The sequence below is a fragment of the Massilia sp. HP4 genome (assembly GCF_005222695.1).
GTDB lineage: Bacteria > Pseudomonadota > Gammaproteobacteria > Burkholderiales > Burkholderiaceae_D > Telluria.
This window is the reverse complement of sequence record NZ_STGG01000064.1, coordinates 56,700-113,814: the sequence shown is the minus strand read 5'-3', so window position 1 is coordinate 113,814 and position 57,115 is coordinate 56,700. Positions and strand designations below refer to the sequence as shown.

Here is a 57,115-nt window from a genome sequence, read left to right as displayed (position 1 = left end):
CCTCGACGCCTTGCTCGCCCATGAGAGCAGCGAGGCGCACCGCCTGGCTGACGCATCGACTGCTTCTTCGAGCTTCAGCAAGATCCTGCTGCTGGGCCTGGGCGGCGCGGCGCTGCTGGTCGGGGTCGCCCTGGCCTGGGCCCTGAGCCGCAACCTGGTGGTGCCGCTGCAGCAGGCGGCCAGGCTGGCCGAGCAGGTGGCTCACGGCGACCTGCGGCCGACCATCAGCCACCAGCGCAGCGACGAAATCGGCCGCCTGTTCGACGCCTTGAACGGCATGACCCACGGCGTGTCGAACACCGTGTCGCAGGTGCTGGTCGGCGCCCAGGCGATCGACTCGGCCTCGAACGAGATCGCCGAGGGCAACCAGGACCTGTCGAACCGCACCGAACGCCAGGCCGATGCGCTGCGTCAGACCGTGAGCGCGATGGACGAGTTGAGCGAGGCGATCGCCAGCAACAACGCCAATGCGAAGAACGCCAATGCCCTGGCCCAGACCGCGTCCGGCGTCGCGACCGAAGGCGCACGGGCGGTCGAGCAGCTGGTTGCGCGCATGGGCGCGATCAAGGCTTCGGCCGCGCGCATCGTGGACATCACCGGCATGATCGACAGCATCGCCTTCCAGACCAATATCCTGGCGCTGAATGCGGCGGTGGAAGCGGCGCGCGCCGGCAGCGAAGGCCGCGGCTTCGCCGTGGTGGCATCCGAGGTGCGCAGCCTGGCCCAGCACTCGGCCGGGGCGGCCAAGGAAATCAAGAAACTGATCGGCGAATCGTCGAGCGAGATCGAGGCCGGCACCGGCATGGCCGAATCGGCCGGCTCGACCATGCGCGCCATGCTGGAACACGTGCATGAAGTGGCCGGCATCCTGGGCCAGATCCATACCGCCAGCGCCGGCCAGGCCGATGGCGTCACGCAAGTGAGCCGCGCGATCGCCGAGATCGACATGTCGACCCAGCAGAATGCGGCGATGGTCGAAGAAGCCGCGGCCGCCGCGGCTTCGATGCGCCAGCAGGCGGCCGAATTGTCGGCGCTGGTGGCGACCTTCAAGCTGCGCAGTGCGCTGGCTGCGCCGGACCAGCCACGTCAGCGCCTGCTCGAAGCGGCTTGAATCACGGTAGGGTGGACGGCCACCCTACGTTCTGCCTCAAATCGCCGCCAGCGCCCGCCGCAAGTCCTCGCGCTGGTCGTCGACGTGCTCGATCCCGACCGACAGGCGAATCAGCCCGTCGCCGATCCCCAGCTCGGCGCGCCGCTCGGGCGGGATGCTGGCGTGGGTCATCAGGGCCGGATGCTCGATCAGGCTTTCCACGCCGCCCAGGCTCTCGGCCAGGGTGAACACCTCGCAGGTTTCCAGGAAGCGCCGCGCGCCATCGACATCGGTATCGAGGTCGATCGAGACGATACCGCCGAAGCCCTGCATCTGGTGCCGCGCCAGCGCGTGCTGCGGGTGCGACTCCAGGCCGGGATAGTAGACCTTGCGCACCCTTGGCTGCTGCTCGAGCCAGCTGGCCAGCAGCAGGGCGTTGGCATTGCTGCGCTCCACGCGCAGGGCCAGGGTCTTGATCCCGCGCAGCACCAGGAAGCTGTCGAACGGTCCCTGGATCGCGCCCACCGCATTCTGGATGAAGCCGAGCTTCTCGGCCAGGCCGGTCTGGGCGTCGCCGGCGCCGACCACCGCCACGCCGCCGATCACGTCCGAGTGGCCGTTCATGTACTTGGTGGTGGAGTGCACCACGATGTCGAAGCCGTGATCGAGCGGACGCTGGTTGATCGGGCTGGCGAAGGTGTTGTCGCACACGCTGACGATGCCGCGCGCGTGGCACAGGCCGGCGATCGCCGTCAGGTCGGCCAGCTTGAGCATCGGATTGGTCGGGGTCTCGACCCACACCATGCGCGTCTCGGGCTGGATGGCGGCCGCCAGCGCGTCGGGATCGGACAGGTCGACATAAGTGAACGTGAGGCCGGCGCTGTCGCGCCGCACGCGCTCGAACAGGCGGTAGGTGCCGCCATACATATCGTCGCCGGCCACGATGTGCGAGCCGGCCGGCAAAAGTTCGAGCACCGCCGCGATCGCGGCCAGGCCCGAGGCGAAGGCGAAGGCGGCGCGGCCGCCCTCGATGTCGGCCACGCAGCGCTCGAGCGCCCAGCGCGTGGGGTTGTGCGAGCGGCCGTAGTCCAGGCCCTTGTGCACGCCCGGGCTCTGCTGCGCGAAGGTCGAGGTGGCGAAGATGGGCGGCATCACGGCGCCGGTCGCCGGTTCGGGCGCCTGGCCGCCGTGGATGACGCGGGTAGCCAGGTGACGCTTGAAGTCGATTGGATTAGTCAAGACAAGGTCCTTCGCAAATGATTGAGCAGGTCGTAGCGCGTGATCAGGCCGTAGAAGGTCGGCCCGTCGGCGATGACGGCGGTCAGGCCGCGGTCGAGGATTTCGCGCAGCTGGCCCATGCTGGCCGCCGGGTGCAGGGTTTGCAGCTGGGTCGTCATGGTGCCCGACACCGGTGCATTGAAGCGCGCAGTATCCTGCGTGACCTGGTGCAGCAGGTCGGATTCGTCGATCAGGCCCAGCAGCCGGCCGCCGCCATCGACCACCGGCAACTGCTGCAGGTCGCTCGAACGCATGCGGTTGAAGGCGGTGAGCAGGGTGTCGTCGGGCGTCAGGGTGATCACTTCGCCGGCGTCGTGGCGGCGGCCGATCAGGTCGCGCAAGTCGTTCGTCTTGGGCCGCGTGATCAGGCCCTGGTCGACCATCCAGCCGTCGCTATAGACCTTGGAGAGGTAGCGGGTGCCGGTGTCGCAGACGAAGGTGACCACGCGCTTGGGGCGGGTCTGCGCGCGGCAGTAGCGCAGCGCCGCCGCCAGCAGGGTGCCGGTGGAAGAGCCGGCCAGGATGCCTTCTTGCTGCAGCAGCAGGCGCGCGGTGGAAAAGCTCTCTTCGTCGCTGACGGTGTAGGCGGTCTTGACGCGCGACAGGTCGGCGATGCCGGGGATGAAATCTTCGCCGATGCCCTCGACCGCCCACGAACCCGCATGCTGCGATACATGGCCGGTGTCGACGTATTCGGCCAGGATCGAGCCCTGCGGGTCGGCCAGCACGAATTCGAGCAGCGGCTGGGTCTTCTTGAAATAGCGCGACAGGCCGGTGAGGGTGCCGGACGAACCCACGCCGACCACGATGGCGTCGAGCTTGTGGTTGGTCTGGTCCCACAGCTCGGGGCCGGTGGTGGTCTCGTGGGCGCGCGGATTGGCCGGATTGTTGAACTGGTCGGCGAACCAGGCGCCGGGAATCTCTTTCGCCAGGCGCGCGGCGTAGTCCTGGTAGTACTCGGGATGGCCCTTGCCGACGTCGGAGCGGGTCAGGTGGATCTCGGCGCCGAGCGCCTTCAGGTGCAGGATTTTTTCTGGCGCCATCTTGTCTGGCACCACCAGCACCACCCGGTAACCCTTGATGCGCGCCACCAGCGCCAGGCCCAGGCCGGTATTGCCGGCCGTGGCCTCGATCACGGTGCCGCCCGGCTGCAGCAGGCCGTCGTGCTCGGCCTGCTCGATCATGGTCTTGCCGATGCGGTCCTTGATGGAGCCGCCCGGGTTCTGGGATTCGAGCTTGAGGAACAGCTGGCAGGGCCCGGTATCGATCCGGGTGACTTCTACCAGCGGGGTATCGCCGATCAGCGAAAACAGTGCAGCTTGCGACGCATGTTGCATATTGCCTCCGTTAAGCCGGCCAGCCGGCGCGGGTAGCGCAAAGAGACCGCGGCGGACCGGCGTGCTACGACGAACTGGCGCGGATCGGCGCCAGCACTCTGAAGAATCATGATACGAGTTTTTGTCGAGCGCTGCTTTGGAGCAGCTTAAAGATTTGCTAAGTCTGCGGCGCTTCCGACTTCAGGCGCCGCCACAGGGTCGTGCGGCTGATGCCAAGGTGCTGAGCGGCAAGATCACGTTGTCCGCCGAAGCGGGCCAGCACGGTGGCGGCCGATTCGCGGGCATGGATAGCGGAGGGCAGCGCTTGCGTGACGTCCATGGTTCCACGCGCCAGCTCCGGCGCCACCGCCAGCAGGAAGGCCGGGCTCAAGGCCTGCAACGGTTCGGCCGCCAGGAACAGCGCCACCCTTTCCATCAGGTTGCGCAGTTCGCGCACATTGCCAGGCCAGCTGTAGGAAGAGAGCAGGGGCGCGCAAGCGTCGACCTCGGCAGCCAGGTTCGGATGCGGGCGCGCATCGAGCGCCGCCAGCGCCTGTTTCAGCGACCATTCGGCCAGTGGCGCGATGTCCAGCGTCCGCGCGCGCAGCGGCGGCAATGCAAGCCGTAGCACCGCCAGGCGATAGAACAGGTCGGCCCGGAAGCGTCCCTCGCGCACCCGCGCCTCCAGGTCGCAGTGGGTGGCGCTGATCACGCGCACGTCGATCGGCACCGGCCGCGTGCCGCCGACCCGCATCACCTCGCGTTCTTCGAGCACGCGCAGCAGGCGGGTCTGCAGGGCCAGCGGCATTTCTCCGATCTCGTCCAGGAACAGGGTGCCGCCATTGGCCGCCTCGAACAGGCCGGCGTGGCCGCCGCGGCGTGCGCCGGTGAACGCGCCTTCCTCGTGGCCGAACAGTTCGGATTCCAGCAGGGATTCGGCGATCGCGCCGCAGTTCACCGCCACGAAGGGGCGGTTGGCGCCGCGGCGCGGACTCTCGCGGTGGATCGCCTGCGCCACCAGCTCCTTGCCGCTGCCGGTCTCGCCTTCGATCAGCACGGTGCTGGGCGAGCGCGCATACAGCACCACGGTCTGGCGCAGGCGCTCCATCGCGGGAGAATCGCCGCGCAGGTCGTTCATGCCGCGCCGCGCGCGTTGCTCATTGGGCTTGCGCCGCCAGCGGCCAGCCTCGAGCCGGGTCAGGCGCGCCAGTTCCAGCGCATCGTCGAAGGCCTGGCGGATCGAGGCCGCCGAATACAGGAATACGCCGGTCAGGCCGGCTTCCTCGGCCAGGTCGGTGATCAGGCCGGCGCCGACGATGACCTTGACGCCTTCGGCCTTCAGCTCTTGCACCGTGGCGCGCGCATCTTCGCGCGTGACATAGGTGCGCTGGGCCAGGTCGAGCCCGAAGGTGGCGGCGAAATCGGCCAGCTCGGGTAGCGGCGCCTGGTAGCTGATCACGCCGATCCGGTGCGACACGCGCCTGGCCCGCGCCAGTGCCTTCAATACATCGAAGCCGCTGGCCTTGGCGGCCACCACCGGCACCGAGACGCGGCCCTTGAGCCAGGCGGCATTCGAGCCGGCCGCGATCACCACATCGCAGTGTTCGGTGGCCAGGCGTTCGCGGATATGTTTGGCGGCCTCGTCGAAACCAAGCTGCAGCGCTTCGATCGAAGCAAGATGATCGTATTCGACGGTGATGTCGCGGAACAGGTCGGACAGGCGCGAGACCGAGACCGTCCAGATGACGGGCTTGTCGTTGGCGTCAACGGGGGAGCGGGAAGGATTCATGTTTCAAGTCTAGTGCATTTTTCATCCCGCTGTTTCAGTATGAAACATTGCAGACTAAGCGAACGAGCGGTCAATTAAATTCATGCCGTAAGAATCCGGTAAGGGGGCGCCCGTAGCATGGGTTTCAGCCGTAAAGGCAAGACCCAAGAAAATCAGGAGACAAAATTGGAACAAGACGTTGTACAAAGGGTCAAGAGCGACCCGAATTACCTCAAGCTCAAAGAGACCCGCTCCAAGTTCGGCTGGACGCTGACCTGGGCCATGATGATCGTGTACTACGGCTTCACGCTGCTGGTGGCTTTCAACAAGGAATTCATGGGTTCCCGCATCGGTGACGGTGTCATGACCTGGGGCATTCCCCTGGGCCTGTTCGTCATCGTGTTCACCGTCGTCATCACCGGCATCTATGTGCGCCGCGCCAACCGCGAATACGATGAGCTGAGCGACGCCATTAAAGCGAAGGTGGGTGCATGATGAGCCGCGTTCACACTTCAGTCGCACTGGCCCTGCTGGCAGCCGCCGGCCTGGCCCACGGCGCGCCCGACCTTGGCCAGGGCGTCAAGCAGGCCACCAACTGGACCGCGATCATCATGTTCGCGGTGTTCGTGGTGGGCACCCTGTTCATCACCAAGTGGGCCGCCGCCAAGACCCGCTCGGCGTCCGACTTCTATACCGCCGGCGGCGGCATCACCGGCTTCCAGAACGGCCTGGCGATCGCGGGCGACTTCATGTCGGCCGCGTCCTTCCTCGGTATTTCCGCCGCCGTATTCCTGGACGGCTTCGATGGCCTGATCTATGCGATCGGCTTCCTGGTCGGCTGGCCCGTCATCACCTTCCTGATGGCCGAACGCCTGCGCAACCTTGGCCGCTTCACCTTTGCCGACGTGGCCTCGTACCGCTTCGCCCAGAAGCCGATCCGCGTGTTCGCGGCGTCCGGCACCCTGGTCGTGGTGGCCTTCTACCTGATCGCGCAGATGGTCGGCGCCGGCCAGCTGATCAAGCTGCTGTTCGGCCTGGACTACTGGATCGCGGTGGTGCTGGTCGGCGCGCTGATGATGGTCTACGTGCTGTTCGGCGGCATGACCGCCACCACCTGGGTGCAGATCATCAAGGCCGTGCTGCTGCTGTCGGGCGCCTCGTTCATGGCGTTCTCGGTGCTGGCCCAGTACAACTTCAGCCCGGCGCAACTGTTCCAGTCGGCCACCGAACTGCACGCTAAGGGCGACGCCATCATGGGCCCGGGCAGCTTCATCAAGGATCCGATCTCGGCCATCTCGTTCGGCATGGCGCTGATGTTCGGCACCGCCGGCCTGCCGCACATCCTGATGCGCTTCTTCACCGTCCCGAGCGCCAAGGAAGCCCGTAAATCGGTGCTGTGGGCGACCACCTGGATCGGCTACTTCTACATCCTGACCTTCATCATCGGCTTCGGCGCGATCGTGCTGGTCGGCACCAACCCGGCCTTCAAGGATGCCGCCGGCGCCCTGCTGGGCGGTAACAATATGGCGGCGGTCCACCTGGCGCAAGCCGTGGGCGGCGACGTGTTCCTGGGCTTCATCTCGGCAGTGGCCTTCGCGACCATCCTGGCGGTGGTGGCCGGCCTGACCCTGTCGGGCGCCTCGGCGGTCTCGCACGACCTGTATGCCACGGTGTTCAAGAAGGGCCAGGCAACCAGCGCCAACGAGCTGAAAGTGTCGAAGATCACCACCATCTGCCTCGGCATCATCGCCGTGCTGCTGGGCATCGCCTTCGAGAAGCAGAACGTCGCCTTCATGGTGTCGCTGGCCTTCGCGATCGCCGCTTCGGCGAACTTCCCGGTGCTGTTCATGTCGGTGCTGTGGAAAGACTGCACCACCCGCGGCGCCACGGTGGGCGGCTTCCTGGGCCTGGCGACCGCGGTCATCCTGACCGTGCTGTCGAAATCGGTCTGGGTCGATGTGCTGGGCAATGGCGCTGCGATCTTCCCGTATGCCTCGCCGGCGATCTTCTCGATGGCGGTCGGCTTCTTCGGCATCTGGATCTTCTCGATCACCGACAAGGGCCCACGCGCCCGCATCGACCGCGCCGGCTTCGAGGCGCAGGAAGTGCGCGCCGAGACCGGTATCGGTGCGGCGGGAGCATCGGCGCACTAAACTGCTCGTGAGCAGGTAAAAAGGGCGGCCTGTGACGGCCGCCCTTTTTTATTTACCAGCGCCCGCATCCCATGGGCCGATGGTAAAGGCCGCGCCCTGGATGTGCTGGACGGTGGGCTCGCCCGAGAGCTGATCCTGCAGACCTGCCATGAACAGCTGGTGGTCGTCGCTGGATTCGAAGCGCGGGCTGTGGTCTTCCAGTGTCTGCCAGCGCACGATGAGCGTGAACTGATCTGCTTGCTCGATCCCGCGTGCCAGCATATGGCCCCGGTAACCCTTCGCGCGGCTGAGCAGGGGGGCGACGCCGGCAAAGACGCTGGCGAACGCATCGATGCGTTCAGGCCGCACGGGCAGGGTGGCGATTTCGTAAACCATGGTGTGCTCCTTTCTAAACAAGTCCACGACTCAGGCTTCTTCGCCCGTGCGATCGGCCAGCGGCCCCACCGCGATCGCGATCTTGCCGCGCAGGCCGTTGTCAGGGCTTTCCAGTCGCGCATGGGCAAGCGGAATGTCAGCCAGCGAATAGACCGCCCCGACGTGCGGTTTCAACTGGCCGCGCCCGATCAGGGCGCTCAGTTCGTCGAGCTTGCCGCGGTTCTGGCGGGTGAAGACGAAGTGATAGCTGGCGTTCTTGCCCCAGGCCTGGATCAGGTTTTGCGGCTTGGCGATGTCCACGATCGAGACGACGCGGCCGAGTTGCGCCAGCACGTCCGGGCTGCGGGTCAGGGTATCGCCGCCGATGGTGTCGAACACCACATCGACGCCGTGGCCGCCGGTCTCGCGCAGGATGGCCTCCACATAATCCTCTTTCGTGTAGTCGATCACCACATCGGCGCCCAGCGACCGTGCGAACTCAAAATTGTCTTCGCGCACCGTGGTAAATACCTTCGCTCCCATGGCTTTCGCAACCTGGATCACGACGTGGCCGACGCCCCCCGCGCCGCCATGGATCAGGATGCTTTCGCCGGCTTTCAGCTGGGCGCGCACGTCGAGGGCTTCCCAGGCCGTGCCGCCGACGAGGGTCAGGCTGGCTGCCTCGAGGTGGGTCAGCGATGCCGGCTTCTTGCCGACGATGTTTTCAGAGGCAACGTGGTACTCGGCGTAGCTGCCCGGACCGTCGAAGATCTGCGGGGTGTACCAGACTTCGTCGCCCGGGGCGAATGCCGTGACGCCTGGGCCGACTTCCTCGACCACACCGGAGACGTCATGCCCCGTGATGCCCGGCAACGGCACCAGGTCGGCGTAGTCGCCGCGGCGGACCTGGTAGTCCAGCGGATTGATGGAGGTGGCCTGCACCCGGACCAGTACCTGGCCGGCTTGCGGCACGGGTTTCGGCACGTCGCGCAGTTCGAACGATTGTGGGCCGCCAAAAGAAGTGAGCACTTGAGCTTTCATGGTTGTTTTCCGTTTCGTTAAAAAGGGATATCGGGAAATTTCGATATATTGTGACAAAAAAAACTACAGTTCTTTTCCAATGACCTCGGCAAGCGCATTGATGGCTGCTTCGTTGCGCTTGTAGTACGTCCACTGGCCAATGCGCCTGACTTCCACCAGGCCGGCCCTTTGCAGCGTCGCGAGATAATCGGACACGGTCGACTGCGACAAGCCGACACCTTCCTGGATGCTGCTGACACAAACGCCGACCGTGTGGACATCGCCCTCGTCTTGCGGAGGGAAATGGTTCTCAGGATCCTTCAAGCCTTTCAGGATATCGAGGCGTGTGCGGTTAGAGAGGGCTTTGAAGATGTCGAGCAGTTCCATGGATTCCAGTATATCGGGATATCTCGATATGTCAAGCGCTTTGCACAGATCCGGCCAGGGCTTAAGCCTCGCTTCAGTGTTTCAAGGTGAATTCATGTGTTTCATTCTGAAACGCGATTGCTTGCGACAGCAAGCCGTGGAACAAGTCGATGACAGGCCAAGTCGCTGATTACATTGGAAATATTCTGGTGTATTGCAGGATTTCCAGGCTGGCACGGCGTTTGCAATAGAACCCCCGATACCCACCGATCCAGAAAGGACACCGCATGACCAAGCTCACCGCAGGCGCCGCATTCCGCAAGGCAATGAAGGAAGAATCCCCGTTGCAGGTCGTTGGCGCGATCAATGCCAACCACGCCTTGCTGGCCAAGCGCGCCGGTTTCAAGGCAATCTACCTGTCGGGCGGCGGCGTGGCAGCCGGCTCGCTGGGCTTGCCCGACCTGGGCATCTCGAACCTGGACGACGTGCTGATCGATGTGCGCCGCATCACCGACGTGTGCGACCTGCCGCTGCTGGTCGACGTCGACACCGGTTTCGGCGCCTCGGCCTTCAATGTCGCGCGCACCGTGCGCACCTTGGCCAAGGCCGGCGCGGCCGCCTGCCACATCGAAGACCAGGTCGGCGCCAAGCGCTGCGGCCACCGTCCGGGCAAGGAAATCGTCAGCAAGGACGAGATGGTCGACCGCATCAAGGCCGCCACCGATGCCCGTCCGGACGACGACTTCGTGATCATGGCGCGCACCGACGCACTGGCGGTGGAGGGCCTGGACGCCGCCATCGAGCGCGCCGTGGCCTGCGTGGAAGCCGGCGCCGACATGATCTTCCCCGAAGCCATCACGGACCTCGCGATGTATGAACGGTTCGCCGACGCGGTCAAGGTGCCGGTGCTGGCCAATATCACCGAATTCGGCGCGACCCCGCTGTTTACGGTCGACGAGCTGAAAGGCGCGGGCGTGGGCCTGGTGCTGTATCCGCTGTCGGCCTTCCGCGCCATGAACAAGGCGGCCGAGAACGTATACAACGCGATCCGCCGCGACGGTACCCAGCAGAACGTGCTCGACACGATGCAGACGCGCGCCGAACTGTACGACCGCATCGATTACCATAGCTACGAACAGAAGCTGGACGCGCTGTTCGCCCAGAACAAATCCAAGTAACAGGAGACCGGAACATGAGCACCCAGAACAACGAGACCCCGACCTTCAAGCCGAAGAAATCCGTGGCCCTGTCCGGCGTCGCCGCCGGCAATACCGCGCTGTGCTCGGTCGGCAAATCGGGCAATGACCTGCATTACCGCGGCTACGACATCCTGGACGTGGCCGACGCCTGCGAATTCGAGGAAATCGCCTACCTGCTGGTGCACGGCAAGCTGCCGAACGAGGCCGAGCTGCGCGGCTATAAAGCCAAGCTGCGTTCGCTGCGCGGCCTGCCGCAGGCCGTCAAGAGCGCGCTCGAGGCGCTGCCGGCCGGCGCCCATCCGATGGACGTGATGCGCACCGGCGTGTCGACCCTGGGCTGCGTGCTGCCCGAGAAGGACGACCACAATATCGCCGGCGCGCGCGACATCGCGGACCGCCTGATGGCGTCGTTCGGCTCGATGCTGCTGTACTGGTACCACTACAGCCATAACGGCAAGCGCATCGAGGTCGAAACCGACGACGACTCGATCGGCGGGCACTTCCTGCACCTGCTGCACGGCGTCAAGCCGAGCCAGTCGTGGGTGCAGGCGATGCATACCTCGCTGATCCTGTACGCCGAGCATGAGTTCAACGCCTCGACCTTTACCAGCCGGGTGATCGCCGGCACCGGTTCCGACATCCACTCGGCCATCACCGGCGCCATCGGCGCGCTGCGCGGACCGAAACATGGCGGCGCCAACGAAGTGGCGCTCGACATCCAGAAGCGCTACGAGAACGCCGACGAAGCCGAAGCCGATATCCGCAACCGCGTGGCCAACAAGGAAGTCGTGATCGGCTTTGGTCACCCGGTGTACACGATCTCGGACCCGCGCAACAAGGTGATCAAGGAAGTGGCGCGCACCTTGTCGTCCGAAGCAGGCTCGATGAAGATGTTCGACATCGCCGAGCGCCTCGAATCGGTGATGTGGGAAGTCAAAAAAATGTTCCCGAACCTGGACTGGTTCTCGGCCGTGTCGTACCACATGATGGGCGTGCCGACCGCCATGTTCACGCCGCTGTTCGTCATCTCGCGCACCTCGGGCTGGGCCGCCCACGTCATCGAGCAGCGCATCGACAACAAGATCATCCGTCCAAGCGCGAACTACGTCGGTCCGGAAGACCTGCAGTTCGTGCCGCTGGCCGAGCGCAAATAAGAGCATCGCCATGAATACGAATCACCTGAAACCCCTGCCGGGCACCGAGCTGGACTACTTCGACACGCGCGCCGCGGTCGACGCCATCCAGCCCGGCGCCTACGACACCTTGCCCTATACCTCGCGCGTGCTGGCCGAGAACCTGGTGCGCCGCTGCGACCCGGCCTGCATGACCGACTCGCTCAGGCAGATCATCGAGCGCAAGCGCGAGCTCGACTTTCCCTGGTTCCCGGCGCGCGTGGTGTGCCACGACATCCTGGGCCAGACCGCGCTGGTCGACCTGGCGGGCCTGCGCGACGCCATCGCGGCCCAGGGCGGCGATCCGGCCCTGGTCAATCCGGTGGTGCCCACCCAGCTGGTGGTCGACCACTCGCTGGCCGTCGAATGCGGCGGCTTCGATCCGGATGCCTTTACCAAGAACCGCGCCATCGAGGATCGCCGCAACGAAGACCGCTTCCACTTCATCGACTGGACCAAGAAAGCCTTCCAGAACGTCGACGTGATCCCGCCCGGTAACGGCATCCTGCACCAGATCAACCTGGAACGCATGTCGCCCGTGATCCAGGTAGAGAAGGGCGTGGCCTATCCGGACACCCTGGTCGGCACCGATTCGCATACGCCGATGGTCGACGCGCTGGGCGTGATCGCGATCGGCGTGGGCGGGCTGGAAGCCGAGAGCGTGATGCTGGGCCGCGCCTCGTACATGCGCCTGCCCGACATCGTCGGCGTCGAGTTGACGGGCAAGCCGCAGGCCGGCATCACCGCCACCGACATCGTGCTGGCGCTGACCGAATTCCTGCGCCAGTCGAAGGTCGTCTCCGCCTACCTCGAGTTCTACGGGGAGGGCGCCAGCGCGCTGACCCTGGGCGACCGCGCCACGATCTCGAACATGGCGCCTGAATTCGGCGCTACCGCGGCGATGTTCTACATCGACGAGCAGACCATCAAGTACCTGCGCCTGACCGGCCGCGAAGACGAGACCGTGCACCTGGTCGAGACCTATGCGAAGCACGCCGGCCTGTGGGCCGACAGCCTCGTCAACGCCCAGTACGAACGCACGCTGTCGTTCGACCTCTCAAGCGTAGTGCGCAATATCGCCGGCCCGTCGAATCCGCACAAGCGCGTGCCGACGTCCGAACTGGCGGCGCGCGGCATTGCCGGCAAAGTTGAGAACGAGCCTGGCCTGATGCCGGACGGCGCCGTGATCATCGCGGCCATCACCAGCTGCACCAACACGAATAATCCGCGCAATATGGTCGCCGCCGGCCTGCTGGCGCGTAACGCCAACCGCGCCGGCCTGCTGCGCAAGCCCTGGGTCAAGAGTTCGCTCGCGCCCGGTTCGAAAGCCGTGGCCCTGTACCTGGATGAAGCCGGCCTCACGCCCGAACTCGACAAGCTGGGCTTCGGCGTCGTGGCGTTTGCCTGCACCACCTGCAACGGCATGAGCGGCGCGCTCGACCCCGTCATCCAGCAAGAGATCATCGAGCGCGACCTGTATGCGACCGCCGTCCTGTCGGGCAACCGCAACTTCGACGGCCGCATCCACCCGTATGCCAAACAGGCCTTCCTGGCCTCGCCCGCATTGGTGGTGGCGTATGCGATCGCCGGCACGATCCGCTTCGACATCGAGAAGGACGTGCTGGGCCTGGATGCGGCCGGCAATCAGGTCCGCCTGGCCGACCTGTGGCCGTCGGACGAAGAGATCGACGCCGTGGTGGCCGCCAGCGTCAAGCCCGAACAGTTCCGCAAGGTGTATACGCCGATGTTCGCGCGCGTGGTGGACGATGGCAGCAAGGTCAGCCCGCTGTACGACTGGCGTCCAATGAGTACTTACATTCGTCGTCCGCCGTACTGGGAAGGCGCGCTGGCCGGCGAACGCACGCTGGCAGGCATGCGTCCGCTGGCGGTCCTGGGCGACAATATCACCACCGACCACCTGTCGCCGTCGAACGCGATCATGCTCGATTCGGCCGCCGGCGAGTACCTGGCCAAGATGGGCCTGCCCGAAGAAGACTTCAATTCCTACGCGACGCACCGGGGCGATCACTTGACGGCGCAGCGCGCCACCTTCGCCAACCCGACCCTCAGGAACGAGATGGTGCGTGACGGCCTCGGTAACGTGAAGGCCGGCTCGCTGGCGCGCATCGAGCCGTCGGGCGAAGTGACCCGCATGTGGGAAGCGATCGAACACTATATGGAGCGCAAGCAGCCGCTGATCGTGGTCGCCGGCGCCGACTACGGCCAGGGCTCGTCGCGCGACTGGGCGGCCAAGGGCGTGCGCCTGGCGGGCGTGGAAGCGATCGTGGCCGAGGGCTTCGAGCGCATCCACCGCACGAACCTGGTGGGCATGGGCGTGCTGCCGCTCGAGTTCAAGCCGGGCGTCAACCGCATCACGCTGGGGATCGACGGTACTGAAACCTTCGACGTGGTCGGCGAGCGCACGCCGCGCGCCGACCTGACGCTGGTGATCCATCGTCGCAATGGCGAGCAGGTCGAAGTAGCAGTGACCTGCCGCCTGGATACCGCCGAAGAGCTTGCGATCTATGAGGCGGGCGGGGTGTTGCAACGCTTCGCCCAGGATTTCCTCGAATCGTCGGCGCCGAAGGCGGCGGCGTAAGGAAGACGAACATGACCCATATCGCACAAATCAGGATAGCCGCCACCTATATGCGCGGAGGCACCAGCAAAGGCGTGTTCTTCAAGCTCGATGACCTGCCCGAATCGACCCGCGTGCCCGGCGCCGCGCGCGACGCGCTCCTGCAACGCGTGATCGGCAGCCCCGACCCCTACGGCAAGCAGATCGACGGCATGGGCGGCGCCACCTCCAGCACCAGCAAGGCCGTGATCGTCGAGCGCAGCACGCGCCCCGACCACGACGTCGACTACCTGTTCGGCCAGGTCTCGATCGACAAGCCCTTCGTCGACTGGAGCGGCAATTGCGGCAACCTGTCGGCCGCGGTCGGGCCGTTCGCCATCGCCAATGGCCTGGTCGACCCGGCCCGGGTGCCGCGCGACGGCGTCGCCGTGGTGCGCATCTGGCAGGCGAACATTGGCAAGACCATTGTCGCCCATGTGCCGATGACCGGCGGCCAGGTGCAGGAGACCGGCGACTTCGACCTCGATGGCGTCACCTTCCCGGCGGCCGAGGTGCAGCTGGAATTCATGGATCCGGCGGCCGAGGAAGAGGGCGCCGGCCAAGGAGGAAACACGGCGATGTTCCCGACCGGGAACCTGGTCGACGAGCTGGACGTGCCCGGCGTCGGCAGCCTGCGCGCGACGATGATCAATGCCGGCATCCCGACCATCTTCATCGAAGCCGGCGCGCTCGGCTACGATGGCACCGAGCTGCAGGACGCGATCAATGGCGATGCGCGCGCGCTGGCCATGTTCGAGACCATTCGCGCCCACGGCGCACTGCGCATGGGCCTGATCGCGAGCATCGAGGACGCGGGCAAGCGCCAGCACACGCCCAAGGTGGCCTTCGTCGCCAGGGCGGCCGGCTACGTCTCGTCCAGCGGCAAAGAGGTCGCGCAGGGCGACGTCGACCTGCTGGTGCGCGCGCTTTCGATGGGCAAGCTGCATCACGCGATGATGGGCACGGCGGCGGTGGCGATCGGTGCTGCCGCCGCCGTGCCCGGCACCCTGGTCAACCTCGCGGCCGGCGGCGGCGAGCGCACGGCAGTGCGCTTCGGCCATCCTTCCGGCACCCTGCGGGTGGGCGCCGAGGCAATCGAGCAGGGCGGCGCCTGGAGTGTCAGCAAGGCCATCATGAGCCGCAGTGCGCGGGTCTTGATGGAGGGCCGGGTATGTGTGCCGGGTAATGCGTTCTGAATCCCAGGTCACTATCAGTTCAGCTGTCGCTTTCTCGCTTCAAGCAGTGCCGTGACTAACCGTTCCGGGGTATCATGATTGCCGAGTTGCAATTCGGCAACTCATCGCAACCCTCACAATAGCCGCGCCAGTAACGACCGATGGATGGATTCTCGACACTGCACTTACCTGACGTTGCGGACGCCGGCCGTCCAGAGTTGGAGCTCGCCACCCTGCGGCGCATGGTGCGCGAGCAGTACGCCGTGTTCGAAAACGCGCCGGTTGGCATCGTCGTCACCTTGCCCGGGCAGATCCGTTCCTTCAATCCACGCGCAGGCGAGATGTTTGGCTACTCTTCGCACGAAGTCGGTTCAATCGCGCCGATGGAGATCTGCGTGTCGACCGGGGATTACCAGCGCCTGATCGCCGAAGCGTTCGCGGTGCTGGGCAGGGGCGGCCTGTTCGAGAAGAGCGAGCAGCAGTTCCGGCGCCGCGACGGCAGCACCTTCTGGGCGCGGCTGCGCGGCTGCGCCGTCGAACCGGGCAAGCGCGCCGCCGGCACCATCTGGATCGTCGAGGACGTGACCGAGGCGCGCCAGGCCCTGAGCGAAGTGCAGGCGATCATGACCAATGCCTCGATCGGCATCATGTTCACCCGCAACCGTGTGATCCGGCGCGCCAACCCTGCCTTCTGCCAGATGTTCGGCTATGCCGCCGGCGAGGCGATCGGGATTTCCACGCGCTCGCTGTACCCTGACGAAACCGCCTACCGCCAGCTCGGCGCCGACGCCTATCCGCAACTGGCCTGCGGGCTGTCGTTCCATACCGAACGCACCCTGGTGCGCAAGGACGGTAGCAAGGCCTGGGTCCAGATGATCGGCTACCAGGTCAATGCCAGGGATCCCGACAAGGGCACGATCTGGATGCTCGAAGACCGCACCCGCGAGCGCAGCGACGAGCAATCGCTGCGCGAGGCGGCCGACGCGATCCGCCGCGCGCGCGACGAACTCGAGGTGCGGGTGGCCGAGCGCACCGCCGAACTGGCCGGCGCCAATGCCCTGCTGCAGGAAGAGATCAACGAGCGGCGCCAGGCCGAGGCGCGCGTGCACCACATGGCCTACCACGACAGCCTGACCGGCCTGCCCAACCGCGCCATGCTGTCCGAGCGGCTCGACGCCGCGATGCGCGTCGTGGCCTCGGGCGACAAGCTGGAGCAGGGCGAGAAGCTGGCGCTGCTGTTCCTCGACCTCGACCGCTTCAAGAATATCAACGACTCGCTCGGCCACATGGTCGGCGACCAGCTGCTGCGCAACGTCGCCCTGCGGCTGGTGACTGCGGTGCGGCCCGGCGACCTGGTCGCGCGGCTCGGCGGCGACGAGTTCGTGGTGTTGATGCCGGCGATCGCCGGCGCCGAGGATGCCGCCCGGGTCGCCGACCGCATCATCGCCGCGCTGTCGATGGCGTGCCAGATCGACGGCCGCACCCTGCACATCTCGCCGTCGATCGGGATCTGCCTGTATCCGGACGACGGGGTCGACGTCGAAACCCTGATGCGCCACGCCGACGCCGCGATGTACCAGGCCAAGGCGGCCGGCCGCAACAATTACCAGTTCTTCACCGAGCGCATGAACCTGGCGGCGTCGCGCCATTTCGAGCTCGAATCGAACCTGCGCGGCGCGCTGGCGCGCGCCGAGTACGAGCTCTATTTTCAGCCGATCATGTGCACCGAAACGCGCCGTCCGCGCGCGCTCGAGGTGCTGCTGCGCTGGCGCCGCAACGGCGTGCTGGTGGGGCCGGACGAATTCATCCCGATCCTCGAGGAGAGCGGCATGATCATGGAGGTCGGCGAGTGGGTGATCCGCAGCGCCTGCGTCCAGGCGATGGAGTGGCAGCGCGAAGGGCTGGACGTGGTGCCGCTGGCGATCAACCTGTCGGCGCGCCAGTTCATGCACCAGGGCCTGGTCGAATCGATCCGCCGCATCGTCGAGGAAACGGGGATCGCGACCAGCCTGGTGGAGTTCGAGATCACCGAGACCGCGCTGATGCAGCACGGCGGCCAGACGCTCGAGATCCTGCGCCAGATGAATGCGATGGGGATCTGCCTGTCGATCGACGACTTCGGCACGGGTTACTCGAGCCTGGCCTACCTGAAGCGCTTCCCGGTGCGCAAGATCAAGATCGACCGCGCCTTCGTGCGCGAACTCGAAGCCAGCGCCGAGGACCGGGCCATCGTGGCGGCGGTGATGGCGCTGGCCAACAGCCTGCAGTTGTCGGTGGTGGCCGAAGGGGTCGAGACCGAGGGGCAGTATGCCTTGCTGCGCTCGTTCGGCTGCCAGTATGCGCAGGGTTACCTGTTTGCGCGGCCGTTGCCGGCCGAGCAGGTGGCGCGGTTGCTGGCGGGTTAATCGGCCAGGGTCGCCACCACCGGCGCATGATCCGACGGCTGTTCCCACTTGCGCGTCTCGCGGTCGATATGGCACGCGGTGCAGCGCTCGGCCAGCTTCTTCGACAGCAGGATGTGGTCGATGCGCAGGCCGCGGTTGCGGCGGAACGCCATCTGGCGGTAATCCCACCAGCTGTATTGCTTCTCGGGCTGGTCGAACAGGCGGAACGCATCCGACAGGCCGAGCGCCATCAGTTCCTGCAGGGCGGCGCGCTCGGGCAGCGAGAAGTGGATGCGGCCTTCCCATTCGGCCGGGTCATGCACGTCGCGCGCTTCGGGCGCGATATTGTAGTCGCCGAGGATCGCGAACTGCTCGTGGGCGGCCATCTCGGCCGCTACCCAGGTGCGCAGCGCCTCCAGCCAGGCCAGCTTGTACGCATATTTATCGGAACCGACTTCCTGCCCGTTCGGCACATAGGCGCAGATGACGCGCACGCCGTTGACGGTCGCCGCCAGCAGGCGCTGTTGCGCGTCTTCGTAATGGGGATTGTTCCTGACCACGTCCTCGATCGGGTACTTCGACAGGATGGCGACGCCGTTATAGGTCTTTTGCCCCGAGAACGCGACCTGGTAGCCGGCCGCGTTCAGCTCGGCCAAGGGGAACTTGTCGTCGGTTAATTTGGTCTCCTGGATGCAGAGCACATCGACTGGATTGGCTCGCAACCATTGCAGCAGGTGCGAGAGGCGGACTTTCAGGGAATTAACGTTCCAGGTAACTAATTTCATTGTTCTATGTGTGTCATGGTAGAGTGTTGGCTGTAACATACTGTTGTGCAGCCAAGTTGCTTGCTAACCAGCTATTATTACCGGGTTCGGAGCTGCCAGTGGCGGCGCCGCTCTTCCCAAGGGAAGACGCGGGGCGGCCGGCTTGGTAGGATCGCAACAGGTGATAGTAAAATTGATTAATAGATTGCCAAAGAGTATTGCTCCAGTGCCGGGTCAGGACTATAACCATGAGCGGGTCGGCGCGATACGAACGAACTCGGTAGAGTGAGTTTGTTGCTTTTCGGTAATAAGAAAATTGCGTAGGTGCAACTTACATTGTACCATTAGCGTATCGTGAAACAGGTTCGGTCAGACCACACGGTTGTCGCAGACCATCGACGTACGGTAGTGGTACTATTGTGAAATATTCGGTTTCACGAGTTAATAATCCGAACGCAGATTTGAAAAAGGACAGAAATGCGCAGTGCATTTGAAGCGTGGGCCCAGCGTGAGGGCCACATCGTTCGCCGCCGCGAAGACAAACCCGAGGAATACCTCGTTTTCGAAACCCAGCGTCGTTGGGTGATCTGGCAGGCGGCACTGGCGCATGGCGCCAAGGCCGCGGCCGACACGCCATCGAAGTTCGCCAAGGATGGCAGCCCGACGCCCGCGATCGCCCAGGACGAAGCAGCCGTGCGCAACCGCGTGCTGAACGAAGTGCTGGACGCCTTCAGCGAACTGGACGAGACCGCCGGCATGGAAGGCGTGCTCAAGGTCATCCAGGGCCTGAAGAAAAAGCAGAAGGCCGAGGCCGAAAAGGTCTGATCCCGGCCTGGACAAGCACCCCATGCGTTACCGCCATTACAAGGGCGGCATCTACGAACTGGTGTGCGAAGCGGTGCTCGAAGCCGACCACACACACGTGGTCGTCTATCGCGGCCAGGATGGCGTCGTGTGGGTACGGCCCCGTGACGCCTTCTTCGAGACGGTGACGGTCGACGGCGTGACGTCGCCGCGCTTCACCCTGCTCGACGCGCCGTCTGCCTGAGCACCGGCGGGCAGGGCTTCAGTTTATCGGCGCTGCTGCCGTTAAAGAGGTATCTGCCTCTTGATGCCCGCCATGCCGTTTCCATCTCGCCCGTTTGCCGTCGCCGCCGTTGCCGCCCTGTTGGGCGGCTGCGCGACCATGTCCGAATCCCCCGTGCAGCAGCTCGAGGTGCGCGCCGTGCTCGACTATCGCGAGATCGGCGGGGTCGGTTGCATCCTCAGCAATGACGTCGGCCGCTGGTACATGATCGCGCCGGGCCGCGTGACCGTCACCCGCAGCAGCCAGCCGATCTCGATCAGCTGCAAGAAGGGCTCCGCCGCTACCGCCGCCGAAGTCATACAGGCCCGCCTCGATACGAGCAACTTGATGGGCAACCTCGTCATCAGCGCCGGTCTTGGGTATTTCGTCGACCGCCATTCGGGCGCGGGCTATGGCTATCCGGCCATCCTGACCGTGCTGATGGAGCCGGCCGCGCCGCCGCCGGAAGCGGCGGGTGCGACGCCGGTCGCCACGCGCGTGTTCTGATCCACCAAATGAAACAGCCCCGCATGCGGGGCTGTCGTCATTTCAATGCCTCGGGCGCGGCTCAGACCCGATTCATCAGGAAGGTCGTCAGCAGCGGCACCGGACGGCCGGTCGCGCCCTTGTTCGCGCCCGATTTCCAGGCGGTGCCGGCGATGTCCAGGTGGGCCCAGGTGTACTTGCGGGTGAAGTTCTCCAGGAAGCATGCCGCGGTGATCGAGGCCGCGCCCGGGGTGCCGATATTGGCAAGGTCGGCGAAGTTCGACTTGAGCTGGTCGTTGTAGATCTCGCCCAGCGGGAGGCGCCAGGCCACGTCGCCAGCCTGCTTGCCGGCGTCCAGCAGCTCGGTCGCCAGTCCGTCATGCGCCGCGTCGTCGCGGGTGAACAGGCCGCTGGTATGGTGGCCCAGGGCCACGATGCAGGCGCCGGTCAGGGTCGCGATGTCGACCACGGCGGCCGGCTTGAAGCGCTCGGCGTAGGTCAGGGCGTCGCACAGGACCAGGCGGCCTTCGGCATCGGTATTCAGGATCTCGATGGTGGTGCCGTTCATCGCGGTGACGATGTCGCCTGGTTTGCTCGCGCGGCCCGACGGCATGTTCTCGCAGGCTGCCACGATGCCGACCACGTTCAGCTTCAGGCCCATCTCGCCGATCGCGCGGAAGGTGCCCAGCACCGAGCCGGCGCCGCACATATCGTACTTCATCTCGTCCATGCCAGGACCGGCTTTCAGCGAGATGCCGCCGGTATCGAAGGTGATGCCCTTGCCGACCAGGACCACCGGCGCATCCTTCGACTTGCCGCCGTTGTGCTTGAGGACGATGAACTTCGGCGCTTCGTCGCTGCCCTTGGTCACCGACAGGAAGCTGCCCATCTTGAGCGCTTCGAGCTGCTTGCGTTCCAGGACTTCGATGTCGAAGCCGTAGTCGACGGCCAGCTTGCGCGCGGTGTTGGCCAGGAAGGTCGGCGTGCAGACGTTCGGCGACAGGTTGCCCAATTCGCGGGTCAGGTTCATGCCGTTGGCGATGGCCGCGGCCTGGGTCAGCGTGGCCTTGTCCAGGCCGGCCGCCGGGGCGGCGACGACGATCTTGCGCACGCCGGTGATGGCTGGATCCTTCTTGCTCTTCTGGCCGTCGGTACGGAATTCGGCGTCGCTGGCGCCGATCACCAGTGCGCGCAGCGCCCAATTGGCGTCGCGCTCTTTCACGCTGTCGAGCGGGAATGCGATAATGGCGTCCGCCGCGCCCAGGGTCGAGAACACCTTCAGTGCGGCGGTGACGCCGGTGGCGAAGCTTTTCTCGCTCACGGTTTCATCGGCGCCCAGGCCGACCAGCAGCACGCGCGCAGCAAGGACACCGGCCACGCCGCGCAGCAGCAGGGTCGAACCCGGCTTGCCGCTGATGTCGCCCGACTTGAGTGCGGCGCTGATGTCGCCGTTCACGTCGAGTGCTTTTGCCGCAGCCGACAGTTTCTTGTTCTCGAACACCGCTACCGCCACGCAGCCGGTTTTCGCAGCGGCCAGGGTGTTTTTTGTGTCGAATGCTTTTATGCTAAAGTCCATTTGGTTCTCCGGTTCGATGTTTGGCGGCGGACTGCCTAATCTGCAATTATAACGACTCTATTGAATGATCTTCCGACGTTCCCTGCAACGTGAACTGGCGAGCGCCGCAGGCGCTACTTTCACGGTGCTGTTTTCCATCCTCGTCACCTGGACCCTGATTGCCATTCTCGGCCGGGCTGCGGGCGGCAAGGTGGCATCCGGCGACGTGCTGGCGCTGATCGTATTCCGCAGCGCCGAGCTTTTGCCCATCATCCTGATCCTCACGTCCTTTATCGCCGTGGTCGCGACCATTACGCGCAGCTACCGCGATTCCGAGATGGTGGTCTGGTTCGCGTCCGGTCAATCCCTCCTGGGGTGGATCCGGCCGGTGCTCACGCTGGGCCTGCCGATGGTGGCCCTGGTGGCCGCGCTGTCCTTCGTCGTCACGCCCTGGGCCAAGATGCAGAGCGCCGAATTCGTCGAGCGCTTCCAGAAGCGCGAAGACCTGCAGCGCGTGGCGCCGGGCCAGTTCCGCGAATCGAGTTCGAGCGACCGCGTGTTCTTCGTCGAGCGCAGTGCCGAAGGATCGACCGTGGTGCAGAATGTGTTCGTCGGCGGTGTCGACGGCGACAGCCACTCGGTCGTGGTGGCCAAGCAGGGCGTGATCGAATCGGACGACAAGGGCGGCCAGTTCCTGGTGCTCAGCAATGGCCGCCGCTACGAGGGCGTGCCGGGCCAGGCCGATTTCCAGACCATGGAGTTCGAGCGCTACAGCATGCGCGTGGCGACCCAGGCGCCGATGATCGGCGCCGACGTGCCGGTGGCGGCGCTGTCCACGCCGACGCTCCTGATCGCGCCGAACCGCTTTACCCAGGCCGAGCTGCTGGCCCGTATCGCGGCGCCGATCACCTGCCTCGTGTTGATGCTCCTGGCCATCCCGCTCGGATTCGTCAACCCGCGCGCCGGTTCCTCGGCCAACCTGATCATCGCCTTGCTGATCTTCTTTACGTATAACAACCTGGTGCGCCTGTCCGAGGCCAGCGTCAAGCAGGGCAAGGTGGCCTTCGCCATGGGCTGGTGGCCGCTGCACCTGGCCGCGCTGCTGGTGGTCGTGGGCCTGTTCGCCTGGCGCCTGAACGTGAATCACCGTTATCACCCGCTGGTCTTGATCAGTGCCTTCAAGCGTCGGCGCATCCTCAAAAGTATGCCGGTGACCAAGCGCGAGGAGGCGCGGTCGGAATGAAGATCCTCGAGCGCTATTTCGCCGTCAATATTTTCCAGGCGGTGGCCTTCGTGCTGGCCGCCTTCCTGGCCCTGGTCGCCTTCATGGACCTGACCAGCATCCTGCCCTCGGTCGGCAAGAACGATTTCGGCATGCAGCACGCCTTCCTGTACGTGCTGCTGCTGGTGCCGGGCAATGTCTATCAAGTGATGCCGGTGGCGGCGCTGATCGGCACCATCTATACGATGGCGCAGTTCGCATCGAGCTCCGAATTCACCATCATGCGCGCCTCGTCGATGTCGACCCGCCAGGCCGCCATGATCCTGTTCAAGATCGGCGCGATCTTCGTCCTGATCGCCTTCGTGTTCGGCGAACTGATCACGCCGCGCACGGCGCCGATCGCCGAGCGCATGCGCCTGACCGCCAAGGGCGGCTCGGTCTCGGCAGAGTTCCGCTCGGGCATGTGGACCAAGGACAGCGTGCACGCAGAAGGCGTGCGCGGCAATATCACCGGGTCGCGCTTCTTCAATGTGCGGCGCATCGCGCCCGATGGCCAGCTCGAGGACGTGCGCCTCTACGAGTTCGACAACAATATGCGCATGCGTTCGATCGTCACGGCGGCGCGCGGCACGTATGGCGGCAACAATACCTGGCGCCTGACCGACGTCACCGAGACCATGTTCACCAATAGCCGCGAGCTGGCGGCTCCCGGTTCGGCGGTCCCGGCCGGGCAGACCATCCAGAGCACCTACGGCCAGGAAACGGCCGCCGTCGCGACCCGCAAGCTGGCCACCTACGAACTCGCGTCCGAGATCACGCCCAAGATCCTGTCGGTCTCGCGCTCCGACCCCGAGCGCATGTCGGCCGCCGAGCTGGCCGTGTACACGCGCCACCTGGCCGAGAACCGGCAAGAAACCGAGCGCTTCAAGGTCGCGTTCTGGAAGAAGGTCGTCGATCCGTTCTCGATCTTCGTGCTGATGGCGCTGGCGCTGCCGTTCGCCTACCTGCACACGCGCAGCGGCGGCGTCAGTCTCAAGATCTTCATCGGCATCATGATCGGCGTGAGCTTCCTGCTGATTAACTCGCTGTTCTCGCACCTGGGCGTACTGACCATCCTGCCGGCCTTCCTGACGGCGGTGGCGCCGAGCATGCTGTTCCTGCTGATGGCGCTCGGGGCGCTGTGGTGGGTGGAGAGACACTGATGAACCGTGGATTGATCCTGTTTGCCCACGGCGCGCGCGCCGCATCGTGGGCCGCGCCGTTCGAGCGCCTGCGCGACGCCACGCAAGCGCAGGCGCCGGCCTGCGAGGTGGCGCTGGCCTTTCTCGAGCTGATGACGCCCAGCCTTCCGGACACGGTAACGGCGATGGTCGCGCGCGGCATCGACCGGGTGACCGTGGTGCCGGTATTCCTGGGGCAAGGCGGACACCTGCTGCGCGACCTGCCGGCCCTGTGCGACACCATCCGCGCCGCGCATCCGGGATTGACGCTCGACGTGGTCGGCGCCATCGGTGAGGATCCCGGCGTGCAGCGCGCCATGACCGATTATTGCGTGGCGGCGCTCGATTCCCAGAACGACTAAGCGCGCCTGACAGGAATGCTCGCTAAAGACAGCTTACGGGTGGCAATCCACGAAATTGGGTTGCCACTAAAGCTCCAGGTCGCTGACATGGGATAGCCAGCGCGCAACGATCGCCAATTCTTCGCCCGAGAAGCCGTCGCTTATCCGCTTGTTCAGCTCCTTGAGCATCTCCCTGCTTTGTCCGCTTGCACTTTCGCCGGCTTGCGTCAGCCGCAGTCTGGTCACGCGTCTGTCACCATGGTCGGCAATCCGTTCGACCAGCCCAGCAGCCTCCATGCGCTTGGACAGGTTGGTCGTTGCGGCTGGCGCTACCTGCAATGCTTGCGCAATCTCGCCAATGGTAGTCTGGTTGCGCGACGCCAGCAGGAAAAGAAGCCCGACCTGTGCTGTGCTGATTCCTTCCCAGGTTCCCGGCCTGGTTTCGGTCCAGCGCTGCAGTCTTCGCTGTGCTTGATTCAGTAGAAAAACAAAGCGAGGAGATTTGACCTCTTTACTCATACCGTCTCCTGTTTCGTTCGCAAGTCATCGACCAGGCCGGAAGGGACGCCATTAATATGCTCGGCTTGTTCCAGTAACCAGGATCCGACCCGAGGCCATAAGCGTTCCGAAGGTTTGCGGAAGAACCCCATGTGCCCAATGGCTTGCATGTCGGCGTGGCGCGGTGCAATCTGATGCCGCTCAATCCTTGCGTTGGCAAGTGGCGCGATGAGCATGCTGATCGCGTCTGGATTGGCCCACGGATCGTCGTCGAAGCCCAGCACGAGAAGTGGTATCTGCACTTGCGACATGCGCCGCGCGGCGTCCATGGCTGGATCATCAAAAAAATAGCACGGCAGCGTGGTCCAGCGGCTCCATTGAAGCATCACATCGCGCGGCAAGTCCTCGCCAAGCCCGAGTTTACTTCCTGGCATATAGCCCAGCACCGCGCACAGCAGCGGGGCGAGGACGCGCATGACGATCCAGACCTTGGTTCGTTCTGTCACTGAGTTGATTGTCGCAGTCACGCCAGCATGGGAAGCGACGAGCACGGCTGCGCGTAGCGAGTTCGTATCCGATGATAGAGCAAGGGCATGCCCTCCCAGGCTGTGCCCGACAGCGAGCAATGGTAGAGCGGGAAAGCGTGCAGCCGCCCAGCGCGTGACTGCGCCCACATCGTCGTCTATCCAGTCGGACATCGAAACCGTGAAGCCGCGCAAACTGGCAGGCCGCGACCGTCCTGTGCCACGGTAATCATAGGTTGCGACGTTTAACCCGAGTTCCGACAGGTAGCGCGCGAAGGGTTCGTAATAGCGTTGCGGGATCCCTGTCCCGGGGTGCAGAAGCACGACCGCCTTTGCTCCAGTCGACGTCCAAAGGCTACCTTCGATGTTGCCACGTACGGGATGCGTGATGTGGAAGGATTCTGGATGCATTGAATTCGCCATTTAGTTAACGTGTTAACTAAATTAGCATGACTGAGGGCGTGGTACAAGTTATTAAGCAACGGAAGATCCTGCCAAGTGTGCTAAGCCGCCTGGTGCTCGCGCCTGGCGAGCGCCTCGCCCATCATCACCAGCACCGGGCCGTGGCCCGGCTCGAGGCCGAGCGCGAGGTCGCTGAGGGTCAGGCGCAGGATGCGCTCGTCGGCGCGGCTGCAGTTTTCGACCACCACCACCGGCAGGTCGGCGCGGCGGCCTTCGGCCAGCAGCCGTTCAGCGGTGGCGGCGGCTTCGCGGCCGCCCATGTACTGGACCAGGGTGTCGGTTTCGGGTAAGGCAGGATGGTCCGGCTCGTCCGGCGCCGTGCTCGACGTAAAGAAGGCGACGCTGCGCGCCAGCCCGCGTTTCGTCAACGGCTGCTTTGTTGCAGCGGCGGCGGCGACCGCGGTGGTAATGCCGGGAACGACGTCGACCTCGATGCCTTGCGCTTCCAGTGCGCGCAATTCTTCGTCGGCGCGCCCGAACAGCATCGGATCGCCGCCTTTGAGGCGCACCACGAGGGCATGGCGTCGCGCGCAGTCGACCAGCTGTTCGTTGATCAGCGTCTGCGCCATCGAGCGCTGGCCCGAGCGCTTGCCGACCGAGATCTTCTCGGCCCGCACACAGAGCTCGAGCATCTCGGGCGTGACGAGGGCGTCGTACAGCACCACGTCGGCCTCGGCCAGCAGGCGCGCGCCGCGTACCGTGATGAGGTCGGCCGCGCCGGGTCCGGCTCCTACCAGATACACTTTTCCCAGCGCCGCCATGAATTCAACCCCGTCCTCTTAAAACATTACTCTTCGATGCGGATCATACCCGCTGCGACGGTCTGGTGGGTGACTTCGTCGATCAGGATGAAGGCGCCGGTGGCGCGGATGTCGGCGTAGGCGTCGGCCGCCAGCGGCTGCTGCACGGTCAACTGCACGCGCGCGATATCGTTCAGCTTCAGGCCCTCGGCAGGATGGCGCTGTTGCGTGTTGACGTCCAGGATCGTGTCCAGGCGCGCCACCTTGGCCGCGGTCTGGCGCGTGCCGTGCTTGATCCAGTACTTGCGGCGCAGGTCCAGCGGCTCGTCGGCCATCCAGCACACGTCGGCCGTCACCTGCTTGAGGAGTAGCGCCGGCTGCTCGCTGCCGGCCAGCATGTCGCCGCGCGAGACGTCGACGTATTCGTTCAGCACCAGGGTCACCGACTGGCCGGCCACGGCCGATTGCAGCGAGCCGTCGAAGGTGACGATCTCTTTCACGGTCGCGCCCTGGTTCGATGGCTGCACGAGCAGCTTGTCGCCGACCTTGACCACGCCCGACTCGATACGGCCCATATAGCCGCGGAAGTCGTTCGCCTCATGGCCGTTGTGGCGCGCCACCAGCTGCACCGGGAAGCGGAACGGCGCGGCGTGCGACTGGTCGTAGACCGACAGCGATTCGAGCAGCTCGATCAGGGTCGGGCCGTCGTACCAGGCCAGCTTGTCCGAGCGCTCGACGACGTTGTCGCCGGCCAGCGCCGACAGCGGGATCGCGGTGACGTCCTTCAGGCCCAGCGAAGCGGCGAATTGTGCGTACTCGGCCACGATACGCTCGTAGACGGTGCGATCGTAGTCGACCAGGTCCATCTTGTTCACGGCCACGATCACATGCTCGATCTGCAGCAGCTTGGCGATGGTCGAATGGCGCTTGGTCTGGGTCAGCAGTTCGACGCTGCCGTCGTCGCCCAGCTTCACCTTCGACACGTCGATCAGGATGATCACGGCGTCGGCGGTCGAGGCGCCGGTGACCATATTGCGGGTGTACTGCTCGTGGCCCGGGGTGTCGGCGATGATGAACTTGCGCTTCGGCGTCGCGAAATAGCGGTAGGCCACGTCGATCGTGATGCCCTGTTCGCGCTCGGCTTCCAGGCCGTCGGTCAGCAGCGACAGGTCGATGGTGTCGCCCACGGTGCGCTTGTGCTTGGCGCGCGAGACGGCGGCCAGCTGGTCGGCGAAGATGCCCTTGCTGTCGAACAGCAGGCGGCCGATCAGGGTGCTCTTGCCATCGTCCACCGAGCCGGCGGTGATGAAGCGCAGCAGGGTGGAACCCGCTTGTTCGTTCAATTTTTCAGCGATGTTGTCAATGCGGGCGTTCATCAGAAGTATCCTGCTTTCTTGCGTTTTTCCATCGAGGCTTCGGAGGTCTGGTCGTCCATCCGGGTCGCGCCGCGTTCGGTCACGTCGGTGATGGCCGTCTCGGCGATGATGCGGGCCACGGTATCGGCGCTTGATGCCACCGGGCAGGTGCAGGAGATGTCGCCCACGGTACGGAAGCGCACGACGCGGTTCTCGACCGTCTCGCCTTCGCGCGCCGGGGTCAAGGGCGTCAGCGGCACCAGCAGGCCGTTACGCGGAATCACCTCGCGCTGGTGGGCAAAGTAAATCGACGGCAGCGCCAGCTGTTCGCGGGCGATGTATTGCCACACATCGAGCTCGGTCCAGTTCGAGATCGGGAACACGCGCATATTCTCGCCCGGGTGCACGCGGGTGTTATACAGGTCCCACAGCTCGGGGCGCTGGGCCTTCGGATCCCACTGGCCGAATTCGTCGCGGAAGGAGAAGATGCGTTCCTTGGCGCGGGCCTTTTCTTCATCGCGCCGCGCGCCGCCGATGCAGGCGTCGAAACCGTGTTCGGCGATGGTTTCCAGCAGGGTGACGGCTTGGGCCGCATTGCGCGAATCCGTTTGCGGATTGCGCAGGCGCACCGTGCCGCGCTTGATCGAGTCTTCGACGCTGCCGACGATCAGGCGCTCGCCCAGTTCTGCTGCGCGGGCGTCGCGGAAGGCGATCACCTCGTCGAAGTTGTGGCCGGTGTCGATGTGCACCAGCGGGAAGGGGAATTTACCCGGGCGAAAAGCCTTTTCTGCCAGGCGCAGCAGGACGACCGAGTCCTTGCCGCCCGAGAACAGCAGGGCGGGATTGCTGCATTCGGCCGCCACTTCGCGCAGGATGTGGATCGCTTCGGATTCGAGCGCGTCCAGGTGGGCGGCGTTGACGTCGCTGAGTACTACGTTGTCGCTAACAGTTGTCATGGCTGTGCCTGTCGTTTATTGGGCGTGGCTCAAGCGGCCACGGATTTGATGCGAATGAGTTTGCCGTCCACCACGTGCAGGCCGCATTCCTTCGACTCGGGGTTTTCCCACCACCAGCGTCCGGCGCGCACGTCCTCGCCCGGCTGGATGGCGCGGGTGCACGGTTCGCAGCCGATCGACGGATAACCGCGGTCGTGCAGGGCATTGTAGGGCACGTCGTTAGTGCGCAGATAATCCCAGATATCCTGCTCGCTCCAGTCGGCCAGCGGATTGAACTTCTGCATGCCGTGGCCCTGGTCGTCCTCTTGCACCGCCAGTTCGGCGCGCGTCGTCGACTGCGCGCGGCGCTGGCCGGTAATCCAGGCGCGCTTGCCGGCCAGGGCGCGGCCCAGCGGCTCGACCTTGCGGATGCGGCAGCATTCCTTGCGCATCTCGACGCTGTCATAGAAAGCGTTCAGGCCGTGGTCGGCGACGTAGCGCTCGACTGCCTGCGGCTGCGGGCGGTACAGCGCGATGTCGTAATCGTAGTTTTCCTTTACCCGATCGATCATCGACAGCGTCTCGGCATGCAGGCGGCCGGTCTCGAGCGAGAAGATCGCGATCGGCAGTTTCGCCTTCAAGATCAGGTCGGTCAGCACCATGTCTTCGGCCGCCAGGCTCGATGCGAACACGGCGGGCGTGAAATCGCGGGCAATACGGGTCAGTATCGCGTGGGTTTCAGCCACGCGATGATGCAGGTCGCTCATGGTAAAAGCTCCTAGATGCCGGCGCCGATGTCGCGGTGTTCGGCCGGCGTGTCGCGTGGTACCCGACGGAACAGCGGGATCGGATTGTCGACCGTCGCCTGGTAGGTTTCCGAGAACACCGACAGGCCTTTGACGGCGTCGTGGATGCTACGGTCTTGCCGGGTGGCGTAGGCGTCGAAGCCGCAGCGCGCCATCTGGAACAACTGGTCGCGCAGCACGTCGCCGATCGCGCGCAGTTCGCCGGTCCAGCCGAGGCGCTTGCGCAGGTTGTAGGCGATCGAATAGCCGCGGCCGTCGGTAAATTTCGGGAAATCGATGGCGATCACGGCAAAGCGGTGCAGGTCGTCCTTGAGCACCGCGGCGTTTTCGTCTGGCGCCAGCCACACGCCCAAGTCGGCCCGGTCGGCCAGCACATTGCGCTGGGCCAGCCACACGGCCAGCGGCACGATGATCTTGCCGGCCGGGACCTCGACGGTGTCAGCCGTTTGTCCCTCGTCAAGCGTCAGGACGCTCCAGTCGTCGTCGACCACTTCGCGACCCTTGATGATGTGCGGGTGTCGATTAAGCATAGTGGTCTTCTCCTACCAGTTCGCCGGCCGGGATCGGCGTGGCATACACGTGTTCCTTGAATGGGGCGACGCCCAGGCGCTGCGCGGTGTCGACGAAGCGCTCACCTTCGATGCGACAGCGGACATAGACTTCGAGCAGGCGGCCAATGACTTCTGGCATCTGCACCGCCGAGAACGACGGGCCGATGATCTTGCCGATGGCAGATTGATTGCCTTGGGCGCCGCCGATCGAGACCTGGTACCACTCGCTGCCATCCTTGTCGACGCCCAGCACGCCGATATTGCCGACGTGGTGGTGGCCGCAGGCATTGATGCAGCCCGAGATATTCAATTCGATGTCGCCGATATCGTGCTGGAAGTCGAGGTCGTCGAAGCGCTCGGCGATGGCGGCTGCGATCGGGAGCGATTTCGCATTCGCCAGCGAGCAATAGTCGCCGCCAGGGCAGGCGATGATGTCGGTCAGCAAGCCGATATTCGGCGTTGCCATGCCTTTCGACTTGGCCAGCTGCCACACGTCGAACAATTTGCCTTGCTCGACATCGGCCAGCACCAGGTTTTGCTCGTGAGTCACGCGCACCTGGGCAAAGCTGAAGCGGTCGGCCAGCTCTGCCACGAAGTCCATCTGCTCGGCGGTGGCGTCGCCCGGCGGCACGCCGGTTTTCTTGAGCGACAGCACGACGGCGGCATAGCCCGGCACCTTGTGCGGCTTCACGTTACGGTTGAGCCAGTTAGCGAAGGCGCGATTATCAGGTTGGGAGGCAGCGACGTCGGTATCGGCCAGTTCGCGATAGGCATGCGGCTGGAACCATTTGGCGACGCGGTCGAATTCTTCTTGCGTGAGGGTCTCGGGACCATCCTTCAGGTCGGCCCATTCTGCCTCTACCTGGCGGGTGAATTCCTCGACGCCCAAGGCCTTGAGCAGGATCTTGATGCGGGCCTTGTATTTGTTGTCGCGGCGGCCGTGGGTGTTATACACGCGCATCACGGCTTCGGTATAGGTCAGCAGGTGCTTCCAGGGCAGGAAGTCGCGGATCACGCTGCCCAGGATCGGGGTGCGGCCCATGCCGCCACCGGCCATGAACTTGAAGCCGACTTCGCCGGCCTCGTTATACACGACGGTCAGGCCGATATCGTGCACGGCGATCGCGGCGCGGTCTTCCAGGGCGCCATTGATGGCGACCTTGAACTTGCGCGGCAAGGCCAGGAATTCTGGGTGGAAAGTACTCCACTGGCGAAGGATTTCGGCGAACGGGCGCGGATCGATGATCTCGTCGGCCGCCACACCGGCGAACTCGTCGGTGGTAATGTTGCGGATGCAGTTGCCCGAGGTTTGGATCGCATGCATCTCGACCGAAGCCAGGTCGGTCAGGATGTCTGGCGTGTGCTCGAGCTCGATCCAGTTGTACTGGATGTTCTGGCGCGTGGTGAAATGGCCGTAGCCGCGGTCATACTTGCGGGCGATATGGGCGAACATGCGCACCTGGCTCGAGGACAGCAGACCGTAGGGCACGGCCACGCGCAGCATATAGGCGTGGCGCTGCATGTACAGGCCATTCTGCAGGCGCAGCGGCAAGAATTCTTCTTCCAGCAATTCGCCGGAGAGGCGGCGGGCGACCTGGTCGCGATACTGGGCGATGCGCTCGCGCACGATGAGGTGGTCGTAATGGTCGTAGCGGTACATATGCTGGGTCCGTGCTGTGTCCGTGTAGGGAGGCGGATGGTGTTCGCCCATTAAATAATGTCCCGATGATACGGAGCTAAGCTTATATTCCAAACTACGGATAATTTATTTGCTTATATACGTAACCCGAATAAGCATCTTAGAATGTCGTTCGCACTCACCCCGATGCTTAATTTGCAACAATAATTATCAAATGAATCTCCACCAACTGCGCTTCGTGCGCGAAGCCGTGCGCCAGAACTACAATCTGACCGATGCCGCCAAGGCATTGTTCACTTCGCAGCCCGGGGTCTCGAAGGCCATCATCGAGCTGGAAGAAGAGCTGGGCGTCGACATCTTCACCCGCCACGGCAAGCGCATCCGCGGCCTGACCGAGCCGGGCCGGCTGGTGCTGCAGTCGGTCGAGCTGATCATGCAGGAGATCGACAGTTTGAAGCGCATCGGCAAGGAGTACGCGGCCCACGACAGCGGCAGTTTCACGATCGCCACGACCCACACCCAGGCGCGCTATATGTTGCCGAAAGTGGTGCAGGGCTTCATGCAGAAGTATCCGAAGGTGCGCCTGTCGCTGCTGCAGGGCAATCCCAAGCAGATCGCCGACATGGTCAAGAACGACCAGGCCGACCTGGCGATCGCTACCGAATCCATCACGGCCATCGACGGCCTGATCACCTTGCCGGCTTACCAGTGGGAACACGTGGTGGTGGCGCCGCCGGATCACCCGCTGTTCAAGTCGCGCGCGATCTCACTGGAAGAGATCGCTACTTACCCCGTGATCACGTATGATGCCGCCTTCGCCGGCCGCAGCAAGATCGACCACGCCTTCAGCCTGCGCAGCCTGAAGCCGGACGTGCTGCTGGAAGCGATCGACGCCGACGTGATCAAGACCTATGTCGAGCTGGGCATGGGCATCGGCATCATCGCCGGCATGGCCTTCGACCCCGAGCGCGACCGCAACCTGCGCGCGCTGCCGGTCGGCCACCTGTTCGGCATGAACACTTCGCGCGTGGCGATCAAGCAGGGCGCCTATCTGCGCAGCTATATCTATACCTTCATCGAACTGCTGACGCCGACGCTGACCCGCAAGATGGTCGAGTCGGCGATGCGCGGTGGGGAAAACTACGAACTGTAATGGAATCAAAGATGGACAAGCATACCGCAGTGAACCCGACGATCGCCTATTACGACGGCATCGCCGCCCACTACGACAACGCCGCCACCGAATATTCGGAAGAGCAGCTGGAAGACCTGGACGAGGCGCGCGAGCAGCTCTCCACCTTGCTGAGCGGCCATCGCATCCTGGAACTGGGCTGCGGCACCGGCGCCTGGACCGAGGTGCTGGGCGAAACCGCCGCATCGGTGCTGGCCACCGACGCCAGCGTGGCCATGCTCGACCTGGCGCGCATGCACGGCGAAGAGCTGGACAATGTCGACTACCGCCTGCTCGATGCGCTGGCGCTGCCGGACGACCTGGGCAGTGGAGAGGACAAGTTCACGGCGGTATTCATGGCCGGCCTGTGGTCGCGCCTGACGCGCGACCAGCAGGAATCCCTGCTGCTGTCGCTGAAAAAACGCCTGGGCAAGGACGTGCTGCTGGTGATCTTCGACGACGACTACGTCGAAACCGAGAGCGCCACCATCGCCCGCACCGATTTGCAGGGCAATACCCATGAATACCAGCTCGACGCCGAAGGCAACCGCCACGAGCTGGTCAAGAACTACCCGACCGACAGCTACCTGCGCAAGCGCCTGGACAAGGTTGGCCGCGAAATCAAGATCGCGCGCTGGGAATTCTATTGGGTGCTGACCTGCCGGCTCAAGTAATGCCGCAAGACCTGCACATCTGGGTCGACGCCGACGCCTGTCCCGGCGTCGTCAAGGACATCCTGTTTCGGGTCGCCGAGCGCCTGCAGCTGAACGTCACGCTGGTCGCGAACCAGCTGATCCGGGTGCCGGGCTCGCGTTTCATCCGCGCGCTGCAGGTGCCGGCCGGGCCCGACGTGGCCGATGCCGAGATCGTCGAGCGCGTGAACCGTGGCGACATCGTCGTGACCGGCGATATTCCGCTGGCCGCGCTGGTACTGGACAAGGGCGGACTGCCGCTCAATCCGCGCGGCGAGTGGTACACGAAAGACACCATCGCCCAGCAATTGACGATGCGCGCCTTCATGGAAGAGCTGCGCGGCAGCGGCGTCGATACCGGCGGCCCGGCCGCCTTCAGCCAGGCGGACCGCCAGAATTTCGCCAATGCGCTCGATCGCCAGCTGGCAAGGGCCAGGCCGCGTCCGGCGAGTGGCCAGAGCTAACCAACACATAGTGATGTGCGCACGATAGAGTTGCGTTGTTGATAATAATGTTGTTTTTGTTATAATCAAGCATGACCCGTCCCCGCTATGGCATCCGTTCTCCTGACAGCACCGATGGCCGCAGCGGCGCCAGCCTGCTGATCGAGCGCATGTACGCCTGGCGCGGCTATCGGGGCGCCGGCCTGGATGCCGACGACCCGCACCGCATCACCCTGACCGCGGCCGATGGCGACGAGGTGGTAGGCACGCTGACCATCGGCGTCGACGCCGGACATGGCCTGATGGCCGACCATATGTACAAGGACGAGCTGGACGTGTTCCGGCGCGATGGCGCGCGCCTGTGCGAAGTCACCAAGCTGGCCTTCGATCACACCGGCCAGTCCCGGCATGCGCTGGCCAGCGTATTCCACCTGGCCTTCATCTACGCGCGCGAAATGCATGGTTGCACCGACGCGGTCATCGAGGTCAATCCGCGCCATCGCCGCTTCTACCAGCGCATGCTCGGGTTTCGCCAGGTGGGCGAGCTGAAGACGAATGCGCGGGTGAATGCGCCTTCCTACCTGCTGCACGTCAGCCTGGCCTATGTGGCGCAACAGGTCGCGGCGGTCGGTGGGTCCTTCAGCCGCGGCGTCGATATTGGCGCGCGTTCCTTTTATCCCTATTTCTTCTCGCCCGAGGAAGAGCGCGGCATCGCTGCGCGCCTGCTGCAGGACGGGACTGACACCAAGTAAATCCTCGTTAATCACCGTGCCTGGCGCGCTGGTATTCGAGAATATGTGCCTGAAATCCCGACCTGGACGCGGTGTCGGAAGAATTGGGAGCTTCGCTGCGGGACCTGTGCCCGGGACAGGCTTCGCGGTAATACCGTGTCCGCGCATCCCGGCACAGCGCCCTAACTACGCAAGCCGAGTTCGCGCCGCGCCGCCGCGCGATCGAGCCCGCCCACGCAGGCGGCCAGGGCGATGCAGGCGACGCCATGGCCGATCACATTGGTCAGGAGCCGGCACTTCATGGTGCGGTCGATGCCGAGCAGGATCGCCACCATGTCGAGCGGCACGATGCGCAGCACCGACACGGTGGTCGCCAGGGTGGCGAAGCCCGATCCGGCGACGCCGATGGCGGCCCGGCTGGTCAGGAGCGCGACCCCGATCATGGCAAGCAGCTGTTCCACGCCCAGCGCAACCTGCGCTGCCTGCGCCAGGAATACCAGCGCCGCGCCGATGTACACATAGGTGCCGGACAGGTTGAACGAATACGACAACGGCAGCACGACGGCCGTCAGGGCCCGCGGGCAGCCGAGGCGGTCGAGCTTGAGCGCCAGCGGCGTCAACCCCGCCATCGACGATCCCGTCGCCGCCACCAGCACCAGCTCGTCGCGCAGGTAGGCGACCAGGCGCAGCAGCGGCATGCCGGCCAGGCGCAGCGCCGTGCCCAGGCCGATGATCACGAACAGCAGGCTGGCCAGGTTGACCGCGACGATGAAGGCGAGCAGGGGCAGCAGGGCGTGCGCGCCATACCGGCCCACCGTGTACGCCACGGCGCTGAAGGCGGCCAGGGGAGAGAACAGCAGCAGCAGGTTGATCGCGCGCAGCAGGAACGCGCGGCAGCGCTCGATCGCATCGCCCACCCGCGATGCCGCGCAGGCACGTACCAGCAGGCCCACGGGTATCGCGAACAGCAGGAGCACGACGTTCACATGCAGCGCGGTCAGTCCGGAAACGCGGTCGAGGCTGACGCGCGGCGTCGCCGCCACCGCCGCGCCCGGGCCCGGGTACAGCGCGGTGCCCGGTTCCAGCAGCCAGGCGGTGAGCATTCCGAGCACCAGCGACAGCAGCGACATCGCGGCGAAATACAGCGCCGCGACCATGCCGAGGCGTCCGAGCCGTAGTCCATGGCGCGCGTCGGCGCTGCTCGCGGCCAGCATGCACACCAGCAGCGGCAAGGCCAGCCAGCCGAGCAAGGTGACGAAGACCTCGACCAGCGGCTTGAGGCGGAGCGCCCAGGCCGGCGCCACCAGGCCGACGACGATGCCGGCGAAGACCGCGCCGACCAGGACTCGGGAAGAGCGCAGGGCGCCAGCGCCGCGCATCGCCGGCCTAGGCGGCTTGCGCCGGCATGCGCCTGGCCAGCGCCACCATGTGGCCGACCGGCGGGCGCTGGCCGTCGTCGCGCCACATCATCGTCAGCGGCGCGGCCAGGGTCGGCGGCGCATCCTGGATCGTGCAGTAGACAACGCTTTGGGCATGGAGGCCCTGCATCGAGGCTGGCACCGCCGACACCCCGGCCCCGGCCGCGACCAGGCTGATATTGGTCAGCATGCGCTCGACCTCGATCGCGACGTGGGGCACGAAGCCGGCCTGGACGCAGGCTTCGATCAGGTTGCCGTACATGCCGGGAGCGCCGCTGCGCCGCACCAGGATGAAGCGCTCGTCGCGCAGGGCCAGCAGCGGCACCGCCGGCCGCGTGCCCACGGCGTGGCGCGGGATCGCCGCATGGCCGCTCGGCAGCACCAGCAGCATCTCTTCTTCGAGCAGGGTGTGGAAGGTCAATCCTTCCGGCCGGCTGACGGGGCGGCGCAGGAAGGCGATGTCGAGCTTGCCCTGCGCGACCGCCTCGGTCAGCTCGGCCGCGTTGCGTTCGCAGAATTCGAGCGCGACTTTCGGCCACTGTTCGCGGTAGGCACGGGTCAGCGCCGGAATGGCGTGGTGGGCTGCGGCCGAGCTGGTGAAGCCGATCGACAGGGCGCCCTCGACGCCCTGGCTGGCGCGCTCGGCGCGCTCCACCGCCATATCGAGCTGCAGCAGGATGGCCCGCGCTTCTTCCAGGAAGACCTGGCCGCCGGCGGTCAGCGCGGCGCCCTTCGGATGGCGCCGGAACAGCTCGAAGCCGAGCTCCTGCTCGAGCGCGCGGATCTGCTGGCTCAGCGGCGGCTGCTGCATGCCGAGGCGCTCCGCCGCGCGCGTGAAATGGCCTTCCTCGGCGACTACCACGAAGTAGCGCAGGTGTCTGAGTTCCATGTCTCCCCTCAATATTTTTTATGTATGGAGATGCTTCTTTCAAGATATTTTACATTGAAAGACGAGCTCATTAGTATGGATGAATACTTACAACGGAGATCGATCTTGCCCACCCTGCCACGCTGTATCGCCGCCGCCGTCCTGGTCCCGGTGCTGGCCCTGGCCGCCATGCCGGCCCTGGCCCAGTCCGAAGCGGCCTGTCCCGCCGAGCTCACCGAGGTGGCGCGCTGCTACCGCGGCGCCGACCACAACGGCGCCAATTACTGGATCGCCATTCCGCACCAGTGGAACCGCTCGCTGGTGGTGCATGCCCACGGCGGGCCGCGCATGTCGCACGCCACCAACGACAATAACGTGGAAGACCTGGAGCGCTTCGCGGTGACGGTGAAACAGGGCTTCGCCTGGGCTGGCTCGGCCTATCGGCGGCCAGGCTATGGCGTCAAGCTGGCCGCCGAAGACGTCGAGAACCTGCGCCAGCTGTTCGTGGGCCGCTTCGGCCAGCCGCGCCGCACCATCCTGCACGGCCAGTCGTGGGGCGGCAATATCGCCGCCAAGGCGATCGAGATGTTTCCCGGCGCCGGCGACGGCAAGCCGGCTTACGACGGCGTCGTGCTGACCAACGGCATGCTGGCCGGGGGCACCCGCAACTACCTGCACCGCGCCGACCTGCGCGCGGTCTACCAGTTCTATTGCAATAACCACCCGCGCCCGGACGAGCCGCAGTATCCGCTGTGGATGGGGCTGCCGCCGGCTGCGACGCTGAAGAACAAGGAACTGGCGGCGCGCGCCGACGAATGCCTGGGCCTGGCGCGGCCGGCGGCCGAGCGCAGCCCGGCGCAACAGCGCCGGCTCGCCAACATCCTCGGCGTGATTCGCGTGCCCGAACGCTCGCTGCAATCGCACCTGAACTGGGCCACTTTCACGTTCCGCGACCTGGTCCAGCGCATCGGCCATGGCAACCCGTTCGACAACCGGCACGTGGTCTACCACGGCTCGGACGACGATGCGGCGCTCAACCGCGGCGTACCGCGCTTCGACGCCGACCCCGCCGCGGTCGCCGCGCTGGCCGCGGAGTCCGACCTGGGCGGCAAGGTCGACGTCCCGGTCATCACCCTGCATGCGATCGACGATCCGGTGGCCATGGTCGAGTACGAGGACGCCTACCGGGCGACCCTGCAGGCGGCCGGCCGCGACCACCTGCTGCTGCAGGCGTATACCCGCGAAAAGGAACACAGCAAGCTGGCCGACCCGCAGTACGTGGCGGTGTTCGCCACCCTGATGGGCTGGATCGACAGCGGCAAGAAGCCCGCCGTCGCCGACATCGAGGCCGCCTGCGCGACCGCTTCCGCGCGGTTCGCCGGCGGTTGCCATATCGACCGCGACTACCGTCCGGCGCCGCTGTTCTCGCGCGTGGCCCCGCGCGCGACGCCCTGAGGGGCATGAAATGCCCGTAGCACCACAAGCATAAATAAAACCAGGAGACCACCATGAAAGTCCGCATCGCCGTGGCGCTGAGCGCCACGCTATCCCTGCACGCCCATGCCCAGGGCAACGTCACCGTCTATGGTTCCTTCGACGGCGGCGCACGCCACGAAACCAATATCGACCGCGACGGCAATAACCTGACGACGATCAGCTCGAACGGCACCTTCCGGCCGAACCGGTTGGGTTTTCGCGGCAGCGAAAGCCTGGGCGGCGACGTCAAGGTCAATTTCGTCCTCGAACTGGGCTACAACACGGGGACGGGCGCGCTCAATAACAGCAACGGCATCCTGTTCCAGCGCGCCGCCAATGTCGGCATCTCGAACCGCCACCTGTCGCTGGAGGTCGGGCGCAACTACTCGGCGGCCTACCGCGCGATCCAGGCCTTCGATCCCTTCAAGTTCCGCTATCCGAGCATCACCTACGTGCTGTCGTCGACCAACGGCATCCGCAAGGACAACGACGTGCAGGTCACCGGGCGCTATGGCCCGTGGACTGCGCGCCTGGAATGGGCGCCGGGCGAGATCGCGCAAGACAGCGAGGCCGGCACCACCAAGGCGGTCGCGCTGAACTATTCGAAGGCCGGGCTGAAGGCGGGGGCCTCGTACTCGATGTCGAAGGGGAATGCGGGCACCAATGCCGCACCCGACTACCGCGACTACGACCACATCGCCTATGGCGCATCGTATGATTTCGGCGCCTTCTCGCTGGCCGTCGGGCACGTCGAGCAGGAACAGGACACCGTCGCACGGGCGGGGACGCAGGAATGGAACTGGGTCGGCGGCAGCTACCAGATCGCGAAGAACGTCGATTTCACGCTGGCCTGGTACCGCAACAAGGTATACACGGCGCGGCAGACGGCTGAGGCCGCCGTCGGCGACGGTCAGAAGGACCTGTTGATGGCGGGTGTGAGCTACGACCTGTCGAAGCGCACCACGCTGTATGCCGAGATCGACCGGACCCGGCTCAAGGGCGGGCTCGCCAGGGGCGGTTCGACGCGGCTCGACCAGGACCGGCAGAGCGGGGTCGCGGTGGGCATGATGCATTCATTCTGATGCGCCGCGGCAGCGATCAGGAAAAGAGCCTGGGATCGTAGAGCCAGCGCTTGAGCGTGCCGGCGGCGATACCTGCGTCGCCGGCGTGCGCGGGATTGATCAGCACATTGCATTCGTCGGGCACGATCACCGATGGTATGAGCAGGAGGGCGCTCGCCGCCGACGCGATCCAGGCATCGCCGGCCTCGATCGACGCCCGTCCGGCTGGAATCGCATCCCAGCCGGCAGGCGCAGGATCCAGGACCTGCCGTGCGGCCCAGACGCCATCGGGAATGTCGATCCGGACGAGGTAGCGGTTGAACGGCAGGCTGTCGCGCCTGAAATGATGCACCGTTTCGAGCGTGGCCAGGGCGATCGTAGCGGCGCAGTAGACGACCGGAACGCCCTTGCTGTTCCAACGCCCGCCGGTCGTCTTGGCGCCCAGGCCTGCCAGGTCGTGCGCGCTGTAGTCCGGTGTCTCGACGGCGATCCGCCAGGCCGCGACGGTCACGCATACACCCCGCTCTGGCTCATCGCGAGCAGGTCGGCCAGCATGCGCTGGCCTTCAAAGGTGTCCATATAGCTGGCAGGGGTGGCGCCGGCCAGCGTCGGCGCCGGATTGACGAGCCAGGCGGCGAACCAGCGCGCCGCATCGAAGCCTTCGGGGGCGCCCGATTCTTCCACCATGGCCTGTACCTTGCCGATCAACATTTCGACGCCGAGCACACGCTCGGACTCGTCCCTGGACAAGAGGCTGTCGTGTTTTTCCTTTCGACTGATCGTGGCGCGCGACAGGCCAAGGCTCGAGAGCAGGATTTCCTTGCTGATGCCCATGCGCGCGGACAGGTCGCCGATGCTCGCTGCCGGGACGCCGTGCCGGATGAGCGCGATCCTGGCTTGCGGATCGACATGGAAGGCGCTGCTCGCTTCGGCGACAGCATGGCCGTGCACGCCGCGCCGCGCCCGATAGGCGGGGAGGCCGGTATCGTCGCGGCCGGTGGAAGGAGGAGTGCGGGTCGATGCCTTCGGTTTTTTGGGGCTTGACATGATTGTCTCCAGTGAGACAACAGTCTAGTCCAACTGAGACTCCGGCCGAATTGCACTTTGCAGATCGTTGAGCGGTAACAAACACTTGCGCAGGATGGCTTGACTGCGACTGTAGTATGACAAAACGCCGGCATGCCGGCGTCGAGCATCCCGGCGCGTGCGCGTCGGTGTGGATGCTGTCGCACGCCGCCGTGAGCGGCGTGCGAGGTCCCGCGTACTTGCGAGCCTGCCGGGGCAGGTTCTTAGAACGAGTGACGCAGGCCGACGGTGAACACCGACGGATCCGAACCCAGGGCGGTTGCCGGCGGGGTCACGTTGTTCGACGAAGCATTGATGCCGAACACGCCGCGGCTGTTGTTGCGCAGTTGGGCGTAGGTCGTGTAGATGTTGGTGCGCTTGGACAGCGAGTAGGTGTACGACACCGACACGGTGTTGCCCTTGGCATCGGTATTGTCCTGCTTCTGCTGCTGGAAGTTCAGGAAGAACTTGTTGGCGCCGACGGTGTACGATGCGCCGATGTTGGCGTTGGTGTATTCAGGATCGACGGCGGTGCCGGTTCCTTCGATCTCCGCCTTCATCCAGTTGCCCTTGATTTCGAACGCGCCGAAGTTGTAGCCGGCGCCGAATGCCATTTCCTTGTCGTCGCCTTCGTTCAGGCGCTCGGTGGCGTGGTAGCCGGCGCCCAGGTACAGGCCGCCGTTCTTGTATTCCAGCGACACGCCCAGCAGGTCGCCCGACGGATCGACGGTTTTTTCACCGGTCGAGTAGGCGGCGTTGACGACGAAGCCCGACAGCGAGTTCGATTTGTAGTTGACCGAGTTGGCCAGGCGGCGGGTCAGGCGGTTGGTGCCGAAGCCCGACAGGTTCGAACCGTACAGGCCCTGGCCGTTGATGTCCGAGGCAGCTGCGACGGCGGCGATCGGCGAGTATTCGCGACCGACGGTCAGGGTACCGAAGTCGCCCTGCAGGCCGACCACGGCGCGGCGGCCGAAGGTCTGCGAGTCGGTGGCGCCGGTGTCGAGCGACACGCCGGCTTCGATGTTGAACAGGGCTTTCAGGCCGTTACCGAGATCTTCGGTGCCGCGGAAACCGAGGCGGCTGCTCGACTGGTTGCCCGAGCTGACGGTGGTGCGACGGTCTTCGCCCGGCGCGTCGGTGTCTTCCAGGGCGATGGCTGCGTCCATCACGCCGTAGATCTGGACATTGGTCTGGGCTTGGGCGAACAGTGGCAGGGACGACAGCACAGCGGCGGCCAGGAACTTATACTTCATGAAGATCTCCAGTTTAGTTTCGACAAGATGTTGAGTTAGCAAGTCAACTCAGATCGACAGCGATCTTATCGAGCCAATATGTCGAGTTCATGACATCCTGACTATGTTGTTTTTACGCAATAGGTCGAACAATATTCTTTACATTTGTCCTCGGCGCAGCCGGTCACACCACGTGGCCGGATAGCGGAAACACGATGTCGATGCGGGTACCGGGCGGTTCGTCGCCGGCGATCGTGATGTCGCCGTGCATGGCCCAGACCCGTTCGCGCATGCCGACCAGGCCCAGCGACTGGGCTTTTTCCATGTCTTCGGCGCGGATGCCGCGGCCGTCGTCCTGGATCGTCACCAGCAGCTCGCCATTGGTGCGGTACAGGTTGAGCAAGACGTTCTGCGCTCCTGCATGGCGCGCGATATTGGTCAGTGCTTCTTGCACGATGCGGAATACGGCGGTGCTGGCGGCATCGTCCAGGCGCAGTTCGGCCTCGTCGGCCAGCAGGATGCAGGCGATGCCATGGCGCTCGACGAACTCGTCGCGCAAGCCCTGCAGCGCGAAATACAGGCCGCCCTCGTCGAGGGCGCGTGGACGCAGGTTGGTGGCGATGCGGCGCAGCGACGTGATGGCGGTGAGGAGATTGCTTTCCATGCCCGCGATCAGGCGCACGCTGGCGTCGGGCAGGTGGTCGACCCGGGTCAGCAGGGTCAGGTCCATGCGTAGCGAGGCCAGCAGCTGGCCGAGGTCGTCGTGCAGCTCGCGTGCGATGTGGGTGCGCTCTTCTTCGCGGATGCTCTGCAGGGCCGAGGACAGCTGGCGCAGCTGGTCGTGCGAGCGCGCCAGCTTTTGCTGCACCAGGTGGCGCTCGGAGACGTCGCGCAGGATGACCGTAAACACGGGCCGGCCGTCGTGCTCGATGCTCGAGATCGATCCTTCGACGGGAAACAGCTGGCCGCCGCTGCGGATGCCGGTGACGGCGTAGTCGGTGGCGCGCCTGCCCGCGCGGCCGCCGCCGGCCGGAAAATAGTCGAGCGGGGTATGCGCGTCGGGCGTGGGCGGCTGGATGAAGCGCGACAGCCGGGAGCCCTGCATGGCGCTGACGCTGGAATTGAACATCTGGGCCGCAGCCGGGTTGGCCAGCAGGATGGTGGTGTCCTCGTCGACCGACAGGATGGCGTCGCTGGCGCTGTGGACGATACGTCGACCGTCGAATCCGCGGCTCTCGAAGCCGCGCAGGCCGCGCTGGGGACTGCGGGCCCGGCGCAGGGCGGCCGCCATATTGCCGGCGCAGTAGCCGCCCACGAAGCCGGCCACCAGCACGGCCTGACCGGTGCGGCGACTGCGTGCCCTGCGCTGAGGTCTCATGCGGGATACATATATAGAGGAAAAGGCCGCGCACGCGACCCGGGTCCTCTACATTACGCGCACCAGGCGGGGAGGGCGTTGAGGGCAGACAAGGCGCCCGAATGCCGCCCCCGGTCCCTACATCTGCTTAAACAGGTGCAAGAAACTGCGGCTGACTTCGAGTTTCTCCGGGCGGCCCTTGACCAGCACCAGGTGGCGGCCGCGGATATCGCGCGTCACGCCCTCGATCGCATTCACATTGACCAGGGTCGCGCGGTGGATCTGCCAGAACAGCGATGGGTCGAGCTCGTCGGCCAGGTCGCGCACCGGCTTGCGGATCAGGGCCTCGAAGCTGGCCGTCTGCACGGCGGTATATTTCTCGTCCGAGCGGAAGAACAGGATTTCCTCGACCGGGATCATGCGCAAGTCCTGGCCGATGCTGGCCTGGATCCATTGCAGGTGCTTTTGCTTTGGCGCGGCGATCTTCTCGGCCAGCTGGCTCAGCATGGCCGACACGCTGTCGTTGACGTTGCCCGCCACTTCAGGCTTGTCCAGGCGTTCCTTGAGGCGGTCCACCGTGACCTTCAGGCGGTCGGGTTCGGTTGGCTTGAGTACATAATCGATCGCGCCGCGCTCGAAGGCTTCGACCGCATACTGGTCGTAGGCGGTGACGAACACGATCTGACTGCGCTCGCCGATCTCGCGCGCCGCTTCCATGCCGGTCTTGCCCGGCATGCGGATATCGAGGAAGGTCAGGTCGGGTTGCAGTTCGCCGACCAGTTGCACGGCTTCTTCGCCATTCTTCGCTTCGCCGACGATCTGCAGCTCTGGCCAGGCTTCCTGCAGGCGCATGCGCAGTTGTTCGCGCATCAGTCTTTCGTCGTCGGCAATAATCGCGGTAGGCATGGTGGTCTCTTTGCAGGTTTATTATGTAATGATTATTCAATGAAACAGGGCGGCAGGCAAGCCGGAGCGTTTCACCCCTGTTTCGACAACTGGTAGGGCACTTCGATCGTCGCGATCACGCCGCTCGGGCTGTTGGCGCCGATGTGCAGGCGACCGGCGTCCCCATGCAGCAATTTCAGGCGGTCGCGGATGGTCTGCAGGCCAAGTCCGGTGCCGTCGCTGGGCACCACGCCAAAGCCCACGCCGTCGTCGGTCACGGTCACGCGCAGCTTGCTGTCGGCCACCTCGGCCACGATCCTGAGCGTGCCGCCTTCGGGCTTGCATTCCAGGCCGTGCTTGATGGCGTTCTCGACCATCGATTGCAGCATCATGGGCGGGAAGGCCGCGCTGCGCAGGCCGTCCGGGATTTGCAGGTCGACCGTCAGGCGTTCTTCCATCCGCATCTTGAGCAGGGCGAGATAGGCGCTGACCATATCCACTTCGCGGCCCAGGCCGGTGAGCACGGCGTTGTCGCGCATCTGCGGCAGCACCGCGCGCAGGTACTGGATCAGGCTGCGCTGCATGGCCGAGGCGCGCGGCGGGTCGACCCGGATCAGGTGCTCGACCGAGGCCAGGGTGTTGAACAGGAAGTGCGGTTCGACCTGGGCCTGCATCATCTGCATCCTGGTTTCGGACAGCTGGCGCTGCATGGCTTCGCGCTCGGCGGCGGCATTCGCGACCTGCGCCTCGGCGTCGGCGCGCTTCTTGCCGCCAACCAGGGCCTTGGTGCCGAACAGGGCGAGCAGCAGCAGCAGCACGAAGTTCATGAACCAGGTCGAGGCCTGCTTGTGATAGCGCGACACCTTCTGTTCGGCGGCGTCCTCGACTGCCGCCTCGATCGCGTTCGACAATTCCTCGCCGATCTGCGGCGGCAACTCGATGTGGACCGAGTCGTCTCCCGGGTGGATATTGATGCCGCTGCCGCCGATGGATGGCGGATTCGGCGGCAGCGGCGGACGGGGCGCCTCTGGGGCCTCCGGATCCGCGGGCGCCGCCGGTTCGGCCGGCTCGGCGGGCACCGGTTCGGCCGGCTCGGCGGCGTTGCCACGCGCGCGGTTGCGCGGATTGAAGCGGATGCCGCTCTCGTCGATCAGGATGCTGGCGTCGCTGCGCCGTCCGGCCTCGCGCTCGGCGCGCGCGATATCTTCTTGCGCCGGGCCGTTGAACAATTCTTCTTGCAGGATGGCGGCGGCTGTCAGCGTCAGGCAGGCGAACAGCAGGAACTTCCACCAGGACAGCTGGGTCACCCAGGTCGCGACCGCGTCGAAGGCCCGGTAGAGCCGGGACAGGATGCCGGTCAAATACTGTTGTGTCGAACTGCGTGCTTGCATGGCGTCGTCAACCTTGTCTGTTTGTCATTGCCAGCCCGTGGCGGGCAATGGCGGCCGGTATCGCCGGTCTTGGGATGATGCAACTTTAACGCGCCGGGCGCGTCAGGGCCAGTCCCCTGCGACAGCCTGCAGGAATCGGGGAATGGACGGTATTCATGCGCTGGAAATGATCGAACTCAATAGCTGTTAATTAGAAACATTGCAATGTATGATGTTCCTCTCCGATGGCCGGGCCATGCCGGGACCAATCACAACCGACGACGAAAGGGTGTGCCGATGTCCGCTATTCCCCACAAATTCCGCCTCGTGACCCGCAGCGATTTCGACGGCCTCGTGTGCGCCGTGCTGCTCAGGCATCTCGAGCTGATCGACGACATCCTGTTCGTCCACCCCAAGGACATGCAGGACGGCAAAATCGTGATCACCGCCCGCGACATCACGACCAATCTGCCCTATGTCGCCGGCGCCCACCTGGTGTTCGATCACCACCTGTCCGAGACCATCCGCAATACCGGCCGCCGCGAAAACCACATCATCCACCCGGACGCGCCGTCGGCGGCGCGCGTGGTCTACGATCATTATGGCGGCGCGCGTACCTTCCCGGCGGCCTGGAGCGAGATGATGGCGGCCGTCGACAAGGGCGACTCGGCGCGCTTTTCTCGCGAAGAAGTGCTCGATCCGCAAGGCTGGGATTTGCTCAACTTCCTGATGGATGCGCGTACCGGCCTCGGCCGCTTCCACGATTTCAGGATCTCGAACTACCAGCTCATGATGGACCTGATCGGCCATTGCGCCACCCAGGACATCGGGCACCTGATGGCGCTGCCCGACGTCGTCGAGCGCAGCACCCTGTATTTCGAACACAGCGCGCGCTGCAAGGAACAGATCCGGCGCTGCGCGCGGGTCGAAGGCAACCTGGTGGTGCTCGACCTGCGCGGCGAATCGGTGATCTATGCGGGCAACCGGTTCATCATCTATGCCTTGTTCCCCGAGACAAATATCTCGATCCACGTGCTGTGGGGTGTCAAGCAACAGAATACCGTGTTCGCCACCGGTAAATCGATTCTCAACCGGACGTCGAAGACGAATATCGGCGCGCTGATGCTGGAATACGGTGGCGGCGGGCACGAGAATGCCGGCACCTGCCAGGTGGACAACGAGCTGGCCGAGGACGTGCTCGGCGCACTCGTCAAGCGCATCACCAGCGAAGGCTGATTTCAGGCGGTATGTTGCCGCTGCGCCAGCAGATGACGCGCCGCGTCGGCCGATAGTGGCGCGCTGAACCACTGTCCCTGCATCTGGTCGCAGCCGTGGTTGCGCAAAAACTCGACCTGCGCTTCGGTCTCGACCGCTTCGCCGACCACCGTGATGTCGAGGTTGCGGCCGATGCCGATCAAGGCCTTGGCCAGCGAGCCGCCGCGGCCGTGGTTGGCGATATTGTGCACCGCCATCTTCGACAGCTTGACCTGGCGCACCGACAGCTGCTGCAAGAAATTCAGGTCGGAGATGCCGCGCCCGAACTGGTCGATCGACAGCATCGCCCCGACGTCGCGCAACTGGGCCGCCAGGTCGCGGCCCAGGCCCGGGTTGCGGATCAGGTCGGCCTCGGGGATCTCGATCTCGAGCGTGCCGGGCGGCAGGCCGTAGCGCGACATGCGCTCGGCAAGGCCGGCGATGAAGGTGGGCCGGCTGTATTCGCGGTGCGAGACATTGACCGCCACCGGCAGCGCCGTGTAGCCGGCATGGCGCAGCTCGCGCGCGAAGGCGCAGGCGCGGTCCAGCACCCAGTTGCCGATCTCGACGATCTGCCCGCTTTCCTCGGCCTCGGCCAGGAAGGCGGCCGGCAGCATGATGCCGTGTTCAGGGTGGTTCCAGCGCAGCAGGGCTTCAAAGCCGCGCACCTTGCCGCTGCGCGCGTCCATGCGCGGCTGGAACAGCAGGAATAGTTCGTCGTCCTCGAGCGCGCTCTTCATGCTGCCGGCCAGGGCTGCGCGCGCCTCGCTGGCCGAGCGCATCTCGCTGGAAAAGAAGTGCACGCCGCCGCCGTTGTTCTTGGCGCGGTACATCGCCATGTCGGCCGCGCGCACCAGCTCGGCCGGACTGCGGCCGTCGTGCGGGAAGGCGGCCACCCCGAGGCTGGCGCCGACCGGGATCTCGTTGCCGCCGAAGGCCACCGGCATCACCAGGGCGCGGCGTACCCGCTCGACCATGCGCAGGGTGAAGCGCAGGCTGGGCTGGTCGACCAGCACCATCACGAATTCGTCGCCCGACATGCGCGCCACCGTGTCGCTGTCGCGCACGGCCGCCTGCAGGCGCCGCGCGACGACCTTGAGCACGGCGTCGCCGGCATCGTGGCCGAAGGTGTCGTTGATGGTCTTGAAGTTGTCGAGGTCGACCAGCACCGCCGCCACCAGCGTCTGGTGGCGCTGGGCCAGGTGCACGGCGTGGTCGAGCCGGTCCCACAGCAGCGTGCGGTTGGCCAGGCCGGTCAGGCTGTCGTGGTTGACCTCGTGTTCGAGATGGTCGGCGCGCTGCTTGCTGGCCGTGACGTCGACCAGGATGCCGACGAAATGCGTCACCTGGCCGTTGTCGTCGTGGACCGGCGTGATGTGCAGGTCGTTCCAGAACAGCTCGCCGTTCTTGCGCAGGTTGCGCAGCACCACATGCACGGAACGTTGCTCGTGCAGGGCAATGCGCATGCGACAGCGTTCGTCCGCATCCACGCCAGGCGCGGCCATGAAGCGCGGATCCTTGCCGATGACTTCGCTGGCCGAATAGCCGGTGAGGCGCTCGAAAGCCGGGTTCACGTATTCGGTGGGCTGGTCCGGGCTGCCGTTGCGGGCGATGATGACCCCGTTGCTGGCCGCGTCGAGCGCGCGCTTGTACAGGTTCAGCTGGCGTTCGCGCTCCCGCCGCTTGGAAATATCGATGCCCATGCCGAACAGGTATTGACCGCCGTTGCAGGCGATGCGGGCGCCGCGCAGCAGGATCGGCGTCTCGCGCCCGCTGCGCGACACGTAGTCGACTTCCATCTCGACTTCGGCGTTATTCTCGAACAGGCGATTGATCTTGTCGATCGCCTGCGGCCGGTCGCGCGGGTCCAGCATCTCGAAGGCATTGGTCACGGCGAGTTCTTCCGGCATCATTTCGCACAGCCGCTCGAGATTATGGTTCCACATCAGGATGCGGCCTTCCCGGTCGAGGATGTAGAACGTTCCCGGCAGCAGGTCGACGACGTCGCGCAAGGCCGTCGTGCCGATGCGCTCGCTTTCGGACAGGGTGCGGGCCGCGGGAATGACACTGACGCTGACACTGCGCGCCGCGCCGTCCGCATCGAACTGGGCTGCCAGTGCGACGCTGGCCGAGCGGCCCGCCGGCGCCGGCAGGTCGACGTGGCCAGCGCCGGCCTGGAGCAGGGCCGGCCAGGACGGCGCACCCAGGAGCTGGCCGGCATTGCGACCGAAGACGTCCGGCGCCGCCAGCCCGAACAGTGCTGCGCACCGGGGGTTCCAGGTGAGGATCGTGCCAGCCTCGTCGGCCAGGAAGCTGACCTGCTCGGAGGGGTCGAACGTCGACATGTCGGGCCGCCTTTCTCGCTGTCGCAGCGCGCCGCGATGCGGCTTGCGCTTGCGTGAAGCCAGCTTACACCTGTTCCGAATTCGCTTGGCAAGCGTTACGTGACGTGGGCAACAGGACTGGCTTCGGCACTGCATTCGAGCAGCACGTCGATCGACTTCGCCGCCGGCACCTTGCTTTCCTTGGCGTGGTGCCACAGCGGGATCAGGGGATTGCACTCGGGGTAGTAGCCGGCGATGCAGCCGGGCGGCACGTCGTAGGGCACGATCTGCAGGCCGTCGACGCGGCGCTCGACGCCGTCGTCGGCTTTTGTGCGCAATGCGACCAGGTCGCCCTTGGCCAGGCCATGGCGCGCCATGTCGGCCTGGCCCATGAACAAGACCATGCGGCTGCCGTGCACGCCGCGGAAGCGGTCGTCGTGGCTGTAGATCGTGGTATTGAACTGGCCGTCGCTGCGGATCGTGAACAGGCGCAGCACCCCATCGCCGCCCGCCAGGTCCGGATTGCCCGGCAGTTCTTCCGGCGCCGTGAATTCAGCCTTGCCGCTGTCGGTCTTCCAGATCCGTTCGGCGGCGGCGAGCGGCTTGCGGAATCCTCCGGGTGTCCACATGCGCTCGTTGAAGTCGCGGAAGATCTCGGGGAAGGTCTGTTCGATCGCATCGCGGATACTGGCGTAGTCGGCGACCCAGGCATCCCAGTCGACGCGCGGGTTCGGGTCCAGCGTGGCCTTGGCGATGCCGGCCACGATGGCGGGCTCGGACAACAGGGAGGGCGCGGCCGGCTCGGCCATGCCGCGCGAACCGTGCATGCACGAGGTGCTGTCCTCGACCGTGACCGCCTGCGGCCCGGAACGCTGGCGGTCGATCTCGATCCGCCCCAGGCAGGGCAGCAGGTAGGCCGCCTTGCCGTGGATGACGTGGTTGCGGTTGAGTTTGGTTGCGACCTGCACCGTCAACGGCAGCTCGCGCCAGGCCGCTTCCATCAGCCGCGTCTCCGGCACAGCGCGCAAGAAATTGCCGCCCAGGCCGATGAAAGCCTGCAGCTCGCGCTTGAGGATCGCCTCGCAGGCATCGACCGTGGTCAAGCCCTGGTCGCGCGGCGGCTCGAAGCCGTATTGTTCCCTGAGCTTGTCGAGCGGGGCCAGTTCGGGCTTTTCGGTGATGCCGACCGTGCGCTGGCCCTGCACGTTGGAGTGGCCGCGCACCGGGCAGATGCCGGCGCCGGGCTTGCCGATATTGCCGCGCAACAGCAGCAGGTTGACCATCATCGTCACGTTCTGCACGCCGTTGCGGTGCTGGGTCAGGCCCATGCCGTACACGCCCATCGCGGCGCCGGCCTTGCAATAGACGTCGGCCGCTTGTTCGAGCGCGGCGCGCGGCAGGCCGGCTTCGCGCTCGATCGCGTCCCAGCCGCAGGCGCGCACGGCGCGCTCGAAGGCGTCGAAGCCATGGGTGTGCTCCCCGATGAAGGCAACGTCGATCACGCGCTGTTCGCCGCGCGCCTTCGCCGCATCGTCCAGCGCGAAGATGGCCTTGCACATGCCCATGATGGCGGCAGTGTCGCCGCCCGGCCGGACCTGGTGGTACTGGGTGCTGATCGCGGTCTCGTGGCCGGTGATCATCTCGAGCGGGGATTGCGGATTGGTGAAGCTCACCAGGCCGCGCTCGCGCAGCGGATTGAAGGTAATGATCGGCACGCCGCGCCTGCGCGCTTCCTGCAGCTGGTGCAGCATGCGCGGACTGTTCACGCCCACGTTCTGGCCGAAGAACAGGATGCATTCGGTATGCGTGAAGTCGTTCAGTCCCACGGTGCCGACGCCGACCCCGATGGTCTTTTGCAGGCCGACCGAGGTGCTTTCGTGGCACATATTCGAACTGTCCGGCAGGTTGTTATTGCCGTACATGCGCGCCAGCAGCTGGTACATATACGAGGTTTCCAGCGAGGCGCGGCCGGACGCGTAGAACACCACCTTCTTGCGATCGAGGGTGCGCAGGTGGACGCCGATCCCGGCGAAGGCCACGTCCCAGTCGACCGGGCGGTATTTGTCGCTGGCGGCGTCGTAGCGCAGCGGGACCGTCAGGCGGCCATGGTCTTCGAGCTCGTGGTCGCTCCAGCTTTCCAGCTCGGTGAGCGTGTGGCGATCGAAGAAGTCGGGACCGATGGCACGGCTGGTGGTTTCCCAGGCGGTGGCCTTGGCGCCGCTGGAACAGAATTCGAAAGGATGCGGGTCGGCCGGCTTGGCCCAGGCACAGCTGACGCAGGCATAGCCGTCCGGCTTGTTCTGCTTGAGCAGCAGGCGCGTATCCTTCAGCACCACACCCTGGCCTCCCAGGGCTTGCGTCACGTCGCTCACCGAGCCCCAGCCTCCGGCTGGCATGGTGGCGGGTTCGACGCGGACGGGTTGTTCTGGCTCGCTCATCTGATCTCCCTGGTGGTGAAGGCCTACCGTAGCGTCCACAGCGGCTGCAGCTCGGTGCGTCCACGCACATAGACCGGTAATCCTGGACAAATGCCGGGTCATTCGAAGGGCGACACGCCGTGCCGCGCCTTCTACCGGAGACTAGGGCTTTTAATCAAATACCTATCGCTTCCATAAAAATAATTTATTTCATAAATGACATACTCATCTATAGGATGACTATCTCCAATTGAAATTAAATAGGTTTTAACTATGATCTTTGTATTTTCTTCAGCGGGGCGCCTGGCCCTGTGCGCACTGACCCTGTCCGCGGGCGTCATGGCGCTGGTGCAGGGCGCCCATGCCCAGACCCTGACCAAGGATAACGGCGCCCCGGTTGGCGACAACCAGAACAGCCAGACCGCGGGTCCCGGCGGTCCGACCCTGCTGCAAGACGTGCATCTGATCCAGAAGCTGCAGCGTTTCGACCGCGAGCGCATCCCGGAACGCGTGGTGCATGCCACCGGCACCGGCGCCCATGGCAGCTTCGTGGTCACCGACGACTTGTCTGACCTCACCAAGGCCAAGCTGTTCAGGCGCGATACCGTGACGCCCGTATTCGTGCGCTTCTCGACCGTGATCCCGAGCCGCTCGGGCGCCGAAACCACGCGCGACCCGCGCGGCTTTGCCACCAAGTTCTACACCCAGGAAGGCAACTGGGACCTGGTCGGCAACAACCTGCCGATCTTCTTCATCCGCGATGCGATCAAGTTCCCGGACATGATCCACGCGCTGAAACCCGACCCGGTCACCAATGTGCAGGAACCGGAGCGCGTGTTCGACTTCTTCTCGCACGTGCCGGAAGCGACGGCCATGCTGACCCGCGTGTATTCGAACTACGGCACGCCAGCCAACTACCGCCAGATGGATGGCAGCAGCGTGCATGCGCTCAAGCTCGTCAATGCCAAGGGTGACTATGTGTACGCCAAGTTCGCCTGGAAGTCGAAGCAGGGCGAGCGCAACCTGCGTCCGCAAGAGATCCCGCTGGTGCAGGGCAAGAGCACGGCCCACGCCACGGTCGACCTGTACGAGTCGATCAAGGCCGGCCAGTTCCCGCGCTGGGACCTGACCGTGCAGGTGCTCAAGCCGCAAGACCTGGACAAGTTCGATTTCGATCCGCTGGATGCGACCAAGACCTGGCCCGGCATTCCGGAGCGCAGGGTCGGCACCATGACCCTGGACCGCGTGCCTGACAACTTCTTCGAGGCGACCGAGCAGGTCGCGATGGCGCCGGGCAACCTGGTGCCGGGCATCGAGGCATCGGAAGACCGCATGCTGCAAGGCCGCCTGTTCTCGTACATCGACACCCAGCACCACCGCCTGGGCGCGAACTTCCAGTCGCTGCCGATCAATAAGCCGCTGGTGCCAGTGCGTAACCACCAGCAAGATGGCCAGGGCAATATCGATGGCCGCAAGGGTAGCGTGAACTACCAGCCGAGCCGCCTGGCGCCGCTGGTCGAGGATCCGAACGCACGCTCGAGCACTCTGCCGCTGGCCGGCGCCACCCAGCAGCAGCGCATCGCCAGGACGTTGAACTTCCGCCAGGCCGGCGAGTTCTACCGCTCGCTGAGCGCCCAGGACCGCGATGACCTGATCGTCAACCTGTCGGGCGACCTGAAGCGTGTGCAAAACGTGGAGACCCGCGACATCATGCTGTCGCACTTCTGGAAGGCCGATGCCGATTACGGCAAGCGCCTGGTGAAGGCGGTGGGCGGCGATGCGGCGAAGATCGCGGCGCAGGCTGCGGCGCTGAAAGAATAAGCGCGCGCTACCCGCATCGCATTGCATCGCGATGGACGGAAAGGCAATATCGAAGGCTTGCATACTGTAAAGGACCTTCGTGAGCATTTCCGCCCATCGCGTCATTCTTGCCTTCTCCATGGCGACGGCCCTGGCCGCCAGCTTGCCGGCCACCGGCGCGCAGCAGAGAGAGACCTTTCAGTTCACTGGCTGGAGCCTGGACCGCGTCACGTTGCCGGCCGATGAAGGGCCGGCGGTCAGCTACTACCTGTCAACGCCCAAGGCAAAGGCGCCGCTGGTATTGTTCGTGCAAGGGTCGGGGTGCACGCCGCCGTTCAGCGGGCTGGGCACCGACCAGCGCAGTTCCGCGATCTTCAACTGGGTACCGCTTGCCGCCAGCGGGCGTTATGCCGTGATGGCGGTGGACAAGCCGCATCAGCCCGCGCAGCAGGATGGTGAAGCGGGCAGTGCTGCCGGCTGCGGCGACGCATTCAATCGATCTTATTCCTACGATACCTGGCTGGCCACCTTGCGCCGGGCCCTGCGCCATGCGCTGGCCCAGCCCGAAATCGATGCCGGCCGGGTGCTCGTGATCGGGATCTCGGAAGGGGGTGCGCTGGCGGCGGGCCTGGCGCGCGCGGTGCCCGAGGTCGGCGCCGTGGCGCTGAGCGGCACGTCGGGCACGACCCAGTTGTACGACTTCGTCGCGCGCATCCACCAGGGCAGCGGGAGCGATGCCGACAAAGCGCGTGAGCTGGCCGCGCTCGATACGACGGTGGCGGCCATCCTGGCCGATCCCTCCAGCGGCAGCAAGTTCGCCTGGGGACATCCGTACCGGCGCTGGAGCAGTTTCTTTGCGCAGTCGGCCGGCGACAATCTGCTGCAGTCGAAGGCGCGCGTGTACATCGCCACGGGCATGCAGGACGCCAGCACGCCGACCCTGTCGACCGAGGTGATGGCTGCCCAGCTGCGCGGGCAGGGCAGGGATGTGACGATGCGGCGCGTGCCGACGGCGAACCACGACCTGGTGCCGGCAGGCGGAGGTTACGAGCAGGTGCAGGCAGAGTATGACGCGATCATGCGCTGGTTCGAGCGCGGCTGAGAAGGGGGGAGTGCGATATGGCGTGTGGGGTGCGATTCAAGAGGCTATACGACGACGATGGTTTCAGCCAGGTCGAGATCGCCGTCGAAGACGAGCGGGCATCGATCGCTGTCCAAGCCTACGTCAATCTGCCCATGCTGGAGGCCATCGCGCTAGCGCTTGAAAACTTTACCGAGATCGTGCCTGGCGCGGCCTTCGACATCGCGCTTGGCAGCACTGGCGAGCATATCGCAGGCGGGGGCGTCGATATCGCATTCAGCGTGACCCGGCAGCGGGCCATCGTCATGACGGTGCTGGCGCGCAGTCAGTATGGCGATATTGGCGCGCGCCAATTCGGCGAGGCCGGACTGACGCGGGGCGCAATGGAGTTGCGCACCTTCCTTGTCACCGAACCAGCCTTGCTTGACCGGTTTGCCATGCAGTTACGTGGATTCTGCAGCGGATTCCAGGATCGTTGCGAACTGGAGGCGGAAGGCGGCTGGCTCGCCTGAACCAATAAAAAAGCCACGGCAGGGCCGTGGCTCAGGCTGGGTGAGCGGGGCGCTTACGCCGCCGCCACTTCCTGCTTGACCGGCAGCGCGATCTCGTTGTTCACGCTGAACTGGTAATCCTTGAACACATGCTCGGCGCTCAGGATCTGGTAGTTGCCGTCCGCCAGCAAATGCGTGGTGTCCTTCAGGCGGTAGGTATAGTGGCCGCAGGTCCAGCAATTGAAGTTGCGCATGTGCGTGCACAGGCAGGTCTTGTCCATCACCGAGACTTTTTTCTGGTCCGGATGGGCCTGTACCTCGCGGTTGTACGAGTTGATGTAGGCGCAGTTGCCGGTCGCGTCCAGCAGATAGCCATACGATTCGCAGCCTGGACGGATGCCGGAACCGATCGCCGGCGTGTTCTTGAGCATGCGCATCGGATAGCCGGTTGGCGACACGCCATTGACCTCGATATCTTCTTCGCTGGCGCGGAAGTATTCCTGCTTGACGCTGTCAGGCAGGCCGCACTCGTGGGTCACGGTGAAGCGGGTCGCCACCTGCACGGCGCCAGCGCCTTTTTCCAGGAAGCCAGCCGCATCCGATCCCGTAAACACGCCGCCAGCGGCGATCACCGGGATGCCCAGTTGCTCGGCCTGCATGAAGGCGTGGATCTCGTCCATGATGGTGTGCAGGTCATACTGTTTCCAGTCATCGATGCCGAAGCCCAGATGGCCGCCGGCCAGCGGGCCTTCGACGATCACGAAGTCAGGCTTGCGGTCCAGGCGCGAGACCTTCTTGAGGAACAGCTGCAGCGCGCGCACCGAGGACACGATGATGCCCAGGTGGGCGTCGCGGAAGCGCGGGTGATCCTTGATCAGCTCGAACGAGCCCAGGTGCAGGCCGGCCGACAGGGTGATGCCGTCGATGCCGGCGTCCAGCGCCGCGCCCAGGCGCACGCGCAGGGTTTCCTTCGGCGCGTTCATGGTCAGCTTTTCCATGCAATTGACGTAGACAAGGCCATCGCCTTTCTTCGCTTCCATGGTCGAACCGACGTGGCGCCGGGTCGCCTCGGCCAGGTGGTCCAGGTCGAACTGGACCACCGCCTTGTTCATATTGTTGATGTTGAACTTGTAGGTCTTCGTCTTGTCTTTGACGAAGGTGGTGTCGAACTTGCGGTCGGACACGTCTTGCGACATGGCGTCGGAGATATGACCGATACCACCGAGACGGGCCGCTTCGAGGGCCAGCTCGGACGTCGAGATGTCCACACCCATTCCGCCGATCATGATGGGCACATATTCCTTGTTGCCCATTTTTAGGCGGAAATCATCAACACGTTTCATTGCTATCCTTAGACTACCTGATTTGCCCGGAGTTGCGGCGACGCGCAGCGTGATCGAAAAAACGCGCGAATTTCGCACGGCGCCATTCTACTCCAAGCGGGGCAAGGCGCCGCGGATCCTTGTCCGCCCGCGCCTCGCTTTCCAGGCCGGTCGTGCCGGCCACGATGCGACTTGCGATCAGTCGCGGAAATTATTGAATGCCAGCGGCAGGTCTTGCACGTCCTTGCGCAGCATCGCCATTGCCGTTTGCAGGTCGTCGCGCTTGGCGCCGGTAATGCGCACCGATTCGCCCTGGATGCTGGCCTGCACCTTCATCTTGCTTTCCTTGACCAGCTTGGTGATCTTCTTTGCGTCTTCGGTCTCGATGCCGTTGCGCACCTTGATCACCTGCTTGACCTTGTCGCCGCCGATCTTCTCGACCTTGCCTTCATCCAGGAAGCGGACATCGACCTTGCGCTTCGACATCTTGTTGATGAGCACGTCCTTGACCTGGCTGAGCTGGAAATCGGAATCGGCGAACAAGGTCAGTTCGCGCTCTTTCTGTTCGACATTGGCCGAGCTGCCCTTGAAGTCGAAGCGG

The 57,115-nt window shown here is 65.0% G+C and carries 52 protein-coding genes (2 of these 52 only partly in view); 24 read left to right on the top strand and 28 right to left on the bottom strand.

Annotation, left to right across the window (positions count from 1 at the left end; all coding sequences use genetic code 11):
- On the top strand, positions 1-1,111 hold the 3' portion of the coding sequence (locus tag E8M83_RS23345; protein ID WP_137175747.1) for a methyl-accepting chemotaxis protein. Its footprint begins 485 nt before the window's first position; only the last 1,111 of its 1,596 coding nucleotides appear in the window; the start codon falls outside the window, past its left edge; the stop codon is at positions 1,109-1,111.
- A 36-nt stretch (positions 1,112-1,147) separates the two neighbouring features.
- On the opposite strand, the gene E8M83_RS23340 is transcribed toward E8M83_RS23345, so the two are convergent.
- The 3 genes from E8M83_RS23340 to prpR form a co-directional block, all read right to left on the bottom strand.
- On the bottom strand, positions 1,148-2,329 hold the full coding sequence (locus tag E8M83_RS23340) for a PLP-dependent aspartate aminotransferase family protein (RefSeq protein WP_170976901.1): 1,182 nt from the start codon (positions 2,327-2,329) through the stop codon (positions 1,148-1,150).
- A complete protein-coding gene (locus E8M83_RS23335; RefSeq protein ID WP_137175746.1) occupies positions 2,326-3,705 on the bottom strand; it encodes a cystathionine beta-synthase in 1,380 nt (459 codons plus the stop codon). Before E8M83_RS23335 ends, E8M83_RS23340 begins: the two co-directional genes overlap by 4 nt.
- Before the next feature lie 157 nt (positions 3,706-3,862).
- The gene (gene prpR, locus E8M83_RS23330; RefSeq protein ID WP_137175745.1) at positions 3,863-5,473 is read right to left on the bottom strand and encodes a propionate catabolism operon regulatory protein PrpR; all 1,611 of its coding nucleotides are present in this window, start codon (positions 5,471-5,473) and stop codon (positions 3,863-3,865) included.
- Positions 5,474-5,638: 165 nt separating this feature from the next.
- On the opposite strand from prpR, the gene E8M83_RS23325 reads away from it, so the two are divergent.
- On the top strand, positions 5,639-5,947 hold the full coding sequence (locus E8M83_RS23325; RefSeq protein WP_137175744.1) for a DUF485 domain-containing protein: 309 nt from the start codon (positions 5,639-5,641) through the stop codon (positions 5,945-5,947).
- Positions 5,944-7,605, top strand: coding sequence for a cation acetate symporter (locus E8M83_RS23320; RefSeq protein WP_373995068.1), 1,662 nt, complete (start codon positions 5,944-5,946; stop codon positions 7,603-7,605). The genes E8M83_RS23325 and E8M83_RS23320 overlap by 4 nt, the downstream gene beginning before the upstream one ends.
- 48 nt (positions 7,606-7,653) lie before the next feature.
- On the opposite strand, the gene E8M83_RS23315 is transcribed toward E8M83_RS23320, so the two are convergent.
- The 3 genes from E8M83_RS23315 to E8M83_RS23305 all read right to left on the bottom strand — a co-directional run bounded on the left by E8M83_RS23315 (position 7,654) and on the right by E8M83_RS23305 (position 9,366).
- Positions 7,654-7,980 (bottom strand): antibiotic biosynthesis monooxygenase, encoded by a 327-nt coding sequence (locus tag E8M83_RS23315; protein WP_137175743.1) that lies wholly within the window; start codon positions 7,978-7,980, stop codon positions 7,654-7,656.
- A gap of 30 nt (positions 7,981-8,010) precedes the next feature.
- The gene (locus E8M83_RS23310; protein WP_137175742.1) at positions 8,011-9,000 is read right to left on the bottom strand and encodes a zinc-dependent alcohol dehydrogenase family protein; all 990 of its coding nucleotides are present in this window, start codon (positions 8,998-9,000) and stop codon (positions 8,011-8,013) included.
- Positions 9,001-9,063: 63 nt separating this feature from the next.
- Positions 9,064-9,366 (bottom strand): helix-turn-helix transcriptional regulator, encoded by a 303-nt coding sequence (locus E8M83_RS23305; protein ID WP_137175741.1) that lies wholly within the window; start codon positions 9,364-9,366, stop codon positions 9,064-9,066.
- Between the two features lie 266 nt (positions 9,367-9,632).
- Here E8M83_RS23305 and prpB point away from each other — a divergent pair, with 266 nt between their 5' ends.
- From prpB to E8M83_RS23280, 5 genes are all read left to right on the top strand, one after another.
- Positions 9,633-10,523, top strand: a complete 891-nt coding sequence (gene prpB / locus E8M83_RS23300) for a methylisocitrate lyase (RefSeq protein ID WP_137175740.1) — start codon at positions 9,633-9,635, stop codon at positions 10,521-10,523.
- A gap of 14 nt (positions 10,524-10,537) precedes the next feature.
- Positions 10,538-11,698, top strand: coding sequence for a 2-methylcitrate synthase (prpC, locus tag E8M83_RS23295; protein ID WP_137175739.1), 1,161 nt, complete (start codon positions 10,538-10,540; stop codon positions 11,696-11,698).
- Positions 11,699-11,708: 10 nt separating this feature from the next.
- Positions 11,709-14,315, top strand: coding sequence for a Fe/S-dependent 2-methylisocitrate dehydratase AcnD (gene acnD, locus E8M83_RS23290; protein WP_137175738.1), 2,607 nt, complete (start codon positions 11,709-11,711; stop codon positions 14,313-14,315).
- A gap of 11 nt (positions 14,316-14,326) precedes the next feature.
- Complete coding sequence (gene prpF / locus E8M83_RS23285) at positions 14,327-15,529, top strand: 2-methylaconitate cis-trans isomerase PrpF (protein WP_137175737.1); 1,203 nt, start codon at positions 14,327-14,329, stop codon at positions 15,527-15,529.
- A 197-nt stretch (positions 15,530-15,726) separates the two neighbouring features.
- Entirely contained in the window at positions 15,727-17,913 is a 2,187-nt protein-coding gene (locus E8M83_RS23280; protein ID WP_307721866.1) for an EAL domain-containing protein, read from the top strand.
- Here the strand turns inward: E8M83_RS23280 and xth are convergent.
- A complete protein-coding gene (gene xth / locus E8M83_RS23275) occupies positions 17,910-18,677 on the bottom strand; it encodes an exodeoxyribonuclease III (RefSeq protein ID WP_137175735.1) in 768 nt (255 codons plus the stop codon). The genes E8M83_RS23280 and xth overlap by 4 nt on opposite strands.
- Before the next feature lie 456 nt (positions 18,678-19,133).
- On the opposite strand from xth, the gene E8M83_RS23270 reads away from it, so the two are divergent.
- The 3 genes from E8M83_RS23270 to E8M83_RS23260 all read left to right on the top strand — a co-directional run bounded on the left by E8M83_RS23270 (position 19,134) and on the right by E8M83_RS23260 (position 20,229).
- Positions 19,134-19,481: a hypothetical protein gene (locus E8M83_RS23270; protein WP_137175734.1), complete on the top strand. Its 348-nt coding sequence runs from the start codon at positions 19,134-19,136 to the stop codon at positions 19,479-19,481.
- A 22-nt stretch (positions 19,482-19,503) separates the two neighbouring features.
- Complete coding sequence (locus E8M83_RS23265; protein WP_137175733.1) at positions 19,504-19,704, top strand: DUF1653 domain-containing protein; 201 nt, start codon at positions 19,504-19,506, stop codon at positions 19,702-19,704.
- Positions 19,705-19,776: 72 nt separating this feature from the next.
- Positions 19,777-20,229 (top strand): hypothetical protein, encoded by a 453-nt coding sequence (locus E8M83_RS23260; protein WP_229491840.1) that lies wholly within the window; start codon positions 19,777-19,779, stop codon positions 20,227-20,229.
- A 61-nt stretch (positions 20,230-20,290) separates the two neighbouring features.
- Here the strand turns inward: E8M83_RS23260 and E8M83_RS23255 are convergent, their stop codons facing one another.
- Complete coding sequence (locus tag E8M83_RS23255) at positions 20,291-21,784, bottom strand: leucyl aminopeptidase (RefSeq protein ID WP_137175732.1); 1,494 nt, start codon at positions 21,782-21,784, stop codon at positions 20,291-20,293.
- 64 nt (positions 21,785-21,848) lie between these two features.
- Between E8M83_RS23255 and lptF the strand changes: the two genes are divergently transcribed.
- Genes lptF through E8M83_RS23240 form a run of 3 tightly spaced genes read left to right on the top strand, consistent with a single transcriptional unit; the run spans position 21,849 to position 24,567 of the window.
- Positions 21,849-23,006: an LPS export ABC transporter permease LptF gene (gene lptF / locus E8M83_RS23250; protein WP_137175731.1), complete on the top strand. Its 1,158-nt coding sequence runs from the start codon at positions 21,849-21,851 to the stop codon at positions 23,004-23,006.
- Positions 23,003-24,187: an LPS export ABC transporter permease LptG gene (gene lptG / locus E8M83_RS23245; RefSeq protein WP_137175730.1), complete on the top strand. Its 1,185-nt coding sequence runs from the start codon at positions 23,003-23,005 to the stop codon at positions 24,185-24,187. Before lptF ends, lptG begins: the two co-directional genes overlap by 4 nt.
- Complete coding sequence (locus tag E8M83_RS23240) at positions 24,187-24,567, top strand: sirohydrochlorin chelatase (RefSeq protein ID WP_137175729.1); 381 nt, start codon at positions 24,187-24,189, stop codon at positions 24,565-24,567. The genes lptG and E8M83_RS23240 overlap by 1 nt, the downstream gene beginning before the upstream one ends.
- A 66-nt stretch (positions 24,568-24,633) precedes the next feature.
- Here E8M83_RS23240 and E8M83_RS23235 read toward each other — a convergent pair whose 3' ends face one another.
- From E8M83_RS23235 to E8M83_RS23200, 8 genes are all read right to left on the bottom strand, one after another.
- Positions 24,634-25,065 carry a MarR family winged helix-turn-helix transcriptional regulator gene (locus E8M83_RS23235; RefSeq protein ID WP_137175728.1) on the bottom strand — a complete coding sequence of 144 codons (432 nt, stop codon included), beginning with the start codon at positions 25,063-25,065 and terminating at the stop codon, positions 24,634-24,636.
- Positions 25,062-25,979, bottom strand: coding sequence for an alpha/beta fold hydrolase (locus E8M83_RS23230; RefSeq protein ID WP_137175727.1), 918 nt, complete (start codon positions 25,977-25,979; stop codon positions 25,062-25,064). The genes E8M83_RS23235 and E8M83_RS23230 overlap by 4 nt, the downstream gene beginning before the upstream one ends.
- Positions 25,980-26,071: 92 nt before the next feature.
- Positions 26,072-26,791, bottom strand: coding sequence for a uroporphyrinogen-III C-methyltransferase (gene cobA / locus E8M83_RS23225; RefSeq protein WP_137175726.1), 720 nt, complete (start codon positions 26,789-26,791; stop codon positions 26,072-26,074).
- A gap of 26 nt (positions 26,792-26,817) precedes the next feature.
- Positions 26,818-28,146: a sulfate adenylyltransferase subunit 1 gene (locus E8M83_RS23220; protein ID WP_137175725.1), complete on the bottom strand. Its 1,329-nt coding sequence runs from the start codon at positions 28,144-28,146 to the stop codon at positions 26,818-26,820.
- Positions 28,146-29,081, bottom strand: a complete 936-nt coding sequence (gene cysD, locus E8M83_RS23215) for a sulfate adenylyltransferase subunit CysD (RefSeq protein WP_137175724.1) — start codon at positions 29,079-29,081, stop codon at positions 28,146-28,148. The genes E8M83_RS23220 and cysD overlap by 1 nt, the downstream gene beginning before the upstream one ends.
- Before the next feature lie 29 nt (positions 29,082-29,110).
- Positions 29,111-29,827, bottom strand: coding sequence for a phosphoadenylyl-sulfate reductase (locus E8M83_RS23210; protein WP_137175723.1), 717 nt, complete (start codon positions 29,825-29,827; stop codon positions 29,111-29,113).
- A gap of 11 nt (positions 29,828-29,838) precedes the next feature.
- Complete coding sequence (locus tag E8M83_RS23205; protein ID WP_137175722.1) at positions 29,839-30,396, bottom strand: DUF934 domain-containing protein; 558 nt, start codon at positions 30,394-30,396, stop codon at positions 29,839-29,841.
- Positions 30,389-32,077 carry a nitrite/sulfite reductase gene (locus E8M83_RS23200; RefSeq protein WP_137175721.1) on the bottom strand — a complete coding sequence of 563 codons (1,689 nt, stop codon included), beginning with the start codon at positions 32,075-32,077 and terminating at the stop codon, positions 30,389-30,391. The genes E8M83_RS23205 and E8M83_RS23200 overlap by 8 nt, the downstream gene beginning before the upstream one ends.
- Positions 32,078-32,270: 193 nt before the next feature.
- Here E8M83_RS23200 and E8M83_RS23195 point away from each other — a divergent pair, with 193 nt between their 5' ends.
- From E8M83_RS23195 to E8M83_RS23180, 4 genes are all read left to right on the top strand, one after another.
- A complete protein-coding gene (locus E8M83_RS23195) occupies positions 32,271-33,209 on the top strand; it encodes a CysB family HTH-type transcriptional regulator (RefSeq protein WP_137175720.1) in 939 nt (312 codons plus the stop codon).
- Between the two features lie 11 nt (positions 33,210-33,220).
- Complete coding sequence (locus tag E8M83_RS23190) at positions 33,221-33,901, top strand: class I SAM-dependent methyltransferase (RefSeq protein WP_137175719.1); 681 nt, start codon at positions 33,221-33,223, stop codon at positions 33,899-33,901.
- Positions 33,902-33,912: 11 nt separating this feature from the next.
- Positions 33,913-34,383 carry a YaiI/YqxD family protein gene (locus E8M83_RS23185; RefSeq protein WP_137175880.1) on the top strand — a complete coding sequence of 157 codons (471 nt, stop codon included), beginning with the start codon at positions 33,913-33,915 and terminating at the stop codon, positions 34,381-34,383.
- Between the two features lie 71 nt (positions 34,384-34,454).
- Positions 34,455-35,114: an N-acetyltransferase gene (locus tag E8M83_RS23180; RefSeq protein WP_137175718.1), complete on the top strand. Its 660-nt coding sequence runs from the start codon at positions 34,455-34,457 to the stop codon at positions 35,112-35,114.
- A 161-nt stretch (positions 35,115-35,275) separates the two neighbouring features.
- Here the strand turns inward: E8M83_RS23180 and E8M83_RS23175 are convergent, their stop codons facing one another.
- Complete coding sequence (locus E8M83_RS23175) at positions 35,276-36,472, bottom strand: cation:dicarboxylate symporter family transporter (protein ID WP_137175717.1); 1,197 nt, start codon at positions 36,470-36,472, stop codon at positions 35,276-35,278.
- 7 nt (positions 36,473-36,479) lie between these two features.
- Positions 36,480-37,400, bottom strand: coding sequence for a LysR family transcriptional regulator (locus E8M83_RS23170; RefSeq protein ID WP_137175716.1), 921 nt, complete (start codon positions 37,398-37,400; stop codon positions 36,480-36,482).
- A 105-nt stretch (positions 37,401-37,505) separates the two neighbouring features.
- On the opposite strand from E8M83_RS23170, the gene E8M83_RS23165 reads away from it, so the two are divergent.
- Both E8M83_RS23165 and E8M83_RS23160 read left to right on the top strand, forming a co-directional pair.
- Complete coding sequence (locus E8M83_RS23165) at positions 37,506-38,834, top strand: hypothetical protein (protein WP_137175715.1); 1,329 nt, start codon at positions 37,506-37,508, stop codon at positions 38,832-38,834.
- A 53-nt stretch (positions 38,835-38,887) separates the two neighbouring features.
- Complete coding sequence (locus E8M83_RS23160; RefSeq protein ID WP_137175714.1) at positions 38,888-39,937, top strand: porin; 1,050 nt, start codon at positions 38,888-38,890, stop codon at positions 39,935-39,937.
- 16 nt (positions 39,938-39,953) lie between these two features.
- Here E8M83_RS23160 and E8M83_RS23155 read toward each other — a convergent pair whose 3' ends face one another.
- The 6 genes from E8M83_RS23155 to E8M83_RS23130 form a co-directional block, all read right to left on the bottom strand.
- Positions 39,954-40,427 (bottom strand): RES family NAD+ phosphorylase, encoded by a 474-nt coding sequence (locus E8M83_RS23155; protein WP_137175713.1) that lies wholly within the window; start codon positions 40,425-40,427, stop codon positions 39,954-39,956.
- A complete protein-coding gene (locus E8M83_RS26385; RefSeq protein WP_229491839.1) occupies positions 40,424-40,963 on the bottom strand; it encodes an antitoxin Xre-like helix-turn-helix domain-containing protein in 540 nt (179 codons plus the stop codon). The genes E8M83_RS23155 and E8M83_RS26385 overlap by 4 nt, the downstream gene beginning before the upstream one ends.
- A 242-nt stretch (positions 40,964-41,205) precedes the next feature.
- Entirely contained in the window at positions 41,206-42,234 is a 1,029-nt protein-coding gene (locus E8M83_RS23145; RefSeq protein ID WP_137175712.1) for a porin, read from the bottom strand.
- Between the two features lie 163 nt (positions 42,235-42,397).
- On the bottom strand, positions 42,398-43,591 hold the full coding sequence (locus E8M83_RS23140; RefSeq protein WP_137175711.1) for a histidine kinase: 1,194 nt from the start codon (positions 43,589-43,591) through the stop codon (positions 42,398-42,400).
- 117 nt (positions 43,592-43,708) lie between these two features.
- Entirely contained in the window at positions 43,709-44,476 is a 768-nt protein-coding gene (locus E8M83_RS23135) for a LytTR family DNA-binding domain-containing protein (RefSeq protein WP_137175710.1), read from the bottom strand.
- Between the two features lie 71 nt (positions 44,477-44,547).
- On the bottom strand, positions 44,548-45,846 hold the full coding sequence (locus E8M83_RS23130; RefSeq protein ID WP_137175709.1) for a sensor histidine kinase: 1,299 nt from the start codon (positions 45,844-45,846) through the stop codon (positions 44,548-44,550).
- A gap of 276 nt (positions 45,847-46,122) precedes the next feature.
- Here E8M83_RS23130 and E8M83_RS23125 point away from each other — a divergent pair, with 276 nt between their 5' ends.
- A complete protein-coding gene (locus E8M83_RS23125) occupies positions 46,123-47,061 on the top strand; it encodes an exopolyphosphatase (protein WP_137175708.1) in 939 nt (312 codons plus the stop codon).
- A gap of 2 nt (positions 47,062-47,063) precedes the next feature.
- On the opposite strand, the gene E8M83_RS23120 is transcribed toward E8M83_RS23125, so the two are convergent.
- Complete coding sequence (locus tag E8M83_RS23120; RefSeq protein WP_137175707.1) at positions 47,064-49,424, bottom strand: EAL domain-containing protein; 2,361 nt, start codon at positions 49,422-49,424, stop codon at positions 47,064-47,066.
- Between the two features lie 95 nt (positions 49,425-49,519).
- Entirely contained in the window at positions 49,520-51,841 is a 2,322-nt protein-coding gene (locus tag E8M83_RS23115; protein WP_137175706.1) for an FdhF/YdeP family oxidoreductase, read from the bottom strand.
- 252 nt (positions 51,842-52,093) lie between these two features.
- On the opposite strand from E8M83_RS23115, the gene E8M83_RS23110 reads away from it, so the two are divergent.
- From E8M83_RS23110 to E8M83_RS23100, 3 genes are all read left to right on the top strand, one after another.
- A complete protein-coding gene (locus tag E8M83_RS23110) occupies positions 52,094-53,641 on the top strand; it encodes a catalase (protein WP_307721865.1) in 1,548 nt (515 codons plus the stop codon).
- 79 nt (positions 53,642-53,720) lie between these two features.
- A complete protein-coding gene (locus E8M83_RS23105; protein WP_137175705.1) occupies positions 53,721-54,722 on the top strand; it encodes a S9 family peptidase in 1,002 nt (333 codons plus the stop codon).
- A 29-nt stretch (positions 54,723-54,751) separates the two neighbouring features.
- On the top strand, positions 54,752-55,213 hold the full coding sequence (locus E8M83_RS23100) for a hypothetical protein (protein WP_137175704.1): 462 nt from the start codon (positions 54,752-54,754) through the stop codon (positions 55,211-55,213).
- A 53-nt stretch (positions 55,214-55,266) separates the two neighbouring features.
- On the opposite strand, the gene E8M83_RS23095 is transcribed toward E8M83_RS23100, so the two are convergent.
- Together E8M83_RS23095 and E8M83_RS23090 are read right to left on the bottom strand one after the other, a co-directional pair.
- The gene (locus tag E8M83_RS23095) at positions 55,267-56,535 is read right to left on the bottom strand and encodes a nitronate monooxygenase (protein WP_137175703.1); all 1,269 of its coding nucleotides are present in this window, start codon (positions 56,533-56,535) and stop codon (positions 55,267-55,269) included.
- 177 nt (positions 56,536-56,712) lie between these two features.
- A protein-coding gene (locus tag E8M83_RS23090; protein ID WP_137175702.1) for a YajQ family cyclic di-GMP-binding protein crosses the window boundary here: on the bottom strand, positions 56,713-57,115 show its 3' portion. The gene runs 83 nt beyond the window's last position; 403 of the gene's 486 nt are visible here — the last part of the coding sequence; its start codon lies off the right edge, out of view — the gene reads right to left on this strand; the stop codon is at positions 56,713-56,715.

Bases quoted from the DNA above. Each gene is read 5' to 3' on its own strand.
- E8M83_RS23255 (WP_137175732.1), bottom strand. From the start codon at position 21,784: ATGGACTTTAGCATAAAAGCATTCGACACAAAAAACACCCTGGCCGCT.
- E8M83_RS23160 (WP_137175714.1), top strand. From the start codon at position 38,888: ATGAAAGTCCGCATCGCCGTGGCGCTGAGCGCCACGCTATCCCTGCAC.
- E8M83_RS23140 (WP_137175711.1), bottom strand. From the start codon at position 43,591: ATGAGACCTCAGCGCAGGGCACGCAGTCGCCGCACCGGTCAGGCCGTG.
- E8M83_RS23170 (WP_137175716.1), bottom strand. From the start codon at position 37,400: ATGGAACTCAGACACCTGCGCTACTTCGTGGTAGTCGCCGAGGAAGGC.
- E8M83_RS23265 (WP_137175733.1), top strand. From the start codon at position 19,504: ATGCGTTACCGCCATTACAAGGGCGGCATCTACGAACTGGTGTGCGAA.
- E8M83_RS23200 (WP_137175721.1), bottom strand. From the start codon at position 32,077: ATGTACCGCTACGACCATTACGACCACCTCATCGTGCGCGAGCGCATC.
- prpR (WP_137175745.1), bottom strand. From the start codon at position 5,473: ATGAATCCTTCCCGCTCCCCCGTTGACGCCAACGACAAGCCCGTCATC.
- prpB (WP_137175740.1), top strand. From the start codon at position 9,633: ATGACCAAGCTCACCGCAGGCGCCGCATTCCGCAAGGCAATGAAGGAA.
- E8M83_RS23190 (WP_137175719.1), top strand. From the start codon at position 33,221: ATGGACAAGCATACCGCAGTGAACCCGACGATCGCCTATTACGACGGC.
- E8M83_RS23125 (WP_137175708.1), top strand. From the start codon at position 46,123: ATGTCCGCTATTCCCCACAAATTCCGCCTCGTGACCCGCAGCGATTTC.
- E8M83_RS23145 (WP_137175712.1), bottom strand. From the start codon at position 42,234: ATGAAGTATAAGTTCCTGGCCGCCGCTGTGCTGTCGTCCCTGCCACTG.
- E8M83_RS23260 (WP_229491840.1), top strand. From the start codon at position 19,777: ATGCCGTTTCCATCTCGCCCGTTTGCCGTCGCCGCCGTTGCCGCCCTG.
- E8M83_RS23305 (WP_137175741.1), bottom strand. From the start codon at position 9,366: ATGGAACTGCTCGACATCTTCAAAGCCCTCTCTAACCGCACACGCCTC.
- E8M83_RS23235 (WP_137175728.1), bottom strand. From the start codon at position 25,065: ATGAGTAAAGAGGTCAAATCTCCTCGCTTTGTTTTTCTACTGAATCAA.
- E8M83_RS23110 (WP_307721865.1), top strand. From the start codon at position 52,094: ATGATCTTTGTATTTTCTTCAGCGGGGCGCCTGGCCCTGTGCGCACTG.
- E8M83_RS23175 (WP_137175717.1), bottom strand. From the start codon at position 36,472: ATGCGCGGCGCTGGCGCCCTGCGCTCTTCCCGAGTCCTGGTCGGCGCG.
- E8M83_RS23095 (WP_137175703.1), bottom strand. From the start codon at position 56,535: ATGAAACGTGTTGATGATTTCCGCCTAAAAATGGGCAACAAGGAATAT.
- E8M83_RS23135 (WP_137175710.1), bottom strand. From the start codon at position 44,476: ATGCCTACCGCGATTATTGCCGACGACGAAAGACTGATGCGCGAACAA.
- E8M83_RS23240 (WP_137175729.1), top strand. From the start codon at position 24,187: ATGAACCGTGGATTGATCCTGTTTGCCCACGGCGCGCGCGCCGCATCG.
- lptF (WP_137175731.1), top strand. From the start codon at position 21,849: ATGATCTTCCGACGTTCCCTGCAACGTGAACTGGCGAGCGCCGCAGGC.
- prpC (WP_137175739.1), top strand. From the start codon at position 10,538: ATGAGCACCCAGAACAACGAGACCCCGACCTTCAAGCCGAAGAAATCC.
- E8M83_RS23210 (WP_137175723.1), bottom strand. From the start codon at position 29,827: ATGAGCGACCTGCATCATCGCGTGGCTGAAACCCACGCGATACTGACC.
- E8M83_RS23120 (WP_137175707.1), bottom strand. From the start codon at position 49,424: ATGTCGACGTTCGACCCCTCCGAGCAGGTCAGCTTCCTGGCCGACGAG.
- prpF (WP_137175737.1), top strand. From the start codon at position 14,327: ATGACCCATATCGCACAAATCAGGATAGCCGCCACCTATATGCGCGGA.
- E8M83_RS23195 (WP_137175720.1), top strand. From the start codon at position 32,271: ATGAATCTCCACCAACTGCGCTTCGTGCGCGAAGCCGTGCGCCAGAAC.
- acnD (WP_137175738.1), top strand. From the start codon at position 11,709: ATGAATACGAATCACCTGAAACCCCTGCCGGGCACCGAGCTGGACTAC.
- xth (WP_137175735.1), bottom strand. From the start codon at position 18,677: ATGAAATTAGTTACCTGGAACGTTAATTCCCTGAAAGTCCGCCTCTCG.
- E8M83_RS23205 (WP_137175722.1), bottom strand. From the start codon at position 30,396: ATGCTTAATCGACACCCGCACATCATCAAGGGTCGCGAAGTGGTCGAC.
- E8M83_RS23270 (WP_137175734.1), top strand. From the start codon at position 19,134: ATGCGCAGTGCATTTGAAGCGTGGGCCCAGCGTGAGGGCCACATCGTT.
- E8M83_RS23180 (WP_137175718.1), top strand. From the start codon at position 34,455: ATGACCCGTCCCCGCTATGGCATCCGTTCTCCTGACAGCACCGATGGC.
- E8M83_RS23130 (WP_137175709.1), bottom strand. From the start codon at position 45,846: ATGCAAGCACGCAGTTCGACACAACAGTATTTGACCGGCATCCTGTCC.
- E8M83_RS23220 (WP_137175725.1), bottom strand. From the start codon at position 28,146: ATGAACGCCCGCATTGACAACATCGCTGAAAAATTGAACGAACAAGCG.
- E8M83_RS23230 (WP_137175727.1), bottom strand. From the start codon at position 25,979: ATGCATCCAGAATCCTTCCACATCACGCATCCCGTACGTGGCAACATC.
- E8M83_RS23335 (WP_137175746.1), bottom strand. From the start codon at position 3,705: ATGCAACATGCGTCGCAAGCTGCACTGTTTTCGCTGATCGGCGATACC.
- lptG (WP_137175730.1), top strand. From the start codon at position 23,003: ATGAAGATCCTCGAGCGCTATTTCGCCGTCAATATTTTCCAGGCGGTG.
- E8M83_RS23315 (WP_137175743.1), bottom strand. From the start codon at position 7,980: ATGGTTTACGAAATCGCCACCCTGCCCGTGCGGCCTGAACGCATCGAT.
- E8M83_RS23310 (WP_137175742.1), bottom strand. From the start codon at position 9,000: ATGAAAGCTCAAGTGCTCACTTCTTTTGGCGGCCCACAATCGTTCGAA.
- E8M83_RS23320 (WP_373995068.1), top strand. From the start codon at position 5,944: ATGATGAGCCGCGTTCACACTTCAGTCGCACTGGCCCTGCTGGCAGCC.
- E8M83_RS23115 (WP_137175706.1), bottom strand. From the start codon at position 51,841: ATGAGCGAGCCAGAACAACCCGTCCGCGTCGAACCCGCCACCATGCCA.
- cysD (WP_137175724.1), bottom strand. From the start codon at position 29,081: ATGACAACTGTTAGCGACAACGTAGTACTCAGCGACGTCAACGCCGCC.
- E8M83_RS26385 (WP_229491839.1), bottom strand. From the start codon at position 40,963: ATGTCAAGCCCCAAAAAACCGAAGGCATCGACCCGCACTCCTCCTTCC.
- cobA (WP_137175726.1), bottom strand. From the start codon at position 26,791: ATGGCGGCGCTGGGAAAAGTGTATCTGGTAGGAGCCGGACCCGGCGCG.